At 64.5% G+C, this 56,438-nt stretch carries 58 protein-coding genes (2 of these 58 cut by a window edge); 26 read left to right on the top strand and 32 right to left on the bottom strand.

Features of this window, described 5'->3' with window-relative positions; genetic code table 11:
- The 5 genes in view from AB0366_RS16940 to AB0366_RS16920 are tightly spaced (at most 5 nt apart) and all read left to right on the top strand, a layout consistent with a single transcriptional unit that may run on beyond the window.
- Window positions 1-574, top strand: the 3' portion of a protein-coding gene (locus AB0366_RS16940; protein WP_121871195.1) for an acyltransferase. It extends 32 nt beyond the left edge of the window; the window shows 574 of its 606 coding nt (coding positions 33-606); its start codon lies off the left edge, out of view; its stop codon occupies window positions 572-574.
- On the top strand, window positions 574-1,644 hold the full coding sequence (locus AB0366_RS16935) for a glycosyltransferase (protein ID WP_366244919.1): 1,071 nt from the start codon (window positions 574-576) through the stop codon (window positions 1,642-1,644). The genes AB0366_RS16940 and AB0366_RS16935 overlap by 1 nt, the downstream gene beginning before the upstream one ends.
- Complete coding sequence (locus AB0366_RS16930; RefSeq protein ID WP_366244918.1) at window positions 1,641-2,786, top strand: polysaccharide biosynthesis C-terminal domain-containing protein; 1,146 nt, start codon at window positions 1,641-1,643, stop codon at window positions 2,784-2,786. The genes AB0366_RS16935 and AB0366_RS16930 overlap by 4 nt, the downstream gene beginning before the upstream one ends.
- On the top strand, window positions 2,783-3,898 hold the full coding sequence (locus AB0366_RS16925; protein WP_366244917.1) for a glycosyltransferase: 1,116 nt from the start codon (window positions 2,783-2,785) through the stop codon (window positions 3,896-3,898). The genes AB0366_RS16930 and AB0366_RS16925 overlap by 4 nt, the downstream gene beginning before the upstream one ends.
- A 5-nt stretch (window positions 3,899-3,903) precedes the next feature.
- Window positions 3,904-4,932, top strand: coding sequence for a hypothetical protein (locus tag AB0366_RS16920; protein ID WP_366244916.1), 1,029 nt, complete (start codon window positions 3,904-3,906; stop codon window positions 4,930-4,932).
- Window positions 4,933-5,034: 102 nt separating this feature from the next.
- Here the strand turns inward: AB0366_RS16920 and AB0366_RS16915 are convergent, their stop codons facing one another.
- Window positions 5,035-5,442 carry a hypothetical protein gene (locus AB0366_RS16915; protein ID WP_366244915.1) on the bottom strand — a complete coding sequence of 136 codons (408 nt, stop codon included), beginning with the start codon at window positions 5,440-5,442 and terminating at the stop codon, window positions 5,035-5,037.
- 199 nt (window positions 5,443-5,641) lie between these two features.
- On the opposite strand from AB0366_RS16915, the gene AB0366_RS16910 reads away from it, so the two are divergent.
- From AB0366_RS16910 to AB0366_RS16885, 6 genes are all read left to right on the top strand, one after another.
- Window positions 5,642-6,619 (top strand): bile acid:sodium symporter family protein, encoded by a 978-nt coding sequence (locus tag AB0366_RS16910; protein WP_366244914.1) that lies wholly within the window; start codon window positions 5,642-5,644, stop codon window positions 6,617-6,619.
- Between the two features lie 166 nt (window positions 6,620-6,785).
- On the top strand, window positions 6,786-7,778 hold the full coding sequence (locus AB0366_RS16905) for an NmrA family NAD(P)-binding protein (RefSeq protein ID WP_366244913.1): 993 nt from the start codon (window positions 6,786-6,788) through the stop codon (window positions 7,776-7,778).
- The gene (locus tag AB0366_RS16900) at window positions 7,775-8,560 is read left to right on the top strand and encodes an SDR family oxidoreductase (RefSeq protein ID WP_366244912.1); all 786 of its coding nucleotides are present in this window, start codon (window positions 7,775-7,777) and stop codon (window positions 8,558-8,560) included. Before AB0366_RS16905 ends, AB0366_RS16900 begins: the two co-directional genes overlap by 4 nt.
- Before the next feature lie 46 nt (window positions 8,561-8,606).
- On the top strand, window positions 8,607-9,323 hold the full coding sequence (locus AB0366_RS16895) for a TetR family transcriptional regulator (RefSeq protein ID WP_366244911.1): 717 nt from the start codon (window positions 8,607-8,609) through the stop codon (window positions 9,321-9,323).
- 16 nt (window positions 9,324-9,339) lie between these two features.
- Window positions 9,340-9,774 carry a GNAT family N-acetyltransferase gene (locus AB0366_RS16890; RefSeq protein ID WP_366244910.1) on the top strand — a complete coding sequence of 145 codons (435 nt, stop codon included), beginning with the start codon at window positions 9,340-9,342 and terminating at the stop codon, window positions 9,772-9,774.
- Window positions 9,775-10,029: 255 nt separating this feature from the next.
- A complete protein-coding gene (locus AB0366_RS16885; protein WP_366244909.1) occupies window positions 10,030-10,419 on the top strand; it encodes a DUF4234 domain-containing protein in 390 nt (129 codons plus the stop codon).
- A 34-nt stretch (window positions 10,420-10,453) separates the two neighbouring features.
- Here AB0366_RS16885 and AB0366_RS16880 read toward each other — a convergent pair whose 3' ends face one another.
- From AB0366_RS16880 to AB0366_RS16860, 5 genes are all read right to left on the bottom strand, one after another.
- On the bottom strand, window positions 10,454-11,200 hold the full coding sequence (locus AB0366_RS16880; protein ID WP_366244908.1) for an EAL domain-containing protein: 747 nt from the start codon (window positions 11,198-11,200) through the stop codon (window positions 10,454-10,456).
- Window positions 11,187-11,474: a hypothetical protein gene (locus AB0366_RS16875; RefSeq protein ID WP_366244907.1), complete on the bottom strand. Its 288-nt coding sequence runs from the start codon at window positions 11,472-11,474 to the stop codon at window positions 11,187-11,189. The genes AB0366_RS16880 and AB0366_RS16875 overlap by 14 nt, the downstream gene beginning before the upstream one ends.
- The gene (locus AB0366_RS16870) at window positions 11,459-12,736 is read right to left on the bottom strand and encodes a lipase family protein (RefSeq protein ID WP_366244906.1); all 1,278 of its coding nucleotides are present in this window, start codon (window positions 12,734-12,736) and stop codon (window positions 11,459-11,461) included. The genes AB0366_RS16875 and AB0366_RS16870 overlap by 16 nt, the downstream gene beginning before the upstream one ends.
- 38 nt (window positions 12,737-12,774) lie before the next feature.
- Entirely contained in the window at window positions 12,775-14,364 is a 1,590-nt protein-coding gene (locus AB0366_RS16865; RefSeq protein WP_366244905.1) for a GMC oxidoreductase, read from the bottom strand.
- 102 nt (window positions 14,365-14,466) lie between these two features.
- Window positions 14,467-15,018: a TetR/AcrR family transcriptional regulator gene (locus tag AB0366_RS16860; RefSeq protein WP_366244904.1), complete on the bottom strand. Its 552-nt coding sequence runs from the start codon at window positions 15,016-15,018 to the stop codon at window positions 14,467-14,469.
- A 64-nt stretch (window positions 15,019-15,082) separates the two neighbouring features.
- Between AB0366_RS16860 and AB0366_RS16855 the strand changes: the two genes are divergently transcribed.
- Complete coding sequence (locus AB0366_RS16855; RefSeq protein WP_366244903.1) at window positions 15,083-16,387, top strand: carboxylesterase family protein; 1,305 nt, start codon at window positions 15,083-15,085, stop codon at window positions 16,385-16,387.
- Window positions 16,388-16,394: 7 nt separating this feature from the next.
- On the opposite strand, the gene AB0366_RS16850 is transcribed toward AB0366_RS16855, so the two are convergent.
- The gene (locus AB0366_RS16850) at window positions 16,395-17,726 is read right to left on the bottom strand and encodes an MCE family protein (protein WP_366244902.1); all 1,332 of its coding nucleotides are present in this window, start codon (window positions 17,724-17,726) and stop codon (window positions 16,395-16,397) included.
- A 132-nt stretch (window positions 17,727-17,858) separates the two neighbouring features.
- Between AB0366_RS16850 and AB0366_RS16845 the strand changes: the two genes are divergently transcribed.
- Window positions 17,859-19,484 (top strand): FAD-dependent monooxygenase, encoded by a 1,626-nt coding sequence (locus AB0366_RS16845; protein WP_366244901.1) that lies wholly within the window; start codon window positions 17,859-17,861, stop codon window positions 19,482-19,484.
- 68 nt (window positions 19,485-19,552) lie between these two features.
- Here AB0366_RS16845 and AB0366_RS16840 read toward each other — a convergent pair whose 3' ends face one another.
- The 4 genes from AB0366_RS16840 to AB0366_RS16825 are packed head-to-tail and all read right to left on the bottom strand — an operon-like array spanning window position 19,553 to window position 22,480.
- Entirely contained in the window at window positions 19,553-19,933 is a 381-nt protein-coding gene (locus AB0366_RS16840) for a hypothetical protein (protein ID WP_121871209.1), read from the bottom strand.
- An 11-nt stretch (window positions 19,934-19,944) separates the two neighbouring features.
- Window positions 19,945-21,087 (bottom strand): FAD-dependent oxidoreductase, encoded by a 1,143-nt coding sequence (locus tag AB0366_RS16835; RefSeq protein WP_366244900.1) that lies wholly within the window; start codon window positions 21,085-21,087, stop codon window positions 19,945-19,947.
- The gene (locus tag AB0366_RS16830) at window positions 21,084-21,281 is read right to left on the bottom strand and encodes a ferredoxin (RefSeq protein ID WP_366244899.1); all 198 of its coding nucleotides are present in this window, start codon (window positions 21,279-21,281) and stop codon (window positions 21,084-21,086) included. Before AB0366_RS16830 ends, AB0366_RS16835 begins: the two co-directional genes overlap by 4 nt.
- On the bottom strand, window positions 21,278-22,480 hold the full coding sequence (locus AB0366_RS16825; protein ID WP_366244898.1) for a cytochrome P450: 1,203 nt from the start codon (window positions 22,478-22,480) through the stop codon (window positions 21,278-21,280). Before AB0366_RS16825 ends, AB0366_RS16830 begins: the two co-directional genes overlap by 4 nt.
- A gap of 136 nt (window positions 22,481-22,616) precedes the next feature.
- Here AB0366_RS16825 and AB0366_RS16820 point away from each other — a divergent pair, with 136 nt between their 5' ends.
- A complete protein-coding gene (locus AB0366_RS16820) occupies window positions 22,617-23,294 on the top strand; it encodes a TetR/AcrR family transcriptional regulator (protein WP_317549518.1) in 678 nt (225 codons plus the stop codon).
- A 6-nt stretch (window positions 23,295-23,300) separates the two neighbouring features.
- Here AB0366_RS16820 and AB0366_RS16815 read toward each other — a convergent pair whose 3' ends face one another.
- Genes AB0366_RS16815 through AB0366_RS16800 form a run of 4 tightly spaced genes read right to left on the bottom strand, consistent with a single transcriptional unit; the run spans window position 23,301 to window position 27,466 of the window.
- Window positions 23,301-24,062, bottom strand: coding sequence for a lysophospholipid acyltransferase family protein (locus AB0366_RS16815; protein WP_366244897.1), 762 nt, complete (start codon window positions 24,060-24,062; stop codon window positions 23,301-23,303).
- A 51-nt stretch (window positions 24,063-24,113) separates the two neighbouring features.
- On the bottom strand, window positions 24,114-25,892 hold the full coding sequence (locus tag AB0366_RS16810; RefSeq protein ID WP_366244896.1) for an FAD-dependent monooxygenase: 1,779 nt from the start codon (window positions 25,890-25,892) through the stop codon (window positions 24,114-24,116).
- Window positions 25,889-26,815 (bottom strand): fumarylacetoacetate hydrolase family protein, encoded by a 927-nt coding sequence (locus tag AB0366_RS16805; protein ID WP_366244895.1) that lies wholly within the window; start codon window positions 26,813-26,815, stop codon window positions 25,889-25,891. The genes AB0366_RS16810 and AB0366_RS16805 overlap by 4 nt, the downstream gene beginning before the upstream one ends.
- Window positions 26,816-26,830: 15 nt before the next feature.
- A complete protein-coding gene (locus AB0366_RS16800; protein WP_314145131.1) occupies window positions 26,831-27,466 on the bottom strand; it encodes a VOC family protein in 636 nt (211 codons plus the stop codon).
- Window positions 27,467-27,584: 118 nt separating this feature from the next.
- Here AB0366_RS16800 and AB0366_RS16795 point away from each other — a divergent pair, with 118 nt between their 5' ends.
- The gene (locus AB0366_RS16795) at window positions 27,585-28,214 is read left to right on the top strand and encodes a TetR/AcrR family transcriptional regulator (protein WP_366244894.1); all 630 of its coding nucleotides are present in this window, start codon (window positions 27,585-27,587) and stop codon (window positions 28,212-28,214) included.
- Between the two features lie 268 nt (window positions 28,215-28,482).
- Window positions 28,483-30,831 (top strand): pyruvate dehydrogenase, encoded by a 2,349-nt coding sequence (locus AB0366_RS16790; protein WP_317549523.1) that lies wholly within the window; start codon window positions 28,483-28,485, stop codon window positions 30,829-30,831.
- A gap of 20 nt (window positions 30,832-30,851) precedes the next feature.
- Here AB0366_RS16790 and AB0366_RS16785 read toward each other — a convergent pair whose 3' ends face one another.
- A complete protein-coding gene (locus AB0366_RS16785) occupies window positions 30,852-31,289 on the bottom strand; it encodes an SRPBCC family protein (RefSeq protein ID WP_183130279.1) in 438 nt (145 codons plus the stop codon).
- Window positions 31,290-31,430: 141 nt separating this feature from the next.
- Here AB0366_RS16785 and AB0366_RS16780 point away from each other — a divergent pair, with 141 nt between their 5' ends.
- Together AB0366_RS16780 and AB0366_RS16775 are read left to right on the top strand one after the other, a co-directional pair.
- Entirely contained in the window at window positions 31,431-32,633 is a 1,203-nt protein-coding gene (locus AB0366_RS16780; RefSeq protein ID WP_317549524.1) for an oxidoreductase, read from the top strand.
- A 69-nt stretch (window positions 32,634-32,702) separates the two neighbouring features.
- Window positions 32,703-33,383 (top strand): TetR/AcrR family transcriptional regulator, encoded by a 681-nt coding sequence (locus tag AB0366_RS16775; protein ID WP_366244893.1) that lies wholly within the window; start codon window positions 32,703-32,705, stop codon window positions 33,381-33,383.
- On the opposite strand, the gene AB0366_RS16770 is transcribed toward AB0366_RS16775, so the two are convergent.
- Entirely contained in the window at window positions 33,380-34,135 is a 756-nt protein-coding gene (locus AB0366_RS16770) for a TspO/MBR family protein (RefSeq protein WP_366244892.1), read from the bottom strand. The two genes, AB0366_RS16775 and AB0366_RS16770, sit on opposite strands and share 4 nt — an antisense overlap.
- A 67-nt stretch (window positions 34,136-34,202) precedes the next feature.
- Here AB0366_RS16770 and AB0366_RS16765 point away from each other — a divergent pair, with 67 nt between their 5' ends.
- A complete protein-coding gene (locus tag AB0366_RS16765) occupies window positions 34,203-35,075 on the top strand; it encodes a hypothetical protein (protein WP_366244891.1) in 873 nt (290 codons plus the stop codon).
- On the opposite strand, the gene AB0366_RS16760 is transcribed toward AB0366_RS16765, so the two are convergent.
- Window positions 35,014-35,700, bottom strand: coding sequence for a TetR/AcrR family transcriptional regulator (locus tag AB0366_RS16760; protein WP_366244890.1), 687 nt, complete (start codon window positions 35,698-35,700; stop codon window positions 35,014-35,016). The two genes, AB0366_RS16765 and AB0366_RS16760, sit on opposite strands and share 62 nt — an antisense overlap.
- 44 nt (window positions 35,701-35,744) lie before the next feature.
- On the opposite strand from AB0366_RS16760, the gene AB0366_RS16755 reads away from it, so the two are divergent.
- Genes AB0366_RS16755 through AB0366_RS16745 form a run of 3 tightly spaced genes read left to right on the top strand, consistent with a single transcriptional unit; the run spans window position 35,745 to window position 39,082 of the window.
- Entirely contained in the window at window positions 35,745-36,929 is a 1,185-nt protein-coding gene (locus tag AB0366_RS16755) for an oxygenase MpaB family protein (RefSeq protein ID WP_366244889.1), read from the top strand.
- 39 nt (window positions 36,930-36,968) lie between these two features.
- A complete protein-coding gene (locus tag AB0366_RS16750) occupies window positions 36,969-38,198 on the top strand; it encodes a lipase family protein (RefSeq protein ID WP_366244888.1) in 1,230 nt (409 codons plus the stop codon).
- On the top strand, window positions 38,192-39,082 hold the full coding sequence (locus AB0366_RS16745; RefSeq protein ID WP_366244887.1) for an alpha/beta fold hydrolase: 891 nt from the start codon (window positions 38,192-38,194) through the stop codon (window positions 39,080-39,082). Before AB0366_RS16750 ends, AB0366_RS16745 begins: the two co-directional genes overlap by 7 nt.
- A 22-nt stretch (window positions 39,083-39,104) precedes the next feature.
- Here AB0366_RS16745 and AB0366_RS16740 read toward each other — a convergent pair whose 3' ends face one another.
- The 7 genes from AB0366_RS16740 to AB0366_RS16710 form a co-directional block, all read right to left on the bottom strand.
- Window positions 39,105-39,545 carry an Hsp20/alpha crystallin family protein gene (locus AB0366_RS16740; RefSeq protein ID WP_121871228.1) on the bottom strand — a complete coding sequence of 147 codons (441 nt, stop codon included), beginning with the start codon at window positions 39,543-39,545 and terminating at the stop codon, window positions 39,105-39,107.
- 174 nt (window positions 39,546-39,719) lie between these two features.
- Window positions 39,720-41,117 (bottom strand): MFS transporter, encoded by a 1,398-nt coding sequence (locus tag AB0366_RS16735; RefSeq protein ID WP_366244886.1) that lies wholly within the window; start codon window positions 41,115-41,117, stop codon window positions 39,720-39,722.
- A gap of 159 nt (window positions 41,118-41,276) precedes the next feature.
- On the bottom strand, window positions 41,277-41,936 hold the full coding sequence (gene eda, locus AB0366_RS16730) for a bifunctional 4-hydroxy-2-oxoglutarate aldolase/2-dehydro-3-deoxy-phosphogluconate aldolase (RefSeq protein ID WP_366244885.1): 660 nt from the start codon (window positions 41,934-41,936) through the stop codon (window positions 41,277-41,279).
- On the bottom strand, window positions 41,933-43,345 hold the full coding sequence (locus tag AB0366_RS16725; protein WP_366244884.1) for a mannitol dehydrogenase family protein: 1,413 nt from the start codon (window positions 43,343-43,345) through the stop codon (window positions 41,933-41,935). The genes eda and AB0366_RS16725 overlap by 4 nt, the downstream gene beginning before the upstream one ends.
- The gene (locus AB0366_RS16720; protein WP_366244883.1) at window positions 43,342-44,292 is read right to left on the bottom strand and encodes a sugar kinase; all 951 of its coding nucleotides are present in this window, start codon (window positions 44,290-44,292) and stop codon (window positions 43,342-43,344) included. Before AB0366_RS16720 ends, AB0366_RS16725 begins: the two co-directional genes overlap by 4 nt.
- Window positions 44,293-44,300: 8 nt before the next feature.
- On the bottom strand, window positions 44,301-45,506 hold the full coding sequence (gene manD / locus AB0366_RS16715) for a D-mannonate dehydratase ManD (RefSeq protein ID WP_366244882.1): 1,206 nt from the start codon (window positions 45,504-45,506) through the stop codon (window positions 44,301-44,303).
- The gene (locus tag AB0366_RS16710) at window positions 45,503-46,549 is read right to left on the bottom strand and encodes an alcohol dehydrogenase catalytic domain-containing protein (RefSeq protein ID WP_366244881.1); all 1,047 of its coding nucleotides are present in this window, start codon (window positions 46,547-46,549) and stop codon (window positions 45,503-45,505) included. The genes manD and AB0366_RS16710 overlap by 4 nt, the downstream gene beginning before the upstream one ends.
- Window positions 46,550-46,666: 117 nt before the next feature.
- Here AB0366_RS16710 and AB0366_RS16705 point away from each other — a divergent pair, with 117 nt between their 5' ends.
- Together AB0366_RS16705 and AB0366_RS16700 are read left to right on the top strand one after the other, a co-directional pair.
- On the top strand, window positions 46,667-47,380 hold the full coding sequence (locus AB0366_RS16705; protein WP_366244880.1) for a GntR family transcriptional regulator: 714 nt from the start codon (window positions 46,667-46,669) through the stop codon (window positions 47,378-47,380).
- A 133-nt stretch (window positions 47,381-47,513) separates the two neighbouring features.
- The gene (locus tag AB0366_RS16700) at window positions 47,514-48,014 is read left to right on the top strand and encodes a hypothetical protein (RefSeq protein ID WP_366244879.1); all 501 of its coding nucleotides are present in this window, start codon (window positions 47,514-47,516) and stop codon (window positions 48,012-48,014) included.
- Between the two features lie 36 nt (window positions 48,015-48,050).
- Here AB0366_RS16700 and AB0366_RS16695 read toward each other — a convergent pair whose 3' ends face one another.
- Entirely contained in the window at window positions 48,051-48,641 is a 591-nt protein-coding gene (locus AB0366_RS16695; RefSeq protein WP_366244878.1) for a LysE family translocator, read from the bottom strand.
- Window positions 48,642-48,694: 53 nt separating this feature from the next.
- On the opposite strand from AB0366_RS16695, the gene AB0366_RS16690 reads away from it, so the two are divergent.
- Both AB0366_RS16690 and AB0366_RS16685 read left to right on the top strand, forming a co-directional pair.
- Complete coding sequence (locus tag AB0366_RS16690) at window positions 48,695-49,249, top strand: CGNR zinc finger domain-containing protein (protein ID WP_366244877.1); 555 nt, start codon at window positions 48,695-48,697, stop codon at window positions 49,247-49,249.
- Entirely contained in the window at window positions 49,246-49,641 is a 396-nt protein-coding gene (locus tag AB0366_RS16685; RefSeq protein ID WP_366244876.1) for a VOC family protein, read from the top strand. The genes AB0366_RS16690 and AB0366_RS16685 overlap by 4 nt, the downstream gene beginning before the upstream one ends.
- 265 nt (window positions 49,642-49,906) lie before the next feature.
- On the opposite strand, the gene AB0366_RS16680 is transcribed toward AB0366_RS16685, so the two are convergent.
- From AB0366_RS16680 to AB0366_RS16655, 6 genes are all read right to left on the bottom strand, one after another.
- Complete coding sequence (locus AB0366_RS16680; protein ID WP_366244875.1) at window positions 49,907-51,022, bottom strand: fused (3R)-hydroxyacyl-ACP dehydratase subunits HadA/HadB; 1,116 nt, start codon at window positions 51,020-51,022, stop codon at window positions 49,907-49,909.
- A 50-nt stretch (window positions 51,023-51,072) separates the two neighbouring features.
- On the bottom strand, window positions 51,073-52,041 hold the full coding sequence (locus tag AB0366_RS16675; RefSeq protein ID WP_366244874.1) for an Hsp70 family protein: 969 nt from the start codon (window positions 52,039-52,041) through the stop codon (window positions 51,073-51,075).
- A 140-nt stretch (window positions 52,042-52,181) separates the two neighbouring features.
- The gene (locus AB0366_RS16670; protein WP_317549531.1) at window positions 52,182-52,469 is read right to left on the bottom strand and encodes an ANTAR domain-containing protein; all 288 of its coding nucleotides are present in this window, start codon (window positions 52,467-52,469) and stop codon (window positions 52,182-52,184) included.
- 151 nt (window positions 52,470-52,620) lie between these two features.
- The gene (locus AB0366_RS16665; RefSeq protein WP_366244873.1) at window positions 52,621-53,730 is read right to left on the bottom strand and encodes a hypothetical protein; all 1,110 of its coding nucleotides are present in this window, start codon (window positions 53,728-53,730) and stop codon (window positions 52,621-52,623) included.
- A gap of 81 nt (window positions 53,731-53,811) precedes the next feature.
- Complete coding sequence (locus tag AB0366_RS16660) at window positions 53,812-55,254, bottom strand: CYTH and CHAD domain-containing protein (RefSeq protein WP_366244872.1); 1,443 nt, start codon at window positions 55,252-55,254, stop codon at window positions 53,812-53,814.
- A gap of 55 nt (window positions 55,255-55,309) precedes the next feature.
- Window positions 55,310-56,438, bottom strand: the 3' portion of a protein-coding gene (locus AB0366_RS16655) for an Hsp70 family protein (RefSeq protein WP_366244871.1). It continues 407 nt past the right edge of the window; the window shows 1,129 of its 1,536 coding nt (coding positions 408-1,536); its start codon lies beyond the right edge, outside the window; its stop codon occupies window positions 55,310-55,312.

The raw sequence follows: 56,438 nt of genomic DNA, 5'->3' as shown, positions 1-56,438 counted from the left end.
CTACGACGTGTCGAACTACAAGATGCAGGACATCACATTCAAGCGGAAGCTGCGCAATCGCATCGGCACACTCGGCTTCAACATGATCGTGACCTACATTCCGTCACACTGGATTAGGCAGAACTTTCTGCGCGCCTTCGGTGCAACGATCGGCAAGGACACCTCGATCTTCCGCGGCACCACCATTCTCGATCCCGAGGGCCTCACCATCGGTGACGCCTGCGCCATCGGGTTCCGGTGCATGCTCGACGCCCGTGGCGGAATCACCATCGGTAGCAACGTCGTCATCGCCAGCGACACCCACATCATCGGTGGGTACCACGACCACAACTCCCCCGAGTTCACACCGATCCTCGAGCCCTGCGTCATCGGCGACTACGTGTGGATCGCCAGTCGCAGCACACTTCTCAGTGGTGTGACCCTGGGCCGCGGTGCCGTCGTCGGTGGTTGCTCGATGGTGCGATCGGACGTCGGCGAACTCGAAGTGGTTGCCGGTGTGCCCGCAAAGGTGCGAGCGATGCGTGATCCCGAGGCACTCGCCTACCGCCCCAAGTATCGGCCACTGTTCTACTGATGATCCTGCGAGACTGCCGACTCGTCTACGTCGCCCCCCGATCCGGAGTGGGCGGCGTGGGCGACTATGCCGACGACTTCGCCGACGCCGTGCGGCCACACTTCGCCGAGGTGATCGAGTATCGCCACGAGGGACCCGGATCGCACTCGGCGCGCGATATTCTGCGTCACCGCAAAGCGATTCAGGAACTCGTCGACGCCGATCCGGGTCGCGTCATCGTGCACTGCGAACTCAGCGGCGGCTCGGTGATGCCGTTCTGGGCAACCGCCCGACTCACCGGCGACCCGGTTGTGACTGCGACGGTGCACGACCCGCCCGGACTGGTCTGGTGGCCCGCGCGAACCAAATTCCTCGCGGGCAAGAAAGTGCTCAATCACGGCCTGCACTACCCACTTCGGTCGGCATGGCGTTCGCTCGAACGCCGGGTGGCCGGGAGCCGAACACTGTTCGCGCTCACCCGCTCCGGTGCTGATTCACTCGCGCGCGAGTATCCCGACGCCACAGCCAAGGCCAGTGCCCTCTTCGTTCCCGCGCGCCCCGACATCGCCCCCGCCGAGGAGCGGCCGCTGGCGGTCGGGCTCTTCGGATTGGTCTATCGCGGCAAAGGTTTCGACCAGATCCAGCAACTTCGCGACAGCCTCCCCCGCGACATCGCGATCCGCATCGCCGGCCGGGGAACCGAACTGCTCGACCCCGTCGACGGCGTGGAGATCCTCGGCGAGGTGAACGGACCGGACGAGGATGCCTTCTTCGCGTCCATCCGCGCACTCGTCCTGCCCTACGGCAAACGGAGTATCTACGGCGATGCGTTCCCCGCGTCCTCGGTCGTGACGCGAGCAATCGCGTATCAGACCCCGGTGACCTGCCTGAAAGTCGGCGCTCTCGCCGAGTCCGACAGCGGAGCCCTCGTGGTCGACGGGGGTGTCGCCGAACTCGCCGACGCCACCGCCGACCTCATCACCGATCCGATTGCGCTGGGCAAACTTCGACGCGAAGTGGAGGCGCTTCGCGTCTCCCACACCGCAGAGCTCGTCGTCGAGGACTTCGTCTCCGTGTGGGCGGCGCAATGAACGGCAATCTGCTCAAGGCCGGAATCGCTGCTCTGTGGACCTACGGCGGCCGCGGCATCGGCCTGCTGTGGACCATCGCGCTGATCGCTAAGCTGGGAATCTCCGATTACGGCCAGTACGCGATGGCCTTCGCCCTCGCCGCGATCATCGCAGCACCACTGGATCACCCCTTCACCGTGCGCTCGATCCGCGTGACCGAACGAGAGTTTCTGGGCGAGCGCACTACTCGCGTGCTCGTCGGGGCCGTTCTCATCGTCGGCGGCCTGTGCCTGGTGCAGGTGAACTACATCGCCTGGTTCGCCCTCGTGATCGGCGGCGGCGAGCTGGTGTTCAATGCCTACAAGAGCAGGGCACTGCGCGACGGCCGCCCCGACCTCACCCAGCGATTGGACACAGCACGCCAAGCCACGTCCATCGCGCTAGCGACGGCGTACTTGTTCGCCGTGCCCGACCCGAATCTGACTGTCGCGAGCCTGCTCTACGCCGCACCGTATTTCGTCATCGCCGTGCTGGCCGCCGTCCGGACGCGCGTCGCTGCTCCGCGCATCCCCGGATCGTGGCGCGAGATGTCGATGCTGTTCTCGGAGAACCTCGCCAACGCGGTCTACATCCAAGGCGACGTGCTGCTGCTCGGCTTCCTCACCGACTCCACCATTGCCGGCTACTACTCCGTCGCTGCAGTGACGGCCTGGGCAGTGGCCTTCATCGGCCAGGCCTTCGGCAACACCTTCCACGAGAAGCTGCGCGCAGCAGACGGGCTCGTCAGTGCCGGACCGGCCTTGAAGCACACCGCAGTTCTCGGCTGCGCCGCCGGCTCACTGCTGTTGATAGCCGGTCTGCTGCTCGTCTTCACACCGGCGTCCCCGCAGGTCGCGGGTGCCCTCGTGGTGATGTCGTTATTCGTGGTGATGCGAGTGATGAACCACGTGTTCACCACGGTGCTCTACCTGCAGCACCGCGACCGCACACGAGTGATGGCAGCAGCGACGCTGGCACCGCTGAAGATGGTTCTCGTCCTGTGCCTGTTCCCATTCGGTGCCGTCGGGGCGGCCGTGGCCTCGGTGGTCACCGATGCCGTACTGCTCGTCTGGTTCATGCGCGCCCTGTATCGGCATCCGGTGAAAGAAGAGGTACCCCAATGAGACGCGCGACCTTCCTGCTGTCCAAAGACCCCGTCACCGAGCACGGCGGCGATATCGCACTGTCTCGCTTGATGATGCAGCTCGCCCGCGAGGCGTACGAGGTGCGTTCGATCTGCCTGTCCAAGGAGACCGACGTGGCCCCCGACGTCGTACGCGTCCCCAAGCCGAAGGTCGACGTGGGTTTGCTGATGAAGTCGGTCCGGCCGACGCGCTCGGTGGTGCACGGACGCTACGACGTCGATGCTTTGCGTGACGCCATCGACGCGTCCATCTCCGATGTGTATGTGGCCGAACACAGTTACATGGCCGAATCCTTCCTCCGCTCGTCCAAGCTGGGGTCACCGTTCGCGATCAACACCGTCAACACCGAGTCGCAGGTGTGGAAGGTGACGCGCGGATTGATCGGCCGCCTCGAAGCACCACGCATTTTGCACGACGAGATCCGCGTCGCCCGCGCGGCAGATGCCGTCGGGACCTACGATGCCGACGAAGCGCAGATGTACCGGAGCAAGGGCGTTCGGGGCGCTCGGTGGATCGACCTCACTCTCGAACCCGCACCGCAGTTGGACCTGTCGACCACCGCGAAACGGTTGGTATTCATGGGAACTCGGGACTGGCCGCCGAACCAGGAAGCCTTCAAGATCGCGCTCGAGTACTGGCCGGCGATCTCTGCTGGCATCGACGGTGCCGAACTGTGCATCATCGGTGCGAAGGCCCCGGGTGCCAAAGATCCCGTCTACCCTGCCGGAGTTCGCGATCTCGGCTTCGTCGACGATCTGCAGGAATTCCTCGGCACCTGCCGAGCTCTGATCGCACCGGTCGACACCGGAGGCGGCGTGCGCGTCAAGATTCTCGACGCAGCCAGCAAGGGACTACCCGTCGTCGGAACCTCGGCGGCCGTCGGATCGCTCGACTCGACTTTCGAGCTACCCACGTTCGACAACGCGGAAGAGTTCGTCGCCGAATGCCGCCGCTACCTGCTCGACCGCACCGCCGCCGTCAAGGCAGGTGAGCGCATCTACGAGCTGAACACCGCGCGCTGGAACGACCGCGTGCCCCATTCCACCGTCGAAGCACTGATCAGCGCCCCGCTCACGAGCACCTTAGGATGATCGCCATGACCCTCCGCTCCCGTCTGCTCACCGTTGCCGCAGCCGCCGCGATCGCCGTCGGCCTCTCGACGCCCGTCGCACACGCGGCCCCGCCTGCCGGACTCGGATTCACCGGCGGAGCCCCGTTTCTGACGCTCGACGACGCAACGCTGAACAACGAACTCGGTGCCGGACGCGACATCGGTGCATCGTGGGTACGGGTGGTCGTGAACTGGGCGGCAATCGAGACAGCACCGGGCGTCTTCGACTGGGGCAACACCGATCGCGTGATCAACGCTGCGACGGCGCAGGGCTACTCGGTACTGGCCGTGCTGGGCGGAACCCCCGGATGGGCGCAGGGTGGCATCGCCTCACCTCTGCCCGGCGCAGTTCCCCTGGATCCCAACGCCTTCGGCGCATTCGCCGGCGCAGCAGCGGCGCACCTCGGCGAACGCGTCGACCACTACGAGGTGTGGAACGAGCCCAACATCCCGACCTTCTTCGCACCCGTCGACGCCGTCCGCTACACGAACATGCTGCGTGCGGCCTACCCCGCGATCCACAACGCCGACGCCGGAGCCACCGTGCTGAGCGCCGGATTGGCGACCACCATCAACGCCGGAGCCTGGACCACCGCGCCGGTGACCTTCCTGCAGCAGATGTACGCCGCCGGAGCCGGCGGATTCATGGATGCCGTCGCCATGCACCCCTACACCTTCCCCTTCACCGTCGAGAACGACCCCAACGGACAATGGGCACAGGTGGATCAGGCCTACGGCACCATGGTGGCCAACGGCGACGGCGGCAAGAAGATCTGGATCACCGAACTCGGCGCACCCACCGGCAACGGACCAATGGCCGTCACCGAGGACGCACAGGCCGCGATCATCGGCTCGAGCCTGGCAAAGGCGTCGTCGCTGCCGTACGTCGGCCCGGTATTCGTGCACTCGCTGCGTGACTCGGGCACCGACCCCGCCGATTCCGAGCAGAACTACGGTCTGCTGCGCACCGACTTCAGCCCCAAGCCGGCCTACGACGTGGTGCGGGGTTCGTAGAGCTCGACAATTTTTGCGGGCGAAGCGCACCTCACCGTTCACGATCGCACCGTGCACGCGGGATTCCGCGCACTCGACTCGATACTGAACGCTCAGGTCCGGTTACTGCCGGCTCCGATCGCGGGCACGCGCACGGAATTCGCCGATTGCGAGGGCGGTCAACACAACCCCCAACAGGGTGAGGGGAACTTGGGCGAGCGGAGCGTCGATGTCGAGTACGACGATCTGCCACACCACCCACGCGATGGTCACCAACCCCACCAATGCGACGAACACGGCAGCTTCGGAGGCGTCGACGAGCACGGCAGCCACGCAGATCAACGGTCCGAGACCGAGGAAGATCAGCACGAACAACCCGGATATGCGGTAGTCCCAGGTATGCCATTCAGGGAGCATTCCGACGTTCAGGCCCAGTGACCGCCCGCTGGGGTCGGAGACCAACGACAGTCCGTTGTACGTCCCGGCTGCGCCCAACAGGATCAGCAATGCCACCGTCGAGAGCTTCTTCACGGTGGCGTCATGCGTTCGTCGTCCTTCGGTTGTGGCCGGCAGCGGTTCACGTCAAGGTTGATACTGCCAGAACGAGTCCGATTGGTCTCGTTCTATTCGAGTGTCTGCAACGTGAGCACCTGCCCGTCGAGGCTGCCGCTAGGCTCGGTGGGTTGCGCGCCCGCCCTGGGCCGTGCCCCGACCGCACAGGAGACTCCGCATGCCCAAGCTGAAATCCATCAGCGAGTTCACCGGCAAGTGGTTCGCCCTGATCGTCGTGACCGCAGGAGCACTGGCCCTGATCACTCCCGACACGTTCAGCGGCGGCACTCCGGCCGTTCCGTGGCTGCTGTCGATCATCATGCTCGGCATGGGAATGACGCTGCGGCTCTCCGACTTCGCGGTTGTCGCCCGACGACCGTGGGCACTGCTGCTCGGTGTGGCCGCGCAGTTTCTCGCGATGCCGCTACTCGGTCTTGGCATCGCCAACCTGCTCGGCCTCTCTGCCGCACTGACCGCCGGGATGGTGTTGGTCGGATCGGCTCCGGGCGGCACTGCGTCCAACGTGATGGTCTACCTCGCCAAGGGCGATACCGCGCTGTCGGTGGCCATGACGTCGGTGTCCACCTTGCTCGCACCTGTTCTCACGCCACTGCTCGTGCTCTGGCTCGCCGGTGAATTCCTGCCGGTCGATGCGGGCGGGTTGTTCGTCTCGATCCTGCAGATAGTGCTGGTTCCCGTCGTACTGGGAGTTGTTCTGCGCCTGCTGTTTCCCGCGGTGATCGATCGCATGCTCGACGCTCTGCCGCTGGTCTCGGTGGCGGGGATCACCGCGGTGGTGCTGTTCGTGGTTGCCGCCAGTGCACCGACACTGCTGTCCATCGGAGCCCTCATCGTCCTGGCCGTCGTGCTGCACAACTCGCTGGGACTCGCCGTGGGGTACGGCATCGGCAAGGCATGCGGACTCGACGTCGCCAGCCGACGCGCGGTCAGCATCGAAGTCGGCATGCAGAATTCCGGATTGGCCGCGGCTCTGGCATCGGTGCACTTCAGCCCCGCGGCAGCCCTGCCCGCGGCCATCTTCTCGGTGTGGCACAACGTCTCGGGCTCACTACTTGCCAGCTACTGGTCGCGGCGTTCGATCGAACCGCAGCCGGCCGACCGAGCAGTGGAGTCGACACGCACGACCACCGACTGAGGCTGGATTCCACTCCGAATCCGGTGCAGCTAGCCGCGCTGAGCGCGGTCAGCTGCACCGGATTTTTCGGTTCTGGGGGTCGCAGCGCCCTTGCGTTATCTGCATTCACTATGCAATATTCGCAACAACGCTCCGCATCCGCCGAGCTCACCATCGAGGAGGCCTCATGATCACAGTGACCAGTGCCGCGGGTGGTGTCGGCCGCTTGCTCGTCCGACAGCTCGCCCTGCAGGACGTGCCAGTGCGGGCGGTGGTCAAGAACGGCGCGCAAGCTGCGACCACCCGCAAGGACGGAGCCGTCGAGGTTGTCGTAGGTGATCTCAGATCGGAGGACACGCTTCGTAGGGCCTTGGCCGGGGCCGACGTCCTGTACCACGCAGCACCGACCCAGATCATCGACGAGAAGCCCATCATCGATCACCTGATCGAACTGGGACCAGCAAACAGGTTGCAGCACATAGTTTTCCATTCCGTGATCCATCCGAACCTGCATCAGTTGACGCACCATCACCAGAAGGACATCGCCGAAGGAATACTGCGGAACAGCGGAATCCCCACTACGGTGCTCAGACCGTCGCACTACATGCAGAACTACCTGGAAGTGTGGGAATTCCTGCAGGCCGGAGTCATGCCGTACCCGGTTTCACCGGACAGCGTGATGGGCGTTGTCGATGTCGCCGACGTCGCCGAAGCAGCCGCGAACATCCTCATCGACCCAACACCGCACACCGGGCGCGTCTACGACCTGTCCACCGTGGAACTGACACGACACGAGATGGCTCAGATCTGGTCCGATGTGCTGGGCCACCGGGTCACCGCCATTCGGATCCCCCCATCGTCGTTGACGAACCAACTGAACGTGCTTCCCGCACTCGCCTCGGTCGTCGGGCATGCAGTGCAATCGACGAAACTGAACTCCATCGGCCACCTCGTGCGCGGTGCCAAGGCCGCGTCGAACCCTCGTGACATGAAGAATTGGCCCGCCGATGCACGCGAGGCGTACCGCACGATGATGACCCACTACGACGGCCACGGCCTCCCGGCCGGAGACCTGACGGTTCTTCCGACTCTGCTCGGTCACGCTCCGACGTCGTACGAGGAGTTCGCACGACGCTCGGCCGCTGAGCTCGGGCGCACGCCCGTCGGTTCGGACCGATGAACCGCCGAGATTCTCACTACCGGCCGGGCCGCTCCTTGGTGACCGGTGCAAGCTCGGGAATCGGTGCCGAGTTCGCCCGAGCACTGGCCGCCCGAGGCTCCGATCTCGTACTCGTCGCACGACGAGAAGACCGCCTGACCGCCTTGGCGAAGGAGCTCGAGCAAACCCACGGAATCCGTTGCCGCACAGTGTCCTGGGACCTGTCCGAGGAAGCGAGCGGACGCCGACTGCGCGAGGCCGTGCCCGAGCAGATCGATCTCGTCGTCAACAATGCAGGGTTCGCCGTACAGGGACCGTTCGCAGACGGCGATGCCGAAAACTTCGAGCGCCTCATCGCCGTCGACATCCGCGCTGTCGTGGACATCTGCTCGGCGTTTCTCCCGGACATGATCGACCGCGGGGACGGAACCATCGTCAACGTCGCCAGCACGACTGCGTTCCAGCCCGTCCCGTCACTCGCGGTGTACGCGGCCGCCAAGGCATTCGTGCTCAGTTTCAGCCAGTCCCTGTGGTACGAAGCAGGACAACACGGCGTCAGAGTGTTCGCGCTCAATCCCGGCCCGACCCGCACCGAATTCTTCGACGTCATCGGAGACACCGCTGCAGCAGCCGGCACCTACCAAACCCCGACCGAGGTCGTTGCTACTGCGATGCGCACACTCGACGCCAGACGGTCTCGCCCGCAGGTGATTTCGGGCCGACGAAACACTGTTCAGGCCATCGCAGCGGGTCTGGTCCCCGCGCGAGTTCTACTGCCCACCCTCGCGCGGATGCTCCACTAGGCTCGGGCCGAACTCGGCACCCGACGAGGAATGTAGTGTCACGAACATGGCCAGGGTCTCCAGATTCACACTCGCCGATCGGCAGGAAGCGGTCGCCCGTGCGTTCGGCGGTTCCGAGAGCCCGGCGGACGTGGCGACCTCGCTGGGCATCCACACCACGACGCTCTATCGCTGGGCCGGGTCTTCGGCCACCGACGAACCCGGGCCCGCAGCGGCTCGACTGATCGAGGCCACCCAGGAACTGCTGCAGGACGCGGACTACGCGGACATCACGATCGAAAGTGTCGCTCTCCGATGCGGTCTCGCACCGCGAACCGCGTTCCACCACTTTCCCACCAAACGTGAGCTCTTCCAGGCCGCCGTCGACGACGCAGCCACGGTGCTGATCGGCCGCATCCATGAGAAGTCGGCGGCCGCCACGTGGCCGGGCACCCCACTCGAGCAGCTGCAGGCATTTCTTCGCATCGCGGCAGCGAGCATCTACGACACCCCACGCACCCACGTCCTGTTCCGCAATCTCGGAGTACCGAGATCCGAGGGCTCGGCAGAACGCTGGCACGACAGTTTCGTCGACGCGATCGCCCAGCTGCTCCGTTCCGCCGTGGAAGCAGGGCAAATCCACAGCGACACAGATGTATTCGCTGCAGCCCACCTGCTCACCGGTGCCATGCGGGGGATACACAGTGCAGTATTCGAAGGCGTGGATGCCGACACCGCACTGGGCCTGGTCGAGAGAGTTCACCTCTTGATCCCACCTCGATGATCGAAGAAGGACCTCCATGTCGAATCTCCACCATGCTCCACTTGCAGGCGTAGACCCGAGCACCCTGTACCGCATCATGGCGCTTCGGGTCGAGGTGTTCGTACACGAACAGAAGATCGTCGACGAGGCGGAACTCGATGGTGCAGATCTGCTTCCGACAACGGAGTTGTTCTGGATCCAGGACGAGAGCGGGGAGGTGTTGGCCACGCTGCGCGTCCTCGTCGACGACACGGTCCATATAGGACGCGTCGCGACCGCAATTCAGGGTCGTGGCCGCGGCTATGCAGGAGAACTCGTCGAGGCCGCACTGAAGGCATACCCCGGGGTGGTCGAAATCTCCGCGCAAGCGCACCTCGAAAACTGGTACGGGCGCTTCGGATTCATTCGAGTGGGAGAGCAGTACCAGGAAGCGGGAATCCCGCACGTGAAGATGCTCACCCGCGCCGATTGAGTCTGCGTCGTACTGGCGGACCGGCGCTCTCGGTGCCGTCATCGTGACCCCCAAGGAGATGGCTATGCACTATGCGCTCCCCTTTCGGGCTCGATGGGCGGGATTCCCGCCACGACGGTGTCGAGTAGAGCGTAAGTTGCAGGACACAATCCGCCCTCGTCGTGGGAGAATCGTCCTGGCCGCGAGATTGCGGCGGAATCGTGTCGGATCGACGTCGGGAGCATCATGGCGAGTCCCTTTGCCCAAGGAATTGCGATGAAGCGACGCAATCCCGTTGTCGTCTGGATTCTGTTGCCGCTCATCACCTTGGGCATCTACCACTTCGTCTGGTACTACCTCATTCATCGCGAGATGGCCGACTTCGACCGCCGGAAGGTGAACGCTCCCGTCGCCGGGCCGCTGCTGGTCCTGCTCCTTCTCGGTTGGACGATCATCGCGCCCCTGATCAGCTACTACAACACCGGAAACCGCATCGCCGACGCCCAACGCGCAGCCGGTCTCCAGCCGACATGCAGCTCGGTCGTGGGGCTTCTGCTTACCTTCGTCTTCGGACTGCAGAGTTTGTACTACCAAATGGAGCTGAACAAGATCACGGCGCGATACAACGACGTCGAGCAGGGAACGGTAGTCCCTCTCGCTGCCTGACCGTGTGTCACGCTTCTCGACTACCGGTCGACAGTCAGTCCCGCGTGAACTGATGCATCGCTGCAGGGCGACCCAGTCGATAGCCCTGCAGCAAGTCCGCCCCGATCGACGTGGCGGCATCGAGATCCTCGTCGGTCTCGATGCCCTCGAACACGCAGCGCGCGCCGGTCTTTCGCGCGAATTCCAGGATCAGTTCGGCCACCACCATCTTGATCCGGTTCTCCCTCATGCCGTGCACGACGAATGCGTCGAGCTTGATGACATCGGGTTCGAGCAGCACGAGGTGACGCAGACCCGCGTAGCCCGAGCCCACATCGTCGACGGCGATGTCCACGCCGCCGCGTCGGAGTTCGGCCAGCACCGCCAGCACCCCGACCTCGTCGTCGATGGTGGCATGCTCGGTGATCTCCACGATCAGGTGCCGTTTTTGCCCGAATTCGACGAGATGTCCCACCAACGAGAAGTCGGCCAGTAGTGTTGCGGCACAGAGATTGACGGCAAGGAACGATCCGTGCGGGAGCTGAGCGGACTCCTTCAGGGCATTCATGACGGCAGACGTGTCGAGAGCTGCCCCGAGTCCACAGCACACGGCGTCCGCGAACCAACTCTCGGTGGTGCCGCCGCCTTCCGGAAAGCGTGAGAGAGCCTCGTATCCCTCGATCGCGCCGTCGACCGCGCGAACGATCGGCTGAAAGACGATGGTCGGACCACCCGAGTCGATGACGGCCCGGATGCGACGCGATACGTGTCGCCGGTGGGAGGCGTCCCTAGTCGGTAGCACGGGCCCGCAACGGAATGACCGGGCAGAGTGTCACCGACACCGCACTCCCTCTGATCGACCCGCTCACCGCCGAGGGATCGGACTCTCCGAAACCGAGAAGGAGTGCGTGCAGACGCGTCTCGTTTTGAGGCCAGGTGAGGCCGAAGGCGTCGGCAACGGCGAGATAGTCGTTCACCCGTTGCGCGGCGCTCAGCGCGCCGTCGATACGGTTGCGCCGAAGGAACTCTCGCATCCTCCGCCATCGCCAGCGGTCGATGATCAGTCGAAAGTACATGCTGCCAAGGGACGATCGGCGAACCTGTCCATCAAGAACTGGGCAGCTTCTCCACCGTAGCCGTCGATCAGCTGCGGCCCGAAGTGGTTCGGCAACACCGCACCCTGCAGAATCGGCGGCAATGGGTTGCTGTTGAACTGCACGGTCGCACCGCGACCGCACCAGTCGTCCGCCAACTGCCGGGCCTGGCCGTACGGCACTGTGTCGTCGTTGATTCCGCTGGTGATCAACACCGGAGCGTTGGGTGTACGTCGACCGATGCGTTGCTCGTCGAAGATGTCACCGGCCTGGGGAATGGCGCGAAGGTTCTCGAGCATCGACTTGCCGTCCTTCGTCAACGACTCCGTGCGCAGAAACGGATGCTCGAGAATGGTGTCGCCGATGCATTCGGTCGACAGTTCGTTCAGCACCGCCTTGCCGTGATCGGTGAGCCTGCTGTCCACGAGCGGCTTCAACGTGGGGTCCCGCTCGATGAAACCGTTGAGGGCATAGCCGATCACACCGCCGATCAGGGTGCCGTCGACCGTCCCCAACACATCCAGGAGGTCTGCCGTCGGTGCGCCGGCCCACGTTCCCTTCAGATCGAGTTCCGGTGCGTACTCCGACGCGAGTTCGGCGGCGGCCGCTGCGGCACCACCGCCCTGCGAGTAGCCCCAGATTCCGATGGGCGCGTCCGCATCACCCGCGAGTTCGAGTGCGGCGCGGGCACCGTCGAGAACCGCATGACCTTGCTCCGGCCTGTTCACGTAGGTGTGGATACCGGGCGTTCCCAATCCGATGTAGTCGGTGACGAACACGTTCGCGCCCATCGACCCCCACAGCGCCGAGGACAACAGTTCCTGGTTGAACGAGATCGACAATGGTTGCGTCACAGCGTTGATCGAGGTCGGGAAGGCTCGCGACGGTGCGCACTGGTCTCCCTGACCCATCGTGCCCGGTGCCACGACGATCGTCGGACGCGGGCCCGCACCTCGCCACGGCACCTCGGTGTCGATGAACGTACCCGTCACCCCGACGGGCGCACCGTCCTGCGTGCGGGAGGTGTACATGACGCGCTGCGCCTGCGCCGGATACACCCCGTCCGCACCTGGCAGAGCGGCGAACAACGACATCGGTTGCGTCCGAACGACGGACCCCGGATTGTCTTCGAGTTGCGCAGGTGGCACGTAGAAGTCGTCGACGGGATCGGCGTGCGCAGTCGAGGTACCGAGCGCGGTCACCGACGATGCCAGCAGTGCGGTGCCCACGAGAACACGAATCATGGTGCGATACGGGTACATCGGTCTCTTTCTTCCGAGTGTCAGATGACGGTGCCGAGGTCGCGAGCCACGATGTTGTCCAGTGCTCGTTCGGCGAGCGCAGCGATGGTCATGGACGGGTTGCAGGCCGCGGTGTTGCCGGGCATCAGGGCACCGTCGAGCACATACAGTCCGCGTTGGCCGTGTACGCGGCCGTCGAGGTCGCACACCGGGCCCATGTTGGCCCCGCCCAACGGATGCCAGGTGGATGGAAACAGCGCATTGGTGTCGGTGAGAATGCTGCCGGTACCGGCGATGCGACGAACCGTCGGGTCGATGGATCCGTCTTGAATGACGGAGTCGCCGTTGGCCGGCCAGTGCAGCTGGGCCTGGTCTCGCGCCGAGTCGTAGCCGAAGTGGCCGCGCCCGTTGCTGACTCCGTAGCCGACGAGCATGGTGCTGCGGGCGTCGAAGGACAGTGGTGGTATCGATGCCTGGATGACGGTGTGTGCAGTGCGCGGGTCGTCCCAGTTCAAGCTGCCGAACACCACCGGACCACCCTGCGGCGCACCGAATTGCTGCTCGATACTGGACCACACGTAGATGCGGTCGGCGTTGGTGCCCCAGCCCTGCCCGAGTTCGTCCGGCAGATCGGGAATGGCTCCGGTGGCGCTCGCGCGGACGAGCATCTTGGTGGTGTTGAGGCTTCCCGCCGCCATGATCAGTGCACCGGTGGTGAGGATCTTGTTCTCCAACACCGTTCCGTCGGAATCGATTCGGTCCACGTGGACGACCCAGCGGCCGTCGGCAGCGCGCTCGACATACGTGACGTTGTGCTGTGTTGCCACGGTTGCCCGACCGGTCGCCTCAGCGGCCGCGATGTAGGTGACGTCGACAGAGTGCTTACCGCCGTTGTTCACTCCGAACGCGCCCGCACCGTTGGTGTACGACGGCGTCATCACCCCGCGCGTCTCGTCGAGCGCGTAGTTCCAGTCGATCGGCATCGGAATCTTCGACACCGGCAGCCCCGCTCGACGCGCACTGTCCGCGAATACCCGCGCCGCTCGATAGTTGGGAGTGTCGATCAACTCGTCCGGGGCCTGCGCGAGCTGCAGCATCCGCGCGACCCGGGGATAGTGGACTGCATTCAACCTCGTCCAGTCGAGCTCGATCGGAAAGTGTGTCTCGAACACGGCCTGCGACGGCTGCAGCGTCATTCCCTGATAGATCAGAGATCCGCCGCCGACACCCGCGGCGCACAGCGCGGTCATGTTGTCGCCGGGGACGGCCTCGAGCAGACCGACGTACGGATCGAACGGAACGGGCCTACCGAACAGATTGGGGCTCGAGCCGTACCACAGCATTCTCTTGTCCGGCGCGGTCGCGTTGGGGAAGGTATTCGCATTCGGCCCTGTGGGCCAACGCCTTCCGCGCTCGAGCACCAGAACGGGTATGCCGGCCTCGGCCAGACGCAACGCCGCGACGCCACCGCCGAATCCCGATCCGATCACAACGACGCGATGGTCCTCACGGGTCAGCGAAACCTGAGTTCTGGAGCCGGTGGCTGCGCGGGCCACGCCGGTACCCGCCACTGCAGCCAGGCCTGCAACCGCAGTAGCGCCCAGAAATGACCGACGATTCAGCTTCGACACGTTCCCCCCACAGTCGCGGATGCGCACGCACCGAGACTCGGGTCACACGTACGCGCCGTGCAAAACTAGACAGAAGAGACCACAGGTGTCAAGTTTTCGAGGCTAAGCAAAAGGCAGGACGGGAATCAACCAACGCTCGAGATAGTGACGCAAACCGTCGTCCTCGTGAATGGAGGGGTCGTCGAACAGGATCACCGACAGACCCACCCGCACGATGACCCCGTCGATACCGTCGAACTGCCCGGAGTCGAAACCTGGATTGCGCTCGACGTAGCCGTCGAGGAACTGACGAACCACCGGTAGCGCCCGATCCATCATGCCCGCGTCGAACAGCGGGTTGGCGTTGCCCGAGCGCAACAACGAATTGAGCACCGGTTCGCGCCGAATGAGATTGCGCGCGGCGACGATCGTCTCGACGATGAACTCCGTCGGGGTCTCGGCCTGATCGGCCTTCTCCCTGATGCCACCCAGTACCTCGACGATGAGCCCCACCATCGCCTCGGAAATGACGTCCTCGCGGGTGGTGAAGATCGAATACACCGTCTGACGCGTGACTCCAGCAGCACGAGCCACCGCCGCGATCGTGACGCCCTCGAAGCCGGACTCGGCGATCAACCCGAGTGTGGCGTCGAGAATCTTCTGCTTGGACCGCATGGTCCGATTATGACGCCACGGGCGGACGGTATGCTCGCACTGTTCGACACAGGGGGTTCTTGACTTGAACGACGAGATGACGGCCGGGTCGATACGGCGAACGATCACCGGCACCACCAGCGGAGACCTCGAGACAGTCGAATTCGACGGGCTGATCCACGCACGGGGAATCCCCTACGCCACCGCCACGCGCTTTCGGCGGCCCGAACCGGTCGACACCCCGGGCACGAAGCGCGACGCCACCCGCCGCGGTCCGGCCTGCGTTCAATTACCTTCCCGTCTCGACAACGTCACCGGTCCGATGATCGACCGGCTCGAACAGAGCGAGGACTGTCTCGTGCTGTCGGTGACCGCTCCCGCTGCGGCCGAGGGACTTCCGGTCATGGTCTGGTTGCACGGCGGCGGCTACGTCTCCGGCGGCGGCGAGGCCGAGAAGTACGACGCGGACCAGCTCGTTCGGGAGGGCGTCGTGGTCGTCAGCGTCACCTTCAGGCTCGGCGGCTTCGGTTACCTGACCCCGAAAGAGTCGGGAGACAGCAACATCGGTGTTCAGGATCAGATCGCGGCACTGCGCTGGGTGTCGACCAACATCGCTCGATTCGGCGGCGACCCGACCACTGTGACCCTGTTCGGTCAGTCCGCGGGCGGCGATGCCATCCTCTCGCTGATGGCCTGCGAGGCGGCCGCAGGGTTGTTCTCGCGAGCAATCGTGCAGAGTGCGCCGCTCGGATTGCGCTCGGGCCGTTCGGCGCTGTACGACACGGCACGAAAGGCTTTCGCGAGTCGGTTCTCCACGGACCCGGCCACCGCACCTGCGTCGGAGGTGCTCGATGCAGAGCGAGCCGTGACTCAGGCCGTGCGCAGGTTCGGCGCCGCAGGCGGAATGCCGTTCGGGCCGGTTGCTCACCTCGAGCCACTGTCCGGTGACCCCGACGCCGCCCTACGCAAGACCGCCACGCGAGTCGAACTTCTGATCGGTCACACCAGGGACGATGCTGCGCCGTTCGTCGACATCGTGTCGAACATGCTGTGGTTGAACCGGTTCGGCGTTGTCAGTTCGGTGCTCACCGCACCGGTCGTCCGTCTCGTCACCAGCTTGCTGTTCGGCGTGGACGGCATGGTGAAGATGTGGCACCGCGCCGGTGGTCGGGTCGCGTCGTACAGAGTCGACTGGGCACCGAAAGGTGCACCGTTGGGGGCATGTCACTGCATCGAATTGCCGTTGCTGTTCGGTGACGCATGGTCGGACGCGCCCATGTTGGCCGGCCACACACCGCCGCCGGCGTTGGCCGCCACGGTACGTCGGACATGGGCAGCATTCGCCAGAGAAGGAGTGGCCGGGTTGCCTGCGCGTTCGCTGGTGTTCTGACAGAGACCTACTTCAGCTCGATCTGATTGCCTCTCATCGCGGGCGCTCCCAATGCCGTTGTCCAGGAGGGAATGTCCGAGGGCGAGATCCCCAGCCTGTTGGCGTAGACGACGTCGAGGGTACTTCGCTCGACATCGGATCCGGCGTATGCGGCCGGTGTCGCAGGAAACACCCGGTCGTTCGCGGTGGTGCCACCTGAATCCTGCGGCCCGGGGTTGCGCGACGGCACCTGATACGAACCGTCGTTGAACGAGCCACCCGGATACTGCGGGGCGTTCTCGCCGCTGCCCGGAACTGCGCTCTGATGACACTGCGGCCCACGGTCGTCCAAGAAACGAGGCTCGTCCTGGTTCGGCAGGTAGCGCCCCTTGGGATTGACGAACTCCGCTGTTCCCTGGATCCCGGGGAACTCGTTTTCCGTGTCGAGCACTTCGGGAATCTGGGGCGTCACGGCGACGATCTGATCGAGGAAGCAGTCGACGGTCGGGATGTACTCCTCGAGCGTTTCGAGCAGCTCCCGTGAATCGGCCGCCAAGCTGATGATGTTTTCGGAGTTGGCCGCGAGGAAGTCCGCAGTGGTCGTGGAACTCGAGGTCAGCGACGCGATCAGGGTATCGATCGCGGGGCGGCGTTCGACGACCGTGTTCCCCGTGACCCGAAGGTTGTCGAGAGCGTCGACCACTGACGGTAGGGCGTCGGAGTAGGTGTCGGCGAGGTCTGCGACACCTCGAATATCGTCCTGGAGCGACGGCAGCTCTGCGTTCACCTGCGCGAAGATGTTCTCGAGCCGATCGATCGTGGAACCCAGTTGCTCGCCTCGCCCGGAGAGTCCTTGCGCAAGCGCACCGAGGGTATTGGCCAGATCCTGAGGAGGGACGGCCTCCAATAACGGCAGCAATCCGTCGAGCAACACTCCCACCTCGATCGCGTTGCCGCTGACGTCCTGCTCGAGCACCGAACCGTCGACGATGGGGTCCGCGGGACCCGCCGGGTCGAGCAGGGCGACGTACCGCTCTCCGAAGAGCGTCTTGGGCAGCAAACGCGCGGTGGCGTCGGATGTGATCGCCGTGGCATAGGACGGCGTGATCGCCAGATGTGCGACAACCACGCCATCACGTGCAGTGGTCGAATCGACATGTCCGACAACAACTCCACGGAACTTGACGTCCGCGCGTTGCGGCAGCGCGTTGCCTGCGGAGTCCAGGATCAGGTCGACGTGGACTGCGTCGTCGAACGTTCCGTCGTACCGGGTGACGCTCCATCCGATGAACAGAGCCAACGCCACGAAGAACGCGGCACCGAGCGGGATGGTGGTGGAGCGTCGGCGCGCCTCGATCATGTCGAGCCCTTGCAGCCTGAGTGATTCATGCCATACTCCTTAGGGAATGACGTTATCGTCACGCATGGCGGTATCGTCAGTCAAGTCCCCCGGCACCCTGTCGCGCACAGTCGCCCAACTTCGAGGAACAACATGACCAGCAGCAACGACGTCGGCTCCCCCACTCTCGATGTGGACGTCGTCATCATTGGATTCGGCCCCACCGGAGCAACCGCCGCCAACTTGCTGGGCCAGCGCGGTATTCGCACCGCCGTCGTCGAGCGCGACGTCTCCATCTATCCGCGCCAACGTGCGATTGCCTCGGACGAGGATGCCCACCGGGTGTGGCAAGGCCTGGGACTCTTCGACGACATGCTCGCCACGATGTCGGCCGACGTCCGGGTGCACTTCAAGCACGGCGACAAGACATTCCTGTCGATGACCTCGTCGCAGAGCCACGACCAGGGTGTTCCCGGCATGTGTTACTACCATCAGCCCGAGCTCGAACGTGTTCTGCGGCAGGGCATCGAGCGGTTCCCTTCCGTCACCGTCATGCCGGGGTACGACGCGATCGACCTGGTGCAGGACGAGCAGAGCGTGACCGTCACACTTCGCCCGGCCGACGGGAGTCCGGACCGGACCATCACCGGCCGCTACGTGATCGCATGCGACGGTGGTTCGAGCTCGATCCGCAAACTGCTCGGAATTGCTCTGCCCGGCAAGCACATCGAAGAGCCGTGGTTCGATATCCAACTGCGAGCGTGGTACGACCTGCCCGTCGATGCTCCGTTGGACTTCACCTTCATTTCCGATCCCCATCGCCCGGGCGTCGACTGCCCATGCCCCATGGGATATCACCGCGTCGAATTTCGGGTCAACAAGGGCGAGACCGTCGAGCAGCTGCAGACCGAGGAGGGCCTACGCGGCCTGCTGGCCGAACGCGGGATCGACTACGACCAGGTGGAGATCTACCGGAGCTGGGGTTACACCTTCCACATCCGCCAGGCCGAACAGTGGAGAAAGGGGCGGGCCTTTCTGGCCGGCGACGCCGCACACATCATGCCGCCGTTCGCCGGGCAGGGCGTCTCGTCCGGAGTCCGCGACGTGGCGAACCTGTGCTGGAAACTCGATGCAGTCCTCAACGCCCACGCGAGCCCGAGCCTGCTCGACACCTACGAGCCGGAACGCCGACCGAACGTGCAGCAACTGACCGACTTCTCGTTGCGAATCGGGAAGTTGGTGATGCTCGAGAACCCCACGGCAGTCCGCATGCGAGACATCGTGATTCGTGCAGCCATGAAGCTGCCGACCCTGGGCCCCCTGATCAAGAGCAACGGACTCAAACCTCGATACCAACTCGGGACCACGGGCGGGTTCTTCGGCCGTACCGCGTTGCGACGCAGCCCCCGTGGAAGTTTCATCGCTCAGCCGTGGGTCACGGGATCGGATCTGACCCCGGTGCGTTTGGACACCGTGCTGGACAACAAGTGGACCTGGGTGGGCTTCCCATCGGCACCGATTCCGACGCCTCTCGCCGAAGCCGGTGTGCACGAAGTAAAACTCGAATACTCCTCTGCCGTAGCCGTCCACGACGTGGCTGCCGGACACTATGTCGACAGCGAGGGCACATTGGAGCGGCAGATGCACCGATCGCGAGCACGGGGTTTCCTCGTTCGGCCCGACAAGTTCATCTACGCCAGCGATCGGGAGATCTCGTCGGACGACTACGCCCGGGTGGCGGCGGTCGTCGAGGGACTACAGCTCAGCGGCACCGCTTAGCGCAGTAGTCCGAGACGCAGAAAGGGAGTGGTTGTCGCAGAACGACAACCACTCCCTTTCTTACTGCGTCAGAGCTGTATATCGGCAAGCACACCGGCAACGACGAAACCTCCGGCGATTGCGCAGCCTGCCACGCGCGTGCGCTGCGGCAGATACGCGGTCAGAGCGAAGGCACCGGTATCCCAGACATCGACTGCCACCCCGGCGCGCAGCAAGGGGCGCACCAACTTCGGTGCATACCTGGTGGCCGCATAGAGCCCGCCACCGATGTAGATTTCGCGGATTCCGAAGGTGCGGGCGGCAGCACGCGTGGTTGCCACAGCGGCGTCGGGTCCGGCCAGGAGTTCGTTGGCGCGAGTGGGCGCGATCATATGGGCGATTCCGATTGCCGCACGCCCCAACCCGACGATTTCGGGAAGGCGTCGTACAAGTGTGGTGCCGATAGCCATGGTTACATTCCTCAGGTAGTGGAGACAGTGTTCTCGCGAGCCAACCGCCGGAGCAGACCGACGGGCTTCTTGATGCCGAATGCGACGATGGTGGTGCGGCCGTCCTCGTGGGTCCACTGCAGCAGGGCAGACCCGTCTTCGACGGATCCTTCCAGAACGGTCGGATCTCCCTGCAGGGGAAGAGGACCGACGACTTTGATGGACAGCCCCAGGATCTCGGTCCAGAAATAGTCGTCGGCGGGTGGGCAGGTCGGTTCGACGCCGAGAGCGGAGGCCGCAGCAACTTTGCCCTGCGCGACGGCATTCGACCAGAACGGTGCTCGACGCGACGCCGTGCGCGAGTACGCGACATCTCCGGCGGCAAAGATACCGGGAACGGTAGTGGCGCAGCGGTAGTCGATACCGACCCCGATCCGGTCCGCGATACCGGTGCCGTCCAGCCAACTCGTCTGCGGCTCATCACCGGCGCAGGTGACAACGAGGTCGGCAGTCAGCGTTCGATCTGCGAACTCGATACCCGTGACGGGATCGCCGCCCAACGTGACGGGGGCGTCCGCCCGAACGAACTCGACCGACGCAGCCTGGGCTCGCGCGACTATCGCGTCGGACAGGAAGGAACCCAGGAGCCGCTGCAACGGTGGATCCACATCGACGACGGTCACCGCGATTCCGCGTGCAGCGCAGGCACTCGCGACCTCCATGCCGAGGAACCCTGCACCCACCACGACTGCGGTCGAGGCCTCGTCCAGTGTCGAACGCAGGGCGCGGACGTCCGCGAAGGTCCGCAGCACGATCTCGCCCGCCTGGTCAGGACCGGCGATGCGCCGGGCGGCCGCTCCCGTGGCCACGATCAGAGCGTCGTAGGGAACGTCGATTCCGGCAGTCGTGGTGACCGTTCGTCGTGTGGCGTCCAACGACACCGCGGGATCGACGATCGCCGTGATACCGAGATCCGACAGGTCCCACGTTTCCGCCTCGGCTGCTTCACCTTTGAGCACATGCTTCGACAGCGGCGGTCTCGCGTAGCAGCCGTCCTCGTCGGCACCGATCATGACGATCGGACCGTGGTGCCCGCGGGCGCGGAGCTCACGGGCAGCGGTGCACCCGGCGATTGAGTCTCCGACGATGACGATGCGACGGTCGGTGGCGCTCACTTGCTCTCTCGGAGAGCCGCTACCGGACACGCGCCGATCGCCGAACGTGCCGCGGAGGCAAGGTCGTCGGGTATGTCGCCACCATCGAATGCGTAGTGCAGCTCGCCCTCGTCGTCCAGGCTGAAGACCTTGGGCGCTTGATCGGCGCAGATTCCATGTCCTTCGCACCGATCCCAGTCGACGGCGACTCTCATTGCTGTGTCCCTTCTGCTGCCACCAGTTTCAGCGGCAGACGTTCGTATCGGTGAATGACGTTGTTGACGGCCCTTTTCGGTGTTGCCGAGGGAACGAATCGTTCGACCCGACGCGCCAGCACCCGCAGCATGGTCTGCGCTTCGAGACGCGCCAATCCTTGACCGGCGCAGCCGTGCGTACCCGAACCGAAGCCGAGTTGGCGAGCCGCATCGCGGGTGATGTCGAACGCGTCGGGGTTGTCCCATTCCCGCTCGTCGCGGTTCGCCGACGCGTAGATCACCAGCACGCGGGCCCCTGCGGGAATTCTCGATCCGCCGACATCGGCGTCGCGCACTGCTCGTCGGGAAAATGCTCGGATGGGTGACTCGTACCGGACGACCTCGTTGACGGCGTTGGGAATCAGGTCCGGGTTCTGCCGTATCGCCTGCCATTGCTCGGGGTGCCGAGCGAACAGGTCCAGTGCGCCGGAGATAGCTCCGATGGTGGTGTCGAGTGATGGGCCGAGGTAGTCGATCATCAGTGCCGGGCACGCCGACTTCTCGAGTCGATTCTCGTCCGCGGCGATCAGCACGTCCTCGCCCATACTTCCGGGCAGGACCGACCGCTCGCGCACCACCCGCTTGGAGAAGCTCAGCATCTCGGTGGCAGCCTTCACCGCGGTCGCCGAATGTCGATTGACGGGGCCGAGGGAGTCGAACGTTGCGCCGGCCCAACGGAGGAGGTCTTCGCGGCCGTCTTCGGGCCAGCCGACGAGGTCGGGAACGATCGACATGGGCAGTGCCGTTGCGAGATCGTCGACGCCGTCGACGAACTGTTTGCTCAACGCGGCGTCGACGATGCTTTCTGCCTTCTCCGAGATCGCCGTGGTCATCTTCCGGACAGCCTTCGGAGTCAGCCGGTGTGCCAGAACCGCGCGCTTCGATGTGTGCTCGTCGCCGTCGCTGTTGAGGGTCGTACCCCGGCCGAGCCGGTTGGCGATGGGATTGAGCGCGACGCCGTCCCCGGAGACGAAGGTCTCGTCGTCGAGCAACACCGCCTTGCACTCGGCGTACCGCGTGATCGCGAACACCTGCTGACCTGGGAGCCACACCACTGGGCCCAGTTCCCGCAACCTCGCGTAGTGCGGGTACGGATCGAGAATGGCGTCGGTGGAGTAGATGTTCGTTCGGTACTGGGGGATCGAAACAGCGTGAGTCATGTGCGAGTCCTCGATGCAGGTCAGTTAATGACGATATCGTCACCCATGAGAGCGTCGCCAGTCAAGGTTTTTGACGAAATCGTCATATTTGACAGGCGATAGGCTGGCCTCACAACTTGTCGAGTAGGAGCAGCCCGTGGTGGAAGGCAACCGTGTCGCGCGCCGAAAGGCTCGCACCAGAGCCGCTCTCGTTCGGGCCGCGCAAGGATTCCTGGCGAGCGGCAACACCAACGCACCGGTTCTGGAAATAACCCAAGCCGCCGACGTCAGCAATGGATCGTTCTACAACTACTTCGAGACCAAAGAAGAGCTGTGGCAGGCGGCGATCGACGCGGCCCTCGAATCCGCAGGCGACTACCTCGATTCACTCACCGTGGGCCTGGACGACCCGGTCGAGAAGTTCACCCAATCCTTCAGGTTGTCCGGACGACTCTTCCGCCTCGAGCCGCAACTGAGTCTCGTGCTGCTCAATTCCGAGGCTGCGGCATTCGCCGCAGCCGGAGGCCTGGCACCGCGTTCACGCCGGGATATCGAATCAGCCGTCGCTCAAGGGCGATTCGATGTGGACGATGCAGATGTCGCCCTCGCGATCGTGGCAGGTTCACTGCTGTCCATCGGTCGACTGCTGCTCGCCCAACCCGAGCGAGACGAAGCGGCAACCGTGGACGGCACGACGCAACGGGTCCTGCGGGCACTGGGAATCTCCGCCGAGGAGGCCGAAACACTGTGCAGCCGGGAACTTCCGACGTCGTACAGCGGCGGAGTACACGCAGCCATCGACCCCACGTCGGACGCCCGCGATCAGAGTCGCTGATTCGCCTCAGCCGATCACCGGCAGGCGGTCCTTCGTCAATTCGTCGAGTTCTGCCTGCATCACCGAGTGAACGCGATGCGCGAAGTCCTCAGCGGATTCGTCGGGTTCGGGACGCATCGGCGCGAGCACCGACGTCTCCAACTTCGTGGGTAGCGGTAGATATGGAAGCAACCCCACCACTCCCACGTTGAAGCCCCACGGGATCGACACCGACAGCGGGAGAGTCTTGGTCCGAAGCGATGTCTTGTCCAGCCGGAGCGCCTTGGCGATGCGCTTTCCACTGCTGAGGACGAGGAGAGACTCACCCGCTCCCGCGGTCACCACCGGAACGATCGGCACCCCGGCTTCCATTGCCAGACGGGCGTAGCCGCTGCGTCCGGCGAAGACGATCTCGTTGCGTTGCCGCCACGACTTGAGTGCATCGAGGTCGCCGCCGGGGAAGACCAGAACATTGTGTCCCTCTTCGAAGGCATCGAGAGCGTTCTGTCGAGCAGCCGGCCGAGCGCCGAACGGCTCGAGCAATTTCCCTGCACGCAGTGTCCACGCGATCTGGTGCGTCAACGCGATGACTTCCCTGGACAGGTCCAGATCGTCGTACGCCGCAGCGAATGCGAAGACGTTCAGATCGATCACTCCGCCGAACCCGTGATTGCACACGAACAACACGGGCTCGTCGGGAACCGGTTGCGCGACCGTGACTTCGAGGCGGTTGTACAGACGAACCGCATTGATTCCCATGGCCCTAATCGCGCGAGGTACTTTGTGCATGCGCGCACTCTAGCCGGGCGCACTCGCATCCATACGAGGTTCGCTTTCGGTCTAGGAGACGGCAGCGAAGTAGGGGGCCCAGTTCGTGTTCAGAAAGCTACTGAGCGACGCACCGGCATCGGATGCCGAACCTGCGGTACGCCACGCAACATGTCCGTCGGGGCGCACGAGCACGGCCCCGACCTCGCCCACCTCGTACAGGTCGATCAGGTGCCTGCGCTCGGTTCCGGTCGGCGCATCGGCCGAAACCGTGACCACCCCGGGCCCGCCTGCTGCGAGCGTCGAGACCACTGGGGCCCACTCGTCACCGGCAAACGTCAACAGCGTCAACTTGTTCGGATCCAGAGCGTCGTGCGCGTCCACGAGCGTGCCGTCCACCGACAGCACCGCATGCGGAAGGCGGGCACCGGGATAGGTGGTGGGGACGTAGTCGACCACGTCCTCGGCCGGCGTGCTCGACGCGTTCTGCGCGATCAGCGAACCGGAGTAGAGGTAGCCGAACTGCAGGCCGGTCGAGACGAAGTGCTCCACCTGAAGCGGAATGGCGTCGGCGATCTGCTGCCGCAACCCGGCCGATCCGGCGACCTGTGGGTTCAACCTGCGGGAGCGACTCATCTGCTTCCGCGTTGCCGTGGCGGCGAGCGGGGCAATGAATCGGCCAGGGATCTTGTTCAGCGGAGCCCGGCCCATCGCGGTGGTGGCCTTGGCCAGCATGACGTTGGTGATGCCCACCTTCTTGCCGATGGCATCCATCCGAAAGTGGTTGTCCACGCTCTGTTTCGCGAACTTCTCCACGACCGGTCGACGTTCGGTGTCGTAGGTGTCCAGCAACGAGTCCGATGCGGCCCCCGACAGGACTGCGTCGAGCTTCCAGGCAATGTTGTGGGCGTCCTGAACTCCCGAGTTGAGTCCGAAGCCGCCGGTATGCGGAAACCGATGCGCAGCGTCGCCGAGCAGCAGAAGTCGACCCCGCCGAAAGCTATCGGCGGTCTGCGACGTCATCACCCACGTGCCCGTCGATTCCAACTCGAAGTCGTGGCCGTTCAACACCTTCGGCAGCGTCTCGGCCCAGAACTGCCTACCGTTGCGGGCAATCTCCTGGTCCGGATGGAGATACGCCGTCATCAGAATGTATCGATGTTCGGCATGGGCGATGAGCACTCCACACAGCTCGGGCGTGTAGATCCAACTCAGCAACGGCCGTGCGTCGTCGGGGAAGAGAGTCGTGGAGGTGAAGAAGGCGCTACCCATGTTCGCCAGAACCGGCCCGGACAGGGAGATTCCGGCCGCATCACGAGTCGGGCTGTTCGCGCCGTCGCACGCGAGCACGTACTGGGCCTGTATTGCAGACGAGTCGCCTGCGAGAGTGACACGAGCACCGTCGGCGGCCGGGTCGACCGACCGCACGTTGACGCCGCGACGAAGATCGACCAACGGCTCCGCCTCGATCGCGTCCCACAACACCGGCATCAGGATGTGCTGGCCGATGTGCGAGACCATGAACGGGCTCTGGCTCTCGACGATGGCCTTGCGTTCGGGATCCGAGAGCAGGTCGATCGACCCGATCGCGCCATCGGCCAGACCGCCGAACCAGCTGATCAGGTTGACGGTCTCGTGCGGCGGCGACATCGCAGCGATCGACTTCGCCAGCCCCGGGCTGTACTCGCTCCAAATCTCCAACGTGCGGGCATTGATCACATGCGCGGCCGGATGGAACAGTGGTTTGTCCCGACGCTCGAGGACGATGCTCCGAATCCCTCTGCGAGCCAACAGAAGTGCAGCAGTGGTTCCCGCCGGCCCCGCCCCGATGATGACGACGGGTGCGGTCATCGGACCACGGTCCTCTGCATGCCCAGATCGATGGCACCGTCGGCGGTGCGGATACTCGCCGTGATGACGTCGTCCACCGACAGATACTTCGGGTTCTTCGCCTGGCGCGCGAAGAAGAACTTCCACTTGAGGGCAGGCGGAATCAACTCGCCGACCTTCTGCACGAACTTGGGCGGAGCAGAAATGGCGGTCCCGATCGGCGTGCCGGTCAGCAGCACATCACCGGCCGTCATGTTCTGAAACCTGGCCAACCTGGTCAGAGCCTCGGCGGGCGGGGTGATCAGGTCGTTGCCGATCGTCTGATCCTGACGCGATTCTCCGTTGACGGCCAGGCTCATGTGCAACTCGGGGATGCGGCGCAGTTCGTCGTTGTCGAGAAGCACCAACCGCGGCCCGAGTGGAGTGAACGTGGGATACGACTTGCTCTCGTACACCTGCACTTTGGTCAGCTGGATCTCACGTGCAGAGACGTCGTTGGCCACCACCAACCCGGCGACGTACTTCGACAGCGTGTCGTCGGTGACCGTGGTTCCGATCGGAATCTCTGCTCCGACCACGACACCCAACTCGATCTCGTAATCGAGCAGTGCGACCTCGGGTGGCTGCCTGATGGGATCGTTGGGCCCACTGATCGACGCCGACGACTTGCGGAAGAACGTGGGCTGCAGAGTCTTCGGATCCGACCCGGCGTCGATGGCGTGCGAGCGATAGTTGAGCAGCTGCGCCACCACCCGACACGGGGCGGTGACGGGAGAGACGAGCTCGAGTTCGGCGACGCTCGTGCCGGGTCCCGACGCGGCGGTGATCGCATCGCGGTCGCCGAGCAGCTGCCCGGTGGTCTCGGCCGTCGTGTCGATCTCGATCGCGCGGTCGCCATCGAGACGCCACCAGGCATCGGCGGTACGGATTACGTTGACAGGCATAGCTTTGAAGTCCCCCTACAGAGTTTTCGGCGTGATGGTCTTCTTGTTGGCGATCACCGGGCGCCCGGGCCGAGTTCCGGCTTCACGCCGACGAAGTTCCTCGTGGGGCACGCCGTTGCGTAGCTGACTGAGCAAGTAATCGGGGTCGATGTTGACGCCGATCGGGTTCTTCGCGAACTCCTCGGTGAAGAAGAACGCCGCGGTGTTGTCGGGGTCGAAGTTCTCGACCTGGAACTCGAGGCGAATCCCGTCGGGATCCTCGTAGTAGAGCGAGATCGTGGGCCCGTGGTTGATGGACCACACCGGGAGAATGCCCAGACGCTTGAGCCGGACGTAGTTCTCGAGGAGCCGTTCGAGCGAGACGAAGGTCAACGCGATGTGGTCGATTCCGTAGGCCTTGCGCCGAAGCTTGGCCAGCGGGAAGAGGAACCGCACCGGCTTGGGCACCGCGACGATCGCCAGGCGGTGCGACTCGTCGTCCCAGGTCAAGAACGTGATCTGCTCGTCCTGGTACGCAATTTCGGCACCGAACACCGTGCCGTACCACCGCACCATCTCCTCGGTACGAGCGGACTTCACCACCCAGTGGGCGATGTAGTCGGGCCCCACCCGCGACGGCGCTCGGCCCTGTTCTTCCTGCGTCGAACTCATCGAACTCGCCTCTCCTCGGCAACGCTGATGTGACCTACGCTACGACGGGTTTGACTAGCAGTCAATATATTGAGCATCGGTCAAACCAGCAGGCCGTTCGTGCACTAATGTCGGATCGGTGTCGACCAACGCGTCCCCCGGTGCCGAGCGGTCCCGCCGCGCCCGTCCCCGGATGGACCGTCGACAGGCCCTGATCGACGCCGCCATCGAGCTACTGGCCGAGGGCAACAGTGCCGACATCAGCGCAGCAGCGATATCGCGTCGTGCAGGGGTGGCGCACGGGCTGCTGTTCTACTATTTCACCGACAAACAGGGCCTCGTCGCTGCAGCGTTGGCCGACGTGTTGGCGAAGCTGGCCGAATTCCAGGAACCCGAGGCCGGTGAGCAATCGGTGCGGGCTCGCGTGGAGGGTTTCGTCCGACGCCACATCGAGTTCCTCGAACGTCACCGCGCCCTCTACGTCCGGGTGATTCGCGAGGGAGAACTGGGCGATTCCGTCGTCGAAGACGCCGTCAAAGAAGCCCGCACGGAGGGCGCTCGACAGGTGGCAGCACTTGCCGGACTTTCGGAACCCCTGTCTCCGTTGCAGAGTGCCGCCATCTCCGGGTGGACCGGCTTTCTCGACCGGACCGCCGATGCGTACTTCGACACCCCCGATCTCGGACTCGATGCGGTGGTCGAATTGGTCGTCGACACCTTCGAGGCGGTCGTGGCAGCAAGGCACCCTCGTCCCGAGAAAGACGATTGAGGTCATTTCGACCAAGTGCGGTAGCAGCAGGCACCCCTGAACTGTGCAATCTGCACTATTTCTGCCGCATCACTTGCGCAACAAGGGAAGCGACTGGTCCACTGTCCCCCATCGCAGCTCAGTGGCACCCATCCGGCGATTCGCAACCCGAACGCCCGCCCGGACCACAGGACCACACTCGGTCCCGCGTCGTCCGCTCTTCTCGCGTGCCCTTCGGCCTCGGCCGGCATCAGGACGTTCTTCATCGTCGATTCAGGAGCCATCTGCCATGACCAGCATCAGCCCCGCCGACCGCCGATCGCCGGTCGGTGACGGCAAAGACCTGCACGACATCGCCGAGCGTGTGCTGTGGCTGTCGACGTCGATGATCCACCACGCCAACCGGATTCGGCCGAACCCCACCGGACTGAAGGTCGGCGGGCACCAGGCATCCTGCGCGTCGATGGTGTCGATCATGACGTCGCTGTGGTTCGAGCAACTGCAATCGGGAGACCGCGTGTCGGTCAAACCCCACGCCTCCCCGGTGCTGCACGCGATCAACTATCTCCTCGGCGAACTGGACGAGAAGTATCTGACGACGCTCCGTGCCTACGGCGGTCTGCAGTCCTACCCGTCGCGCTCGAAAGACCCCGACACCGTCGATTATTCGACCGGCTCGGTGGGAATCGGTGCCACCGCACCGATCTGGGGTGCGATGTCGCGACGCTTCGTCGAGGACCGCTTCGGCCCGGACGACTCCGCCCGAACCGGCTTCAGCGGACGCCAGTACTCACTGGTCGGTGACGCCGAGCTCGACGAAGGTGCCGTGTGGGAAGCGATCATCGACCCGGGTATCGCAGAACTGGGCGAGATCGTCTGGATCGTCGACCTCAACCGCCAGTCCCTCGATCGCGTCGTGCCGAACATCGCCGCCCGCCGTCTCGAGAAGATGTTCGACGCCGCCGGGTGGCAGGTCATCACCGTCAAATTCGGTCGACTGCTCGAAGACCTGTTCGCTCGACCCGGTGGCGATGCTCTCCGCACCCGAATCCTGGACATGCCGAACCCCGAGTACCAACGTCTGCTGCGCTGCACGGCCGAAGAAGTGCGCACCCGACTGCCCGGATCGGGACCGGATGCGAGGACGATTGCAGACCTGATCGCCGACCTCGACGACACCGTGTTGACCGAGTCCATTCGTAACCTGGGCGGACACGACCTGGATGCGTTGCGCGAGGCCTACTCTCGCATCGACGACACCCGACCCACCGTGATCGTCGCGTACACGGTCAAGGGTTTCGGGCTGCCCACTCAGGGACATCCGCAGAATCACTCCTCTCTGCTCACCGTCGACGAGTACGCAGAGCTCGCACGCAGCCTCGACCTGGATCCCGCTGCGCCCTGGGGTCGCTTCGAAAACGACAGCGCACCGGGACGACTGTGCGCCGCCACCGCGGAACGGCTACGCCGCGAACCGGTTCCGGCGTCGACTCCTCCCGCCGTTCCCACCGACATCGGCCGAACCCCCAAGGGCACCGCCACCACTCAGGCCGCACTGGGCCGCACGCTGATAGACCTCACCCGCGAGGCCCCGGAAGCAGCGAAAAGGGTTGTCACAGTGAGCCCCGACGTCAGCTCCACCACCAACCTCGGCGGCTGGGTCAACAAGGTCGGCGTGTGGTCATCATCCGATCGGCACGACTGGTTCGGTGACGACGCCGAAACGATCATGCACTGGCGCGAGGGACCGAGCGGTCAGCACATGGAACTCGGCATCGCCGAGACCAACCTCGTGGGGCTGATGGGCGAACTCGGTGCCACGTGGAGCCGGTGGGGACAGCCGTTGTTCCCGATCGGCGTCATGTACGACCCGTTCGTCGAACGCGCTCTCGAGCCGTGGTCGTACGGCATCTACGCCGGCGGCCAATCGATCCTCGTCGGCACGCCGTCCGGCGTCACGCTGGCCGCGGAAGGCGGTGCGCACCAATCGATCAAGACGCCGTCGATCGGTCTGGAGCAGCCCGGCTGCGTCAGCTACGAACCCGCATTCGCCATCGACGTCGAATGGACCCTGCTCGCCAGCATCGCGCGCCTCGGCCGACCCGACGGAACCTCGGCATACCTACGATTGTCGACGCGACCCGTCGACCAGTCGAAGGCCGACGTCCCCACCGACCCGGCGGCCAGGGAACGCAGGCGTCGCCAGGTGGTCGCCGGCGGTTATCCACTGGTGCGTCGGGACGGTGCGACGGTGACCATCGCGGCCATGGGAGCCGTGATCACCGAAGCACTCGAGGCTGCCGAGCGATTGAGCAAGGTCGGCGTGATCGCAGACGTTCTGTGCATCACCAGCCCGGGCGAGCTCTACCGAGCCCTGCAAGCGAGGCAGGGACGCGGAGTCGGAGAGTCGTGGATTCTCGATCAGCTGCTCCCCGCCGATCGGGCGACGCCGATGGTGACCGTGCTCGACGGCCACCCGCACACTCTGGCCTTCCTCGCGACCGTCAACCGGGTGGCCTCGACGTCGTTGGGAGTGAGCAACTTCGGGCAGGTCGGATCACTCGACGAGGTGTACAAGCACCACAAGATCGACACCGACTCCATCGTCGGTGCCGCGCTCGATGTCACCGATCACTGACGTCGGTCCGTCCTCACGCGTCAGTTCGTAGCGAGATAGCTCTCGAGTCCGGTCAGTGTGGCCGTGAGCTTCTTCTTGAACGTGCCCTGCAGCGCTTTGCCCACCACGCCGAACAACAGTGGACTGGTCACCTCCAATTCGAGGGTGACGACCGAGCCGGTGCCGCGGGTGCTGCAGTGCATCGTCAATCGAATTTTGGAGCCGGTGGATCCGGCACCCACGAGTACCAATTCCTCCGGCGCACGGAGGCTTTCGACTCGAAACTCGATGGTGTCGGTGATGCTGGCGATCTTGATCTTCTCGACCATCGTCGACCCGACCTCGAGATTCTCGGGCGGCGTCTCGACCCAATCCTCGTGCAGGGCATGCCACTTCTCGAACGTACTCACATCGGACATCGTTGCCCACACCTCGTCCTGAGGGGCGGGCAACTCCTGCGTCATGGCGATATTCAACATCTCGGGTCCTCCGTTCGACGGCATTGTTCCCACAACTACGCCACATACCTGATTTGAAGTCAATATTGACATCAAGTCAGTCATCGGCTTAGTTTCGTGAGACCCGCCTCACAGGTATGGGGCAGAACCGAAAGAGGAGCCATGACGACGACCGAAGCGCTGCCCATTGCAACCGCTACCGATGTGCTCACCAATCTCCGAGCCCTGGTACCCGATCTGAAGGCCGGTGCCGCCGAGAACGAAAAGGCACGAAGGCTTTCCGAGGACACTGTCGCCGCCCTCCGACGCTCGGGCGCATTTCGAGTCGCAGCACCTGCGAAGTTCGGCGGACTCGAAACCGATCTACGCACCATGCTCGACGTCTCGGCGATCATCGCCGAAGGTGACGCCGGCGCATCCTGGGTCACCACTCTGTCCAACGTGAACAACTGGGCCGCAGGCCTGTACAGCAACGAGGCTCAGGCCGAGATCTATGCGAACGGGCCGGACGCCATCATCGCCGGCGTCGTCACCCCGGGCGGCACCGCCCGCAAGGTAGAGGGCGGCTACCGTCTCACCGGCACGTGGCCCTACGCCTCGGCAAGCCTGCATTCGGAGTGGTTCACCGGCGGAATCATCATCAACGACGAAGACGGTGACATGCTCGACCAGGGCATGGCATTGCTGCCCCGCTCGGACTACCGCATCGACGACACGTGGTACGTAGCCGGCATGCGCGCCTCCGGCAGCAACACCGTCATCGCAGAAGACGTCTTCGTTCCCGAACACCGCATGCTCTCGATGATTCCGGCGTTCAGCGGTGCCAACGCGACCGAACGTACCGACTCCGCATTCGCTCGTTCGGCCTTCGGCCCCATGCTGGTCATGGTGCTCGTCGGGCCGCAGCTCGGAATGGGCCGTGCCGCAGTCGAACTGGTCCGCATCAAGGCATCACAGAAGGCCCTGGCCTACACGGTGTTCGACCGTCAGGCCGACTCGGTGGCTTTCCAGATGCTGCTCGCCGAAGCGTCGCTGAAGGTCGATACCGCACATCTGCACGCATACCGCGCAGCGGAGGACGTCAAGCGGTGGGCCGAAGCCGGCGAGTACCCGGACCTGCTCTCGCGCGCTCGTGTCCGCGGCGACGCCGCCGTCGCACTGCGCAGCATCAACGAGGCACTCAACATGCTCGTCGACGCCACCGGAGCCGGTGCCTTCGCCGACGTCAATGCGCTGCAGCGCATTTGGCGAGATTCCAATGTCGGTGCCCGCCACGCCGTCATGCTGCCGCGGGTATCGATCGAAACCTACGGCAAGGCACTGCTCGGCTTCGAATTGCACGACCACATCACGCCGATCATCTGAGACGACCTAGGCTCGTATGCAACCGACGGCAACAGCCGGGCGGACAAGCCGAGGCAGATTGGATGTGCGGTGCCGAATCGAGTCACCAAGCCGGCTGCCCGGGCTGTCCGGGCGGCCGCCCGAGCCGCCGAAACCCGTCAGCGACTGATCGACGCGGCCGTCGCCCTGTTCTCGGAAGCCGACTACGACAAGGTCGGCGTGGCGGACATCGTGGAGTCGGCGGATGTGGCTCATGGCTTGCTGTTCCACTACTTCGGCAACAAGCGAGGCATCTACCTCGAGTCGATGCGGGCCACTGCATCGGCCATGTCGCAAGCGTTCGCGGACATTCCCGATTCGACACCCGACGTCCAGATACGTGCCGCTCTGACCAGCCATCTCGAGTACTTGAGCGTGCACCGCGGCTTGGCGCTGCGAATGGTGTTGGGCGGCAGAGGTGCCGATCCCGAAGCCTGGGAGGTGTTCGAAGGTGCCCGCACCGCCGTGTTGGAAGCGGCGGCCACACGGCTCGGACTGGATGCGGGCAACACCGGCGTGAGACTCGTCGGACGCAGCATCGTCGCAGCCATCGACGGTGCAACGGCCCGATGGCTCGAAGAGGACGTCAGCATCGACGTCGAGCAGATGGTGGAGTGGCTGGTGCACCTCATCGTCGCGTGCCTGCGCACCGCGCCGGTTCTCGATTCTTCGCTGAACATCGACGATGCCGTCGCATCACTTCGAGGAAGTGACCAAGCCTCGGGGGGTTAACCCGCCGAGACTCTCTTTCCCACACGGACCCTTGTTCCTACCGTGGTAATTGCGACCACCACCGCAGCGAGAACGGCTGCCCAGCCGACAGTCGTATCGACCACTTCACCGGAGAAGCGGCCCTGCGCCAACCATCCCAGTCCCCAGACGATCGCCAGCATCGGTGCGAGCGCACCACTCGAGTACCAGGCCAGAAACACCCCGACACCAGCTGCCACCGCGAGCACGATGACCGCCCATACCGTCGCGCCACCGGTGAACCCGAGACTCACCAGCCACGCCGAGATGTTCGCGATCGTCGCCACGCACACCCACCCGAGGTAGATGCCCATCGTTCCGTCGGTGATCACCGCGTCGGCGACGCCCTCCGGTCGATGCTGCTGCATCAGCACGAACACGCGGACGAGCACCGCCAGCAACGCGACGATGACGATCACGCTCAGCCACACCTGCCCGATCTGAATCGCGAGAATCCACGCCGGATTGAGCAACATCGACGCGACGATCGGTGCTCGTAACGCGTCGTGGCGTGCGGTGCGGCCGGGTAGGAACTGCCAGACGGCGTACGCGACGAGCCCGGTGTAGATCACCGACCAGATCGAGAACGCAGGGCCGGCGGGTGCCACCAGCGTCGACGTGGCACTGAGCGCTCCACCTGCCGCCTCGGCAATCGGCGTTCCGATCCACGCACCCGACCCGAGAAACGACACCACGACTGCCACGACCGCACTGACGACGACCACGATTTTCATAGCAGCACTGATCCCCCGAATTCGGCAGTCGCAAACACCCCTGCCGAAGTGCGTCTACCGTGCTTGCATGACGTGGCGATACGCGACAAGGCTGTTCCTCATCATCGCCGTCATCATCGTCGGTGCTGTTGCATGGAACGTGACCGCGCCCAAGCGACCGGTTGCCGGCATCGTCCCCGCCGACTCGCTGCAGTGTTCGATTCCATTCCCTGACCGCTACTTCGGCGGCGACCCCCACGCAACCGTTCCGTCGGACTTCGAGCCTGTCGCTGCGATCACCTGTGATCCATTCTTCGGCGAAGAAGTCGCGCCCGACCGGACCGTTGACTATTCCGAACACCGCTGGGAAGGCGACTTCTCCGAGGCCGTCGCACTGCTCAATCGCCGATCCGAACATTCGACGTGGTTCTCCGACAGTTGCGCGGACGGCTACAGTCTCGCGGTTCTCGAGGAATTCTGGTTGCTCGACAGTCGAGGACGGGCGGTTCGCCCCGGCTTCCCCACCGATTCCTGCGGCCTGCCGAAACCCGGTGGGCTCAACGCAATCACCGAACTCGCGGAAGTAGAACGGATCGAACACCGAACGCTGCTGTCGGATGATCAGATCAGAACCTTCTTCGGATGCCTGCCCGTATACGCAGCACCTCAGATCGGGTCGACGCAGTCGGCCGCCCCGTCTGCCATCAGCAGCTGGTTCTGTCGTTTCGACTCAGAGCGATTCGAAGGCACAAAGCCCATAGCGACATCGCTGTCTTTGGAGACACTGCCGCTTGCATCACCCTGCGATTTGGCTGCGACCACCGTCGCCACTTTGCAGTATTCCGACGCCGATTCCTACGACCGATTGCTGACCGTCGAACTCGACGGATGTCGCCGCGTCATTCCCGACGGTCATGCCCCGCTTCAGGCGTCGGATTCGATGTTGGCTGCATTTCGGTAGTGTCGGCACCCTCGAACGCAGCGAGCAGCATGCGAGCCGTCGTGGCCACCAACATCGTTCGGTCCGAGCCCGTGGGCCTGAACAACGCGACTCTCATGCACAGGCTCGCGGTGGCACCCATCGTCAGGAACACGAGATCGTCGAGGGCGTCGTCGTCGAGATCGGGTCGGATGCGAGTGGGCAAGATGCGCGCCAGGGGCAGCAGTGGACGTTCGATCTCTTTCCACTGGCCACCCAATTCCGAACCACCCGCTGCGAAAGCCGTCCGGACCACCGCCTCGTGTTCCTCGAACGCAGAAGTGAGTGTCTCGACGATGGTGACGATCGCGTCGGCCGGTGCTTGATCCATTGCGCGACCGATTCCGGTGGCCAGCCGCATCGTGATGTCGTGAATCGTTGCGGTTCGCAGCTCGTCCATGACGGACTCGATGTCGGTGAAATAGCGATACACGGTGCCGATGCTGACGTGCACGTGCCGTGCGAGCTGGTACGTCGTCGGGAGGTAGCCGGGCTTCTTCTGCAACAGCTCGATGGTTCCGGTCAACAGCCGGGCCCGCATCTCGACGGCGCGTTGCTGACGCGGAGTCGATCGCGGTCGCGGTGACGACGGGCGTTGGGCGGGCATGAAAGTGAATAGTAAGTGAGGAATTCTCGTGTTCCACTGAAAGTATGAATACTCGCGCTCCCAGTGGGCTGGTTCGCACCGACGAGGCCGTCTCGATGCACGGCCAGGCGGGACGCGAGTGGCTCGACGCGATGTGGCGAGCCGATCCGCTCGCCGATCGAGTGCTCGACGAGGACTTCGGTTCCTCGTCGTCCACTGCCGCCGTCTCCGCCGCTCTCACGAACGGAATCGACCCCGATGCCCCGGCTGCGCTTCGAAAGCTGTTCGCATTTCTGGACTCCGAACCGGACTGGGTCGATCACGACCGCCTCGACCGCGCCGCCGACGCCCTCGTCCGCTACAGCGCGGTGATGGGGATCGTGCTGGGAGCGGCGTCGTTGCTTCGCGGCGCGGAGAACTCCATTGCCGGCAAACCACTGGCCATCACCGGACGATACGTCTCGCAACCGGCCATTCGCTCCATCGAAGTGGGCAACTGGCTGCAGAAAGTCATCTCCCCGGGCGGAATGGCCAGGCACGGAGACGGATTCGCCTACACGGTGCGCGTGCGAATGATCCACGCCCACGTGCGACGAGGAATCAGACACCTCGGCACGTGGGACGACGAAGCCTGGGGTGTGCCGATCCCGCAGCCGTACATGGCGTTCACGATCGCCGAGTTCGGCCACATCGCGCTCGACGCCATGCACCGGGTCGGCGTGCGCTTCACCGACACAGAACTCGGCGATATCTACCACCTGTGGCGCTACGTCGGACATGTCGTCGGCGTCGACCACGAGCTCAACCCGATCGACGAATCGGACCACATCCGCATCGAGCAGCTGTACCGACTCACCTCCCCTGGCCCCAGCCAAGACGACCGGGACTTCGTCGCCGCCCTGACCGACGACTATCTGGTGCCCGAACTCGCCAACCTGCTACCCGGGCCCCATGGGGTGACCCACGCGGTGGCGTCGGCGACGATGTCTGCCCTGCAGCGCGTGTTGATCGGCGACGAGGCGTCGGACGATCTGCACATCCCGGCTTCGTCACTCAAGCACGTCGTGTCGCTTGTCGGGCCGCTGCTCCCGCTGGTGAACAGAGCGCGCACGCTCCGGGCCGGCGGACCGAGTGAGCTGACGCGGCGGTCCTACCTGGTGCGCGACGCCGAAATGCAGCGCATGCGCGCCGGCTACCGGGTCACTCACGAACTGGTCGACGACGTCCACCGGACGCATACGGGCAGTTGAGCCTGCCGGTTATCGCCACGGTCTGGTAGACACGCGGGAGTGAATGCCATCAGTCGACCGAACCGAGCTCGACGCGTCGGGGCCGCACTCGCGGCGTCCACCTGCGCGGTGACCGCGCTCGTCGGGTGCAGCTCCACACCCGAGTCCGAGCCCGCGACCACGCCCGCCGAGACGACGACCGCACCGGCCCCGCAGTACGACCTCACGGGAGTGCCGGGCACCGTTCTCGATTCCGAGGACTTCGGCGATCGATCGGCAGAGCTCTCCGACACCGGCGCCACGCTGTACCGATTCGTCTACGAGTCCACCTCGGGTGTCGACAATTCCCCCACGGCGGTCTCCGGAGTGGCAGCCGTTCCGGCAGGCACCCCGCCCGAGGGCGGTTGGCCGATCGTCGTCTACGGGCATGGCACCACCGGAGTGCAGGCCGACTGCGGACCCACCTTGTATCCCGACCTGCTCGGCTACCAGTTCGCTGTGCAGGACTTCACCGAACTCGGCTACGTCACCGTGCTGCCCGACTACCAAGGCCTGGGCACCGGCGGCGGCACGCACCCGTACCTGGAACCGCGCACCTCGGGACACAACATGATCGACGCGGCCCGCGCAGCCCACACCGCGCTACCCGACGTCTCCACGCGCTGGGCCGCTGTCGGCCTGTCGCAAGGTGGCCAAGCCGCCTGGGCTGCAAACGAACTCGCCGCTTCCTACGGTCAGGGCTTGGACCTGGTGGGATCGGTGTCACTGTCACCGCCGACCGACCTGAAGCCGCTGGTGCAGGCCGGAATGGACGGAACCCTCACCACACCGCAGAAAGAACTGATGCCGTCCGTGCTCTACGGCGCACAACAGGTCGATCCCTCGATCGACCCGAAGAACTACAGCGGCAGCGTCGCCGAAGAGAACAACGAGCTCCTGCTCACCTGCCAGGGTGGAGACGTCGAAGGCAAGGAGCGGGCCGTCGAGGCGATGGCACCGGACGAATTCGCTGCCGACTCAGCACAATCCGGGCAACAGCTGCTCGACGTGATCGATCGCTACACACTTCCCCAGGTGCGAACCGAGGTGCCCATGTTCGTGGCCTACGGCGCGAAAGACGACATCGTGCTGCCGCAGTGGACCGCCGACGGCGTCCGAAAGGCCTGTGCCCTGGGCGATTCGGTCGTTGCGCAGGAACAACCAGAACAGGGCCACGATGTCAGCGACGAGGCGGCCATGCAGTTCCTGGCTGCCGTGTTCGCAGGCCAATCGGTACCCAGCACATGCTGACGGCCAGCTCTGCGACCGAGAGAATCACCGAGTACACGCGCGACGGTTTCGTGTTCGACGTCCTCGACCAGGGACCGCTTGACGGCCCGGTCGTGTTGCTGCTGCACGGATTTCCCGAACGAGCATCGTCATGGTCTGCGGTGATGGCGATACTCAACGACGCCGGGATGCGCACGATCGCCCCGGATCAGCGCGGCTACTCGCCGCGCGCTCGGCCGAACGGCCGGCGCGACTATCGCGTCGGAGCGTTGGTGGACGATGTGACCGCCTTGATGGCGGTGATCGGACGACCGGTCCACCTGGTCGGACACGATTGGGGAGCGAACATCGCCTGGGTCACCGCTGGCCGACACCCCCGACTCGTTGCGTCGCTGACGGCGTTCTCGGTTCCGCACCCGGGTGCCTTCATGACTGCCCTGCTCACCTCGAAACAGTTCCGACTTTCCTGGTACTTCGCGTTCTTCCAGCTGCCGATCCTGCCCGAGCGATGGATGACGAGACCGGGCAAGAGGGCCGAGAAGTGGTACGAGAAAAGCGGAATGAGCGAATCCGATCTCGCCCGAACCGTGGAGGAGGTCGTCGACTACGGGTCCATGCACCACGCGATCACCTGGTACCGCGGACTGCCGTTCTCGAACCCGGGCATCGGCCGGCTGCGCATCACCGTGCCGACGTCGATGGTGTGGAGCGACGGAGACACGTTCATCGGACGATCCGCCGTCGAGGGTGCGCAACGCTACGTCGATGCCCACTACACATTGACGGTGTTACCTGATGTGTCGCACTGGATTCCGACCCAAGCACCGGATGCCGCGGCCGCTGCGATCCTGACCAACGCCGAACTCGCAGTTACGCAGGGTTTCGGGTCCGATTCGTCTGCATAACTGCGAGCTCGTCGGCGCTGGATCAGCTGGTCTGGGTCTCGATGGTTCGCTGTGTGTTGTCGTGGGCGATCTCGATCTTGCGCGGCTTGGCACGGGCCGCGAGGGGAATCGTCACCGTCAGCACGCCGTTGTCGTAGGACGCCGAGATCTTCTCCGCGTCGACACCGTCACCGAGCGAGAGCTGGCGGCGATACGTTCCGGCGAAACGCTCCGACGAAAGCCACTGCACGCCATCACTGGTAGGCGCGGTGCGATGCGCGGTCAACGTGAGAGTGCCACGATCGACGTCGACATCGATCGAGCCCGGATCGACACCGGGCAGATCCGCGTTGAGAACGTAGTGGTCATCGAGTTTGTACAGATCCATCGGCATGAACCTGGGTGCGCGGTCCGAACCACTGGTCGCGCCGAGCATCCCGGCAGCAATGGAATCGAGGTCACGGAACGGATCGAAGCGAAGCACAGCAACCACCTCCTGTACGACGATGCGTCCGCCCCAGCGGCGGGCCGCCTCTCACTGTGCGAGACCCAAATTAGCACTCTCCACCGGAGAGTGCCAAGAGGGGTGTCCGAACTTTTCGTACCAATTGCGTTGCAGTGGTGCAGCTATGGATCGGGCCGCACCACTGCACACACCTCAGGCTGCGTCGTTGAGCCTGACGAGATCGCGACCCTTGGTTTCCGGTGCCAGGTACGACGACACCAGGGTGATCGCCGAGTAGATCACGAGCATCGCCGCGATGGGCCACCAGCTTCCAGTCCACGCGGTGAGGCTGGCGGCGAGCAACGGTCCGATCGCGGTGGCGAGGATGCCGCCGATTTCCTTGGCCAATGCGAGTTGGGTGAAGCGGGTGCGCGCGCCGAACAACTCCGCCATCGTCACGCTCTCGAGCGAGAAGAGGCCGAGCACACCAAGGTTGAGAGCCAGCACCATCGCGACGACGAGGGCTACGGTGTTGCCGCTCGTGACCATCAGCATCAGCGGGAAAGCCAGAATCATCGTCAGCGCACTGAGCACCATGTAGATCGGGCGACGACCGAACCGGTCGCCCAGGATACCGACGATCGGAATGGTGGCGAAGCCGATGAGCGAGCCGTAGACGATCGCACTGGTGGCAATCGAACGATCGATCAGCAGCGTCGACGCGATGTAGCCCACCAGGAATGTCTGGATCAGTCCGGAGTTGCCGGCCTGACCGAACCGCAGACCCAGTGCGATGAAGAACGCGCGGCCCTTCTTCTGCTTGAGGCCCGACTCGAGCACGCTGACCTTCAGTTCCTCGTCGGTCTTCTCGATCTCGTCGCGCGAAAGAGCCACACCGTCGACCACGTCGGCGCGCTCTTCGAAGACCGGGCTTTCCTTCAGGTTCGAGCGCAACCACACCGCGAAGATCATCAGGAAGAAGCTCGCGAGGAACGGGATGCGCCAACCCCAGCTGAGCAACTGATCCTCGGACAGGACAGCGAGCAGCAACGCCCAGATGGCCGACGCGGCAAGTGTTCCGGAGTTGGTGCCCAAGGACACGAGCGACGCGATGAGACCCCGACGCTTGTCCGGGGCATATTCGACCAACATGACCGTGGCACCGGCGATTTCGGCTCCGGCACCGAATCCCTGGATCAGACGGAGGGCGACGAGCAGGATCGGGGCCATGATGCCGATCGCGTCGTACGTCGGCAGCGCACCGATCAGCGTGGTGGAGGCACCCATCATCGCAATGGTGATGAACAGGACCTTCTTTCGACCGATCCGATCGCCCATCCGGCCGAAGTAGATGGCACCGACCAGGCGGGCCACGTAGCCGACGCCGTACGTGGCCATGGCGGCGATCAATCCGATCGCCGGGCTCACGTCGGGGAAGAAGATGCGATTGAAGACGATCGCGGCGGCGAGCGAATACAGCTGGAAGTCCATGAACTCCATTGCCGTACCCAGCCAACCGGACATCGCGGCCTTGGTGAGGTCTTTGGTACTGCGAGTCGAGACGGCGGTGTTACCGCGATCGTCCGTCGATTCGTTGGTGTCTTGTGACATCCGAAGCTCCATTGCTGGTGATGATCGATGAGTTCATGATGCGAGTTCGCTGCGGGCCTCCGCGAGACCTGTGCCTCATCGAGGAGGGTTGGTGGCGCTCGCCACAGTGATATACAAGCACTGTTATACCAATACGTCAATGGCCCTTCGCGAACCGAACTACGTGGTGGACAGCCCACTCGCAGAACGGGCCAACTCCTCTATCGCCGCCCAGTCCCCCGCCTGCACGAGCGACCGCGGCGTGAGCCAACTACCGCCGACGCACACCACGTTCGGTAGCGCCAGATAGTCGACGGCGTTCCGAGGAGTGATGCCGCCGGTGGGGCAGAACGTCAAGTGCGGCAACGGACCCGCCAGCGCACCCAATGCCGCCGCTCCACCCGACGACTCGGCGGGGAAGAACTTCATCTCGGTCGATCCACCCTCGGCAACCGTCATCGCTTCGGTCGCAGTCGACACTCCCGCCAGAAGAGGAACTGGTAACGCGCTGGCCGCGTCGAGCAGGCCGCTCGGTGATCCGGGCGAGACCAGAAATCTCGAGCCGGCATCCACCGATCTCAGTGCATCCTCGCGGGTCAACACCGTTCCCGCGCCTATCACCACTTCCGGCACGTCCGCGGCAATTGCCGCGATGGCACCGAGCGCCGCCTCCGACCGCAACGTCATCTCGATGATGCCAATACCGCCTGCGTACAGTGCGCGTGCCAGCGGAACTGCGTCCTCGACTCGATCGATGACGACGACCGGAATCACCGGACTGACGTGCAATACATCACGGGCGGTGAGGTTTTCGGTAGGTGCAGCGGGTTCGGAGGTCATACCAGCACTCGTTTCCACTCGCTCAGCGAGTCGGTCCGTAGGAAGTCGGTCCACGCAACCACCTGCGTGCCGAACGGTGAACTGGCCCCGAGATCGGGCCCGAAGATGGACTCGACAGCGAGCAGATCCGACGCCGATCCGGCACCCGTCAACTGCGCCGACAACGGATCGTCCAGCGCACGTCCGGCTTTCGTCTCGTCGAGCACGAATGCGCACCAAGCCGCAACGGCGAGGGCAAGCATGTCCGTCGAACCACCGGCGGCCGTGGCGTCGCGCACGGTTCCCAGTAGACGCGGACCGAGCTTCTGCGATCCGTCCATCGCCACCTGCCGGGTGGTGTGTTTCAGCGCCGGATTGGCGAATCGCGCACGAACCTCGTCGCCGTACCCCACAGCGTCGATTTCGACGGTGGCAGTCGGCGCAATGTCGCGGACAACCATGGTCCTGCAGATCTCGTCGAGCACCGAATCTGCGACCGCCTCGGCGATGGTCTCGTGCCCGCGGAGGATGCCGAGGTACGCCAGCACCGAGTGAGTGGCATTGAGTACGCGCAGCTTCATCGTTTCCCAGGGCTCGACGTCCTCGACGAACTGCACGCCCACTCGTTCCCACGCCGGACGTGGACCCGCGAAATCGTCCTCTATCACCCACTGCCGAAACGGCTCGCACACCACCAGGGCGTCGTCGCGCAGGCCTGTTCTTCGCTCGTTGTCGGCTCGGTCGTCCTCGGTCGTGGCGGGCACGATTCGATCGACCATGCTGCTGGGGAACGTGACCCGACGCGTGATCCATTCGGCCAGGCCGTCGTTGCTGCCGCGAGCGTCGACGAAGGCGTGGACCAACTCGGACAGAACGCGCCCGTTCGACGGCAGGTTGTCGCAGCACAGCACCGTAAGGGGCGCCTCGACACCCATTCGCCGAGCCAACCCCGCGGCCAACTGCCCGACCACCGTCCGCGGCGGCCTACCGCTCAGATCCGCCACGATCTCCGCATCGTCGAGACGCAGTCGACCCGACGCAGGGTCGAGTCGATACCCCTTCTCGGTGACCGTCAGAGTGACGATGTGCGTTGCCGGATCGGCGATCGCCTCGACCACCGCGCCCGGGTCCGCGGCTGCGTTCCGCACATCGAGCATCGAACCGACGACGGTGGCCGTCGACTGCTCGGTTCCCTTCTGCACCAGGGTGAACAACCCGTCCTGTGGGGCGAGCTGTTCCACCACGGTGTTGCTCCGCTGGGTGAACCCCGTTATCCCCCAATTCGTCTCACCGGTCAGCAACGCTGCCTCGTACGTGAAGGCCGCTTGGTGCGCCCGGTGAAAGGCGCCGACGCCGAGATGCACGATTCCGCTCGAGGTGGGACGGACGACCGCGGCGGTCGCGTCGGACAAACGTGTGGAGGCCGTCATGTCGCCACTCGCTCGTTGAGGTACCGCTCACTGTGGCGTCGAATATCGTCGAGCGGTGCGATGAGACCGGTGCCGCCGCGTCCGCCGACGCTCAGCGATGCCGCTGCCGCAGCCATGGCCGCGGCCTCGCGAAGATCTTCGCCGAGAGCGAGACGCGCCGTCAGGGTTCCGGCGAACACGTCACCGGCACCGGTCTGATCGATCACCTGGAGGGCGGGGATCACCGGCTGATGAGACCGTCCATCCTCGGTGAAGATGCTGGACCCTTCGGAACCCTGGGTGACCACCACAGAGCGCGCACCCCACCCCATCAGAGAGGCCGCGGCGCTCACCGGATCGTATGTACCGAGAAGCAATTCGATCTCACTCGGTGCCGACGGAACAATCACCTCGCAATAGGGGGCGATGTTCTGCAGGAACTCTCGGGCCTGCTCGGCGGTCGTCAATCTAGGACGGAAGTTGGGGTCGTAAACGAATCTGCTCGAATGCTGCGCGACGTGCAGCATCGTGCGGGCGAGGGTCGGCGACAGCGCCGCCGCGATTCCGCCGCCCAAGACGGCACCCGCGTGCTCGATCACGCCCTCGGGCAGGTCCGCCACGTCGAGCTGGCTGCCCACCGATCCGGCTCGGGCGTAGGAGAACTGGCGATTGCCCTCCGGATCGATGTGGAGGAAGTAGACACCCTGCTGACCGGGGACTCGCCGAATGTAGGCGTCGTCGATGCCGAGTTCACGAATTCGCGCACAGACGGCGTCGCCGAGTTCGTCGTCGGACACCCGCGCGACGAGCGCGACCGAAGCGCCCGCAGCAGCGGCAGCGGCACCTGCGTTGACGACATCTCCCGATACCCCGAGCACAGCGCCTGCACTGTGCCGGAAGGCCTCGGTGGTCGACACCTCGACGAGCGGCTCGCCGAGCAGGACTACATCGAACTGCGTTGTGGTCATGTGGCGCTTCACCAATCGTGCATACTGCCGTCGAGACGGCGATTGACGGGCAGATACTTGGGGTTGTACGGGTACTTCGCGGCAGCCTCTTCGTTCACCTCGACGCCGATACCGGGCTGGTTTCCCGGATGCATGTAGCCGTCGGTGAACGTGTAGCTCGTCTGGAACACATCGCCCGTCGGGTCCACATGACCCATGTACTCCTGCACGCCGAAGTTGGGAATCGACAGATCCACATGTAGTGCAGCTGCGAGCGATACCGGTGAAAGATCGCCTGCGCCATGAGATCCGGACCGAACGCCGTACAGATCCGCGAGCGAGAAGATTCGGCGCAGATGGGTGATACCGCCGGCGTGCGAGACCGACGCCCGGATGTAGTCGATCCACCGGTTGGTGATCAAATCCTGACAATCCCAGATCGAGTTGAAGATCTCGCCGACGGCGATCGGGGTGGTTGTGTGCTGGCGAATGACCGCGAAGGCGCTCTGATCCTCGGCGGGGGTGGGATCTTCGATCCAGAACATGCGCATCTCTTCGAGGTCGCGCCCGAGACGGCCGGCTTCGATCGGACTCAGGCGATGATGCACATCGTGGAGGAGGTGGAAGTCGAATCCGTGACGCTCTCGAACGGCACCGAGCATCTGCGGCGCGAACCGCATGTACGGGGCGGTATCCCACGAATCCTCCTGCGGCGCAGCTCCGGAGGCGGGCTCGTAGAAACCTTCGACCGGAATTCCGTAGGTCTTCTTCAAACCGGGAATGGCCGACTGGGCGCGAATCGCTTTGTAGCCCTTGTCGAGATGAGCCTGGACGTCGTCGAGCATCTCTTCGATGCTGCCACCGCTAGCGTGACCGTAGACCATGATGCCGTCCCGTGCCGCACCGCCGAGGAGTTGGTAAACCGGCATATCGGCGGCCTTGCCCTTGATGTCCCACAGTGCGACGTCAACCGCTGCGATGGCCGTCATCGTTACCGGCCCCCGCCGCCAGTACGCACCCTTGTACAGGTACTGCCAGATGTCTTCGATCCGATGTGGATCGCGTCCGATCAACAGCGGCGCAATGTGATCCTTCAGGTACGACTCGACCGCGAGCTCGCGTCCGTTCAGCGTCGCATCACCCCAGCCGACGATGCCCTCGTCGGTGGTGATCTTGAGCGTGACGTAGTTGCGGCCCGGAGCCGTCACGATGACGGTGGCATCGATGATTTTCATTGCGGTCCTTGCGAAGTGGTGTCGATGACGATCTTGAGCTGGGTGGGGTCGGTGAGCGCGGCCTCGAGCGCGGCGGCAGATTCGGCCAGCGGGTAGGTCGATGTGACCAGTGCGGCGAGGTCCACTCGCGCCGACCCGGCGAGGGCGATCGCATCGGCGAATGCCGAAGGGCCGTAACGGAAGCACCCGCGGATGTCGAGCTCCCAGCGTTGCACTGCCCCGATCGGGAACTCGGCGAGCGCGCGCCCCGGCACGCCGACAAGCGCCAGGATGCCTGCCGGGCCAAGCGAGCGTGCCGCGTCGGCAATGGCTCCGGGATGGCCCGAGCAGTCGAACGCGATGTCGAATGCGGCCTCGGGCAGTGCGTCCTCACCCGAAAGCAGAGTGGCCGTGGCACCCAGTGCTGCCGCGACCTCGAGCCGCGCAGGTGCGACGTCGGTGATGGTCGTCTCCGATGCGCCCAGGGCAATGACCGTCTGCAGAACCAGCAGGCCGATCGGCCCTGCTCCGGTGATCGCGATGCGCTTGCCCAACACCGAGCCGACCCGGGCGGCAGCCCACGCCGCGACGGCCAACGGCTCGATCAGTGCCGCGACGCCATCGTCGATCGAATCCGGGATCTGGTGCGCGAATTCGGCTGCGAGAACAACGGATTGCCGTAGCAGTCCGTGATTCGGTGGGGATCCGAAGCAAACGACGCTGGGGCAGACGTTGTAGTGACCGCTCAGACTCAGCGGTGACGTGCTTTTCGGGATCGCGGGTTCGATGGCCACTCGCTGGCCGATGCGATCCTGGGACACTCCCGCACCGACCTCGGTGATGACCCCGAATCCCTCGTGCCCCAACACGGTGGGCTGCGTCAGCGAGTTGGTGCCGTTGCGGCCGTCTGCGTAGTAGTGCAGGTCCGAGCCGCACAGGCTCACGCCGTGTACTTCCACTCTGACCTGATCGTCGGCGACCTGCATCCGGTCGATCTGCTCGATCCTCAGGTCACGTGGACCGTGTAGAACGGCCGCCTCGTCGTTGCCGCCGATCAATGCCATCGCTGTGGAGCCTCCGCCGTAGTGTTGAATATCAGTACTACCATACTAGTGACGGAGAGCACTTCGTCAAGGCATCGGCACTGTGGGTCACCCAGCACCCCGCGTTAGTCTTGACCGGTGAGCACACAGAGCAGCAGGAAAGTCACTGCACGGGAGCGGGCGTACCGAGAGTTACGCCTACGCATCGTTTCCTTGACGCTCGCCCCGGGTAGCCCGCTGTCGGAAAACGAACTGGCCGAGCAGATGTCCGTGAGCCGCACACCCGTCCGCGAGAGCCTGATCCTGTTGGCCGAAGAGGGACTCGTTCAGGTCTTTCCGCAACTCGGTACGTTCGTCTCACGCGTCGACACCGAGCGTGTCGCCGACGCCCAATTCGTCCGGGAAGCAATCGAAACCGCGTCGCTCAGCGATGCCGTCAACTCTCGCTCGAACGAGGACCTCGCTGCGTTGCGCGCCAATCTGGCAGCGCAGGCCGAGCCCGGAATCGACATGGATCAATTCTTCGAGCTGGACGAGCAGTTCCACCAGTTACTTCTTGCGGCCGGTGGACACTCCGCCGCATGGCGATCCGTCGAATCCGCGAAAGCCCACCTGGACCGGGCACGACGACTCGGCCTGCGTGACACGCGGCCCATCCCCGACCTCATCGCGCAACACACCGCAATAGTCAACGGCCTCGAAGCACGAGATTTTGAGGCGGCCGCCCGGTCGATGCGCGAGCATCTGCGCGCCGTGTTCGCCGATGTGGAATACATCAAGAGCAAGAGCCCACACCTGTTCTCCAACAGCAACGAGCGCCCGACGCGGAAAGTCGTCTCGAGTTGGGAATGAGTGCGGCTCCGCCGCAGTGGTGTCGCGAAGTTCCGCAGGAAAGGCCAGGCGCTGGAGTCGGACGCGTCGCTACGGGACCGCACTCCCAAGTACGATCCGAACACGGGGATAGTCCACTGAGCGAGTCATCCTGATGCGCTGGACCGCAATAGTTTTCGGTCTGACCCTGGCCACGGCGTTGTCATTTCTGTGGCACTTCGCCGCGCCCCTTGCGCCCTTCGACCCAGCGGCTATCTCCGGCGAGTCCGGAAGCATATCGATCCTCGGTTATGCGCAACTGTTCACCGAACAGGGTTCGCCGTGGTTTCCGTCTTCGCTCGCCATCAGCGCGCTGACACTGTGCACGGTTGCAGCGGCAGCATGGATTCGCGGATCTCGGCAGTCGCTGTTCTGGTGGCCCTTGCCGATTTCGGTGTTTCTGGGAGGTTCCTTGTGGGCCGCCGCCACCCTCAGTCCTCCGCCGGTCTCCGGCATTGCCTTGGTTCACCCCGACTCGATGGCCGCGCAGATGTCGGAGTCGCCGCTGTTCAGAGAGTCGAGTCTCATATTCTTGACCGAATGCCTGACGGCGTCGATCGTGATCGGTGCCGTGTTCGCCGGCATCCAGCACATAGTCGACCGACGCCGACGGTGACGCAGTTCTGGGCCTGCCCGGCATCGTCCACTTCGACTACATCGCCTTGCCCACGAATGCCACACCTATGCCGATGAACAGCACTCCGACTGTTCTGTTCCAGAGCTTCGAGGTCGCCGAACGACCGATCAGGCGGCCGACAGCTGCGGTGACCACCGCCCAGACTGCCAGTCCTATTGCTGCATCGACGATTCCGAGGATCCCGACCTGCAGGGGAAGCGAACCATCGGGGTCGACGAACTGCGGCAGGATGGCGACAAAGAACAGAATTGCCTTGGGATTCAGGAGATTCGTCGTCAGACCCATTCGAAACCAGCGGACATCCGTAGCCGCCGATGACGAAGCTGCCGAATCCCGCAACGCCGCGATTCCCAACCAGACCAGATAGAGCCCTCCGAGTACCTGAATTATGTTCAGCACCAATGGTGACCGCGAGATCAGCAGCGATACTCCGATGACAGCCGCGACCATGTGCACGCACAGTCCGGCCTGCGCACCGAGGCCCGCCCTCCACCCCGCGCTGCGGCTGTTCGCCGCCGCCCGGGCCACCACCGCGAAGTCGGGGCCGGGTATCGCGTACGCCAGCAGCACAACGCCGAGGAACGGCAGCCATTGAATGTCCGTCATCATCTCGACGGTATCTGATGCTTTTTGATTGGTAAACCATTAGAGTCAGAAATATGGGTTGGACCTGGCTCGGCGACCACTTCGCACTCGACGTGGTCAACACCGTGCAGTTGCAGCGCGGCACCTACGCCGAGTTGATCAATTCGGCCGCCGACCTCCAGGAGTGGGCCGAACTGCAGGGGGGTCGAGTACCCGAGGCCATCCCCGCCGAGGCCGACGTGGACACATTTCGGGTGACGCGCGATCACATACTGTCGCTACTGCGGGCGGTGGCGTCGAACATGGATGTTCCGGACGAAAGCGTCGAACACATCGACGACATTGCGCGGAGACTCCCGGTGACCCGCCGAATCGATATCGGAGACGGCGGTGGCGTCGGACATGTTGTGGGAACGGCAGATCCGATCGAATCCCTCCGTGCGCGTGCTGCGTCGGCCGTCATCGACCTATTGAACGGGCCGGATCGGGATCGACTGGCTTTGTGCGACGCGCCCCGATGCGGTCAACTGTTTCTGCAGGATCGGCCCAATCAGCAATGGTGTTGCCGCGCATGCGGGAATCGCGCACGTGCGGCCCGACACCACGCAAAGGAGAAGCGCGGATCATGAACATTTCGGTACGCCAGGTGGTACTCGACTGCACGGACGCCCGCCAACTCGCCGAGTTCTATCGGCAACTCCTGGGATTCGAGTACGTTCCCGGCGACGCCGAACCGATCGACCCGGACTGGCTCGCCATCAACGCACCCGACGGCTCGTGGCGCATCGCATTTCAGCAGATCGACACTCTTCCCGAAGCAACATGGCCGGACGGTGAACACCCCCAGATGCTGCACCTTGACTTTCGCGTCGACACCGTCGAACAACTCGACGAAGAGCACTCGCGCGCAATCGAATTGGGTGCGCGACTGTTGCGGGATCTGCGAGATGACCCAGAAGAGCCGATCCGAATCTATGCCGACCCGGCCGGCCACCCCTTCTGCATCTTCGTGGGGGGATGAACCCAGCGCACATCCACGCCGCTCACATGAATTCACGCCCGCTACAGGGGGTGTGGATTACGACGAAGGGCGTTAATGCTGCTGCATCCTGCACATCAGCTCCCCAGATATGGATACCCGACGCCGATCGGAGTCGGAAATCCAAAACCGAGGAGCCGATCCGCGGCAAAGGCGACCACGCCCACCAACTCGCCAGTCAGCCGGGCATCGAGTGGTGTGGTCAAGTGCCGCCCGGGGCACTCAACCACACCACTGCCGCAGGCACTCAGCCCAATTGCACTGTTGCCGTAGCGCGGTGACCGAAGATTCGCTTGCCCTCGAATGTCGCGCCCAGTGAGATCACTGCAGTACGCGTCGCCTCGTCCTTCGACTTGATCTTGCCGGTGAAGACGATTTCGGCGGCCTTGTGGGTGTCCACGGGAATGGGGGTGGTGAAGCGGACGGTGTAATCCTTCACAGCGCCCGGGTCGCCGAGCCACTCGGTGATGTAACCGCCGCCGACGCCCATCGTGAGCATCCCGTGGGCCAGCACGTTCTCGAGATCGATCAGCTTGGCGAACTGCTCGCTCCAGTGAATCGGGTTCGCATCGCCGGCAACGCCCGCGTAGTTGACCAGATCACCGCGGGTCAGGCGCACCGTGCGCGACGGCAGTTCGTCTCCGACGTTCACGTCGTCGAACTTCTGCGTCGGCCGACCCCGGTACTCCTCGATGATCAGCGGCTCGTGTTCCTGCGGAGTGGACAGAGTGTCGTGCTCACTCGAATCGGCACCGCTGGTATCGGTCGTCGCGCCGAACATCACCAGATTCTGCGCGGACTCGGCGATGGCCGGATCGATCTCGCCGGACCGACCGACGAGGAGCGTGGTGTACGTGGTCTGCACCAGTTCGTTCTTCTGGTTGGACACGACGTTCTTGGTGACCATCATGTCGCGACCCATGACCGTCTTGAACGAGTCGAGCGAGACATCGCACGTCAGCTGATCGCCGGCAAGGATCGGCTTCTGGAACACCAGCACCTGATCGGTCTGCAGAATCTGGCTCAGGTCGTAGCCCTCGGCGATGGACTGGAGAAGCTTCTTCTGCGCGAGGGTGCCGACCAGCGACATGAACGTCAGAGGTGCGACGAGAGCGCTGTGACCCAGCGCGGCCGCGGCGTCACCGTCCCAGTGGGCGGGGTGGAAATCCTGGACGGCGCGGGCATACTCACGGACCTTCTCGCGGCCCACCTCGTAGTAGTCCTCGGTGCGGTAGTGATAACCGACCATGCTCCGAGCATGCTCTGCCGGATCGAATGCTTCCCCGTCGGTTGCTGCCGTACCGGACTCCGCTACCTGCTCTGCCACTGTTGTCCCACCGTCTCGTACCCCACTGTTCACCATTACCCGAGCAACTTACCGAACAACGGCGTTCGTTGGCCAGGCCGGAGGGTTCAAGCCGAGCGGTGTCGCGGAGAGTCGTGGTAGCCCACCATGCCCACCATCGAGGCGTGTTGCGACGGCGCAACGTTGGCGATCGTGGCACCACGCGGGCGATGTCGGCGCGACGCGACCGCGTCGACCGCCATCAGAGCCGCACCGTGCGCGGTGAGGGACTCCGGATTGGCCGGCGCAACGACCGGCAGCAGCAGATCCCGACGAAACAGGCGCCGCAGCGTCGGGATGTTGGCGCAGCCGCCGACCATCACCAGGGCGTTCACGGCGCAGGGTGCGTCGACGATGACACTGGCCACCCAGTCCTCCAAAGAGCGAATACTGCGCTCGAGGACATCGTCGAAGGTATTGCGCCACAACCTGACAGGACCACCGATGAAGGGTCCGGCAACTTCCGCCACCCGCAGTCGAGAAAGCTGCTCGCGTGCCGTGCGGACCGACACCGCCAATTCTGCGCGGGCGTGATCGGACGTCAACTCGTCCGCTCCGTACGTCGAGAGCAAGTAGCGGGCGAGCTGCTCGTCGCAGCTGTTGCCTCCGAACAGCGTGGTGCGCACCGAACTGAAGACCGTACCGCTGGCCGGGTCTGCGACGGACACCGTGGTGCCGGACGCCCCGATGTCGCAGACCGCGACGGTGCGAGCGCCCTCGAGCTGGCCCGTGCCCCACAGATACCGCAGCTGAGCACCGAGTTCGGAAGCGACCAGCAGGCGATCGGCCTCGTAGGTGGAGTAGGCGGACGTACGCGCGCGAGCACCGGGATCGTCGGGTACGGCCAACACGATGTCGGTTCGGTCGACCATCTGGTCGCGTGACATGGAGTCCAGCAAGTCGATGGCAACCTGCAGGTGGTCGTCAGGATCGAACGAGTGAACGATGTGGGCCGACCGCACCGACTCGTCGATCGCATCGACTGCGACCCCTCGGGCAGTGGCGGAACCCACCGAAACACCAAGGACTGTTCTCATGATTCCTCGACTCGACTGGCTACTCCGACCTGCCGATAGTAACCGCCGAACCGCCGCCTGGACAGCAATCTCGGTATTTGAATGAACTTTTGGTTTGTTTTGGGAGATATGACAAGCAGCGAAACTCGTACAGTCCGATCTCAGGCGACGTGATCGTAAGGATCTCGACGGTCCGCCAGCAGTGGACCCCACTCCTCCTGCGCCGACGACATCGCCGCACAGGCGACACCGTTGGCCGAGTCCATCCCACGCGCGGCCGCGACGATGGAACGGGCGGACTGCACCAGCGAGACATCGAAACGGAAGCTGTGCGCCGCCAATTCGGCGAACGCATCCTCCGGACTACAGCCACGCAGCGCGATGAGAACACCCACTGCCCTGTCGATAGTCGTGCGGGTCACCGGTTCTACTGCGGGATGGTCGGTCATCGGATACTCACCGTCTACTGGTCGATCACTCGATGGTAGCGACGCGTGAGCAGAAGTTCAGGTGTCGGAGTCGAATTCACATACCCGTCACGCGAAGGACTTGTCCAAGTATCAAAGCCGCTCGCTCACAATGGAATCAACGAATCGGAGGCTATTCGACCGGATCCGCCGACGGTTCTGCATCGGTGGTGGGCTCGGTGGTCTCCGGAACCTCGGTGGTCGGCTCGGACGGGTCCGTGGACGGCACCTCGGGTTCGGGTTCCGGCTCGGGCGCAGGATCGACGGTCGGCGTTTCCTCTCCGCCCGAATCACCACCACCCGAGTCACCACCGCCCGAGTCACCACCACCCGAGTTGCCGCCGCCCGCATCGCCGTCCGAGTCGCCACTGCCAGCGTTACCGCCTCCGCCCGTGACCACGCCCGGTCTGCCGCCACCCGATTCGACGACACCGGAGTTGCCGCCACCCGAAGACACCTCGCCGAACGTGGTGGGGACCGGACCCACAGGGACTGCTTCACTCCAGGTACCGACCGGCACCGGCCCGTACACGGGGGCCTCGAACAACCCGGCCTCGACGGGCGGAACAGCCGACGGGCCAGGAGGTGGGACCGCCGAATCGGCGACCACCGCCACCGAAGACGACGCGGCTTCGCCGTCTCCGCCCGACGGCATCTCCGCGACATCCGCGGTGTCGACCACGGGATTCTGTGTCGGACCGGCCGCCGACAGCGCCCACACCGTGGCTCCGCTCAGTGCGGCGAGAACCGCGACGCCCAACCCGATCATCGTCAGTCGGGCACTGCGCGGCGTACCGGCCACATCGCCGTCGGAACCACTCCAGTCCTCGTCGACCGCCTCCGCAGGGACGGCCACCGGCTCACCCGTCCACTCGATGGGAGCGGCAGCGGTGCCGATCAGTGCCGCCGCGATGTCCAGCGAATAGTCGGCATCCAGCCGTGGATCTCCGGCATCCACCACTCCGACGTCGCGAACATGATGAGCGGCCAGAGCAGCGCGAACGATCCCGCAGAGCGCGATGCTGTCGCAGACCACCCCGGAACCGCTGATCAGCAAGTCGTTCTGAGCCGCTTGCACCCTCATGATTCCGAGCATCGTGGTGACGGCGTCACCGACACCGCCGGGAACCGCGGACACGGACACGGTGCGAGTGGAAATGGGCCCGAGTTCGGGCAGATCGTCCTCGACCAGCGAAGCAGACACTTCTTCGACACCGACGTGCACCCCGAGCGCAATGGCCATGATCGTCGACTCCCCCGAATTCGATTCCGACTCAGAGTACCCTTCGAGCCTCGAATCGGGGAAATATACCGGTTCAGGCGATCAGAACTCCAACCGACTCGCCTCGTCCCGGGCCATCTCGGCGGCACGGCGCTCGCGCTCGAAGAGCAGGCCGAAGGTGAAACCGTTCTCCCCGGCCGTCGTCCCTGCTCGCGCGCCGAGAGTCCGCAGAATTTCGGCCGCGATCACCGCATCCTGATGCTCTCCCAGCACCTCTTGAATCGTCTTGAAGTGCTTGATGTTCGCTTTCGACACCTTCTTGTCCACCACCGGCGCGACCAACTCGGCCGCGTACCGCGCGCGCTTCGACGCCTTCCGTGCGCGATGCAATGCCTCGTCGTCGGTGCCGCGCACGGCACTCTTCGTGCGATCGATCGCCTTCTTCCCGGCCTTGCGCGCAAGCTTGACCAACACTCGGTCGGTGACCTCACCGTCGATCGGTAGCCCGCGCGACCACTCCGACAGCGTCGTGAGCAGCGCGCGGTATCGCTCTCCGTCGAGTTCGGTCATCGCAGCCTCGCGGTACCGAATCTGCTCGGCCAGCAGATCGTTCTCGATGCGCGACGCCACCGGCCCGAGCACCAGCTCGGGCGGCAGTTCACGCAACGCCGCAGCGAACCGAGCACGCTGCACCTGACGATCGCGGACCTCGCCGAGAATGCTTGCATACCAGGACAGTTCGGCCTCGAGCTGCGCGGCGGGCTCGTCCTCGAACAGACTCCCGAACACACGTAGGGTACTGCGGTATCGCCGAATCGCCACCCGCGTGGAATGGATCGGATCCAGCCCTCGACGCAGGTAGACATCGCCGGCGACGATCGCCTGTGCCTGATCGTCGAGGTAGTCCGCCAGCAGCGCAGCCCCGGGTTCGGCGGGCACCTGGCGCACCACCGACAGTGCCCGATCCAACTTCGACGGATGCGCCGACGGACGAGCGCCGGCAGCGCGCAGTACCTTGCCCGCCTTCTTCAGAAACGACTCCGACCCTGCGGGTCCGAGTTCCACCTCGACCTCTCGCCACTGCGGACCGGTCGCCCCGCCGATCAGAACGACAGAGACCTCGTCGTCGGCAACTTCCGCGACCACGGCCCCATCGGCGTCGGACACGGTGTGAATGGTTCGACGCGTCGTCAGAGTCGCGACCGCGGACAACTCCGCGCCCATCACCGCACCGCGCAGCACGTCGTTCAGCTCGTCCGGCACCGCATTGTTCGCACCGTTGCCGAGGGGGAGCCGAATCTCGGTCCGCGCCTTCTCCGCCGGGACCTTCGCATGCCAGCCGTTGTCGGAATCACCGGTACGACGCCGCAGCGTGATTCCGCGTCGCAACAGGTCGTGGCCGGCAGTGTCGAAGTACTCACTGCTCAGGTCGGTCTCGCTCGACACCAGTGCACCGCCGGTCGGCACCAGTGAAGCGAGAGTGGGCAACTGAAAATCTGCGTCGACGTCGAACTTGTCTTCGCGCTCGGTCTGAATCGACTCCATACTGCTCATCCTGCCTCGAGTACCGGGGCCGGCGGCGTCGGAAAGCGCAGACCGGTCAGCGACGCGGAAAGTCGAAGTCCGGGAACGGAAAATCGAACGTCCGAGTCGACCGCGTGGTGGTGGTCGGACGCGGCGTCGTCGTGGCCCGGGTCGTCGTGGCGGGGCGCGTTGTGGTCGAACGAGTCGTGGTGGCAGGTGGGACCGTCGTCGGCACCGCGGTCGACCGATCGCGGGTGGGCCTGTCGGGTGCCGTCGTCTCCTCTATGTCCGACGGCGCACTGGTCGTGGCCACGGTGCGCCGATCTGCGGTGGTGCTCGCCCCGCCCGTCGTGGTCGGCGCTTCGGGCGAGGACGACGTTGCCGGCGCGTCGACCGGAGGGGAGCTCTGCGTCGTCGTGGTCTCGAGCGGCAACGACGACCCGGTGGGGTCGGCGGGTGACCCGTCTGCGGCAGGCACCACGGACTGCGACCGAGCGGTCTGCGACGAATCCTGCGAAATGTTCACCGACGGCGCCGGATCGTCGCCGCTCGTCCGTGCCGCCGCAGTGACCACGGTGCCCGCTGCACACACCGCGACGAGTGCCGCGAGCGCGCCACCGAGGTGACGAGACTTGTTGGCCCTGGTCATCCGCTTGGAGGAGGTGTCGCTGTGCCGCGGCCGCTTCGAGACCACCGGGGCAACCGCGGCCACCTCGAAGTCTGCGGAATCCCGATCCGCCGCAACGAACCGATCGGTGAGCACCTCGGGCGGTGCCGGTGCGGGCCGCAGACCCACCGTCCGAGCGATCCCAGCAGCGCCGTGCGCAGCCAGCAGTTCCGGCTGCTCCGGCACGTAGACCGGCATCGACACCGCGTCGAACAGGACCTGCCGAATTATCTGCATGTTGGCACCACCGCCGACTGCGACGATGGCGTCGACGTGAACGCCCTGCGCGCCGACCGCGTCGAGCACGTCGACGGCCATCGAGACGGCTCGGTGCACGGAATCGCCGATGAGCTCGTCGAGATTGCCACGCCACAGCGATGCACGGCCGCCGACGAACGGTCCGATGATCGACACACTGCGAAGCAGAGCCAGTTCGTGTTTCCCGTCGCGGACGTCGTGGACGAGCCGCCTACGAGCCTCGACCGTCAGCGCCTCGGCCGCACCGAACGTCGCGATCAGGTGATCGCACAGCACCCGA

It is taken from the genome of Rhodococcus sp. NPDC076796 (assembly GCF_040702765.1).
Lineage (GTDB): Bacteria > Actinomycetota > Actinomycetes > Mycobacteriales > Mycobacteriaceae > Rhodococcoides.
Note: the sequence above shows the minus strand (reverse complement) of the source record. Positions and strands in the feature narration are given on the sequence as shown.

Coding starts and splice junctions, on each gene's coding strand:
- AB0366_RS16935 (WP_366244919.1), top strand. CDS start 574: ATGATCCTGCGAGACTGCCGACTCGTCTACGTCGCCCCCCGATCCGGA.
- AB0366_RS16930 (WP_366244918.1), top strand. CDS start 1,641: ATGAACGGCAATCTGCTCAAGGCCGGAATCGCTGCTCTGTGGACCTAC.
- AB0366_RS16925 (WP_366244917.1), top strand. CDS start 2,783: ATGAGACGCGCGACCTTCCTGCTGTCCAAAGACCCCGTCACCGAGCAC.
- AB0366_RS16920 (WP_366244916.1), top strand. CDS start 3,904: ATGACCCTCCGCTCCCGTCTGCTCACCGTTGCCGCAGCCGCCGCGATC.
- AB0366_RS16910 (WP_366244914.1), top strand. CDS start 5,642: ATGCCCAAGCTGAAATCCATCAGCGAGTTCACCGGCAAGTGGTTCGCC.
- AB0366_RS16905 (WP_366244913.1), top strand. CDS start 6,786: ATGATCACAGTGACCAGTGCCGCGGGTGGTGTCGGCCGCTTGCTCGTC.
- AB0366_RS16900 (WP_366244912.1), top strand. CDS start 7,775: ATGAACCGCCGAGATTCTCACTACCGGCCGGGCCGCTCCTTGGTGACC.
- AB0366_RS16895 (WP_366244911.1), top strand. CDS start 8,607: ATGGCCAGGGTCTCCAGATTCACACTCGCCGATCGGCAGGAAGCGGTC.
- AB0366_RS16890 (WP_366244910.1), top strand. CDS start 9,340: ATGTCGAATCTCCACCATGCTCCACTTGCAGGCGTAGACCCGAGCACC.
- AB0366_RS16885 (WP_366244909.1), top strand. CDS start 10,030: ATGAAGCGACGCAATCCCGTTGTCGTCTGGATTCTGTTGCCGCTCATC.
- AB0366_RS16875 (WP_366244907.1), bottom strand. CDS start 11,474: ATGTACTTTCGACTGATCATCGACCGCTGGCGATGGCGGAGGATGCGA.
- AB0366_RS16870 (WP_366244906.1), bottom strand. CDS start 12,736: ATGATTCGTGTTCTCGTGGGCACCGCACTGCTGGCATCGTCGGTGACC.
- AB0366_RS16860 (WP_366244904.1), bottom strand. CDS start 15,018: ATGCGGTCCAAGCAGAAGATTCTCGACGCCACACTCGGGTTGATCGCC.
- AB0366_RS16850 (WP_366244902.1), bottom strand. CDS start 17,726: ATGATCGAGGCGCGCCGACGCTCCACCACCATCCCGCTCGGTGCCGCG.
- AB0366_RS16845 (WP_366244901.1), top strand. CDS start 17,859: ATGACCAGCAGCAACGACGTCGGCTCCCCCACTCTCGATGTGGACGTC.
- AB0366_RS16840 (WP_121871209.1), bottom strand. CDS start 19,933: ATGGCTATCGGCACCACACTTGTACGACGCCTTCCCGAAATCGTCGGG.
- AB0366_RS16830 (WP_366244899.1), bottom strand. CDS start 21,281: ATGAGAGTCGCCGTCGACTGGGATCGGTGCGAAGGACATGGAATCTGC.
- AB0366_RS16825 (WP_366244898.1), bottom strand. CDS start 22,480: ATGACTCACGCTGTTTCGATCCCCCAGTACCGAACGAACATCTACTCC.
- AB0366_RS16815 (WP_366244897.1), bottom strand. CDS start 24,062: ATGCACAAAGTACCTCGCGCGATTAGGGCCATGGGAATCAATGCGGTT.
- AB0366_RS16810 (WP_366244896.1), bottom strand. CDS start 25,892: ATGACCGCACCCGTCGTCATCATCGGGGCGGGGCCGGCGGGAACCACT.
- AB0366_RS16805 (WP_366244895.1), bottom strand. CDS start 26,815: ATGCCTGTCAACGTAATCCGTACCGCCGATGCCTGGTGGCGTCTCGAT.
- AB0366_RS16800 (WP_314145131.1), bottom strand. CDS start 27,466: ATGAGTTCGACGCAGGAAGAACAGGGCCGAGCGCCGTCGCGGGTGGGG.
- AB0366_RS16790 (WP_317549523.1), top strand. CDS start 28,483: ATGACCAGCATCAGCCCCGCCGACCGCCGATCGCCGGTCGGTGACGGC.
- AB0366_RS16785 (WP_183130279.1), bottom strand. CDS start 31,289: ATGTTGAATATCGCCATGACGCAGGAGTTGCCCGCCCCTCAGGACGAG.
- AB0366_RS16780 (WP_317549524.1), top strand. CDS start 31,431: ATGACGACGACCGAAGCGCTGCCCATTGCAACCGCTACCGATGTGCTC.
- AB0366_RS16770 (WP_366244892.1), bottom strand. CDS start 34,135: ATGAAAATCGTGGTCGTCGTCAGTGCGGTCGTGGCAGTCGTGGTGTCG.
- AB0366_RS16765 (WP_366244891.1), top strand. CDS start 34,203: ATGACGTGGCGATACGCGACAAGGCTGTTCCTCATCATCGCCGTCATC.
- AB0366_RS16760 (WP_366244890.1), bottom strand. CDS start 35,700: ATGCCCGCCCAACGCCCGTCGTCACCGCGACCGCGATCGACTCCGCGT.
- AB0366_RS16755 (WP_366244889.1), top strand. CDS start 35,745: ATGAATACTCGCGCTCCCAGTGGGCTGGTTCGCACCGACGAGGCCGTC.
- AB0366_RS16745 (WP_366244887.1), top strand. CDS start 38,192: ATGCTGACGGCCAGCTCTGCGACCGAGAGAATCACCGAGTACACGCGC.
- AB0366_RS16735 (WP_366244886.1), bottom strand. CDS start 41,117: ATGTCACAAGACACCAACGAATCGACGGACGATCGCGGTAACACCGCC.
- eda (WP_366244885.1), bottom strand. CDS start 41,936: ATGACCTCCGAACCCGCTGCACCTACCGAAAACCTCACCGCCCGTGAT.
- AB0366_RS16725 (WP_366244884.1), bottom strand. CDS start 43,345: ATGACGGCCTCCACACGTTTGTCCGACGCGACCGCCGCGGTCGTCCGT.
- AB0366_RS16720 (WP_366244883.1), bottom strand. CDS start 44,292: ATGACCACAACGCAGTTCGATGTAGTCCTGCTCGGCGAGCCGCTCGTC.
- manD (WP_366244882.1), bottom strand. CDS start 45,506: ATGAAAATCATCGATGCCACCGTCATCGTGACGGCTCCGGGCCGCAAC.
- AB0366_RS16710 (WP_366244881.1), bottom strand. CDS start 46,549: ATGGCATTGATCGGCGGCAACGACGAGGCGGCCGTTCTACACGGTCCA.
- AB0366_RS16700 (WP_366244879.1), top strand. CDS start 47,514: ATGCGCTGGACCGCAATAGTTTTCGGTCTGACCCTGGCCACGGCGTTG.
- AB0366_RS16695 (WP_366244878.1), bottom strand. CDS start 48,641: ATGACGGACATTCAATGGCTGCCGTTCCTCGGCGTTGTGCTGCTGGCG.
- AB0366_RS16690 (WP_366244877.1), top strand. CDS start 48,695: ATGGGTTGGACCTGGCTCGGCGACCACTTCGCACTCGACGTGGTCAAC.
- AB0366_RS16685 (WP_366244876.1), top strand. CDS start 49,246: ATGAACATTTCGGTACGCCAGGTGGTACTCGACTGCACGGACGCCCGC.
- AB0366_RS16680 (WP_366244875.1), bottom strand. CDS start 51,022: ATGGTGAACAGTGGGGTACGAGACGGTGGGACAACAGTGGCAGAGCAG.
- AB0366_RS16675 (WP_366244874.1), bottom strand. CDS start 52,041: ATGAGAACAGTCCTTGGTGTTTCGGTGGGTTCCGCCACTGCCCGAGGG.
- AB0366_RS16670 (WP_317549531.1), bottom strand. CDS start 52,469: ATGACCGACCATCCCGCAGTAGAACCGGTGACCCGCACGACTATCGAC.
- AB0366_RS16665 (WP_366244873.1), bottom strand. CDS start 53,730: ATGGCCATTGCGCTCGGGGTGCACGTCGGTGTCGAAGAAGTGTCTGCT.
- AB0366_RS16660 (WP_366244872.1), bottom strand. CDS start 55,254: ATGGAGTCGATTCAGACCGAGCGCGAAGACAAGTTCGACGTCGACGCA.